Source organism: Microlunatus panaciterrae, assembly GCF_016907535.1.
Taxonomy (GTDB): domain Bacteria; phylum Actinomycetota; class Actinomycetes; order Propionibacteriales; family Propionibacteriaceae; genus Microlunatus; species Microlunatus panaciterrae.
This window is the reverse complement of sequence record NZ_JAFBCF010000001.1, coordinates 1264862-1320200: the sequence shown is the minus strand read 5'-3', so window position 1 is coordinate 1320200 and position 55339 is coordinate 1264862. Positions and strand designations below refer to the sequence as shown.

The following is a 55339-nucleotide window of genomic DNA, read 5'->3' as shown; positions in this document are numbered from 1 at the left end:
GCACCAGGGTTGTGCATCGCTCTGTTGGGAGCGGCGTTCGCGCTGTTGAACTACGCCTTCGATGAGGTCAGCAACCCCGCCCTACGACCGGTCAGGAGAGTCCGTGTCAAACGACGTGCTGCTTGAGGTCCGCGACCTGACGGTCGAGTACGCAACCGGGCACACACCCGTCCGGGCGGTCGACAAGGTCGATCTTGATGTCCGCGCCGGAGAGTTCGTGGGGATCGTGGGTGAGTCGGGTTGTGGCAAGTCCACCCTGCTGTTCGCCATCGCCCAACTGCTGTCGCCGCCGGCCGGGATCACCGGTGGCTCGGTCGGCTTCCGCGGCGAGAACCTGGTGGTCATGAACGACCGCCAGCTCGCCCCGATCCGCTGGCGGAACATGTCGGTGGTGATGCAGAGTGCCATGAACGCGCTGAACCCGGTGAAGCGCATCGGCGCCCAGTTCAGCGATGTGATGCGCGCCCATGGCAACACGTCGGCGGCGGAGATCAAGGAGCGGTCGGAGACCGTGATGCGGCTGGTGGGCATCGACAAGGTGCACCTGTCCAGCTATCCGCACCAGCTGTCCGGCGGGATGCGGCAGCGATCCATGATCGCGATGGCGCTGCTCTTCACCCCGGATCTGGTGATCATGGACGAACCTACGTCCGCCCTCGATGTGGTGGCCCAACGCTCGCTGATGTTGCAGATCAAGGACCTGCAGGCTGAGCTGGGTTTCGCCGTCGTCTTCGTCACCCACGACATGTCCCTGGTCAGCCACTTCTCGGATCGGCTGATGGTGATGTATGCCGGCCAGACCGTCGAGTTCGGCGACACCCGCCAGGTCTTCGACCAGCCGGCCCACCCGTACACCAGCGGGCTTCTCGATGCCTTCCCCTCGATCCGGGGACCGCGGGTGGAACTGGTCGGCATCCCTGGCAGCCCACCGAACCTGGCGCATCCACCGGCGGGATGCCGGTTCCAGCCTCGCTGCCCGAAGGCGTTCGAGGCCTGCCTCACCGTGCCGCCGCCGCTGTATGACGTCGAGGGCGTGCAGGCGCGGTGTCTGTTGCATGATGACGAGCTGAACGCAACGGTGAGGAGCGCCACATGACCTCAACGAGCCCGGTGGAGCCGACGAGCCGGACCGCGACACCGCTGCTGGAGGCACGCGGACTGACGCGGCATTTCAGCGTCGGCGGGCTGCGTTCCCGGAAGCATCTGCACGCGGTCGACGACGCCTCCTTCTCGATCAACGACCGCGAGATCGTTGCACTGGTCGGTGAGAGCGGGAGCGGGAAGAGCACGATCGCACGGCTGCTGGCTCGGGTCTACCAGCCCACCAGCGGGGAGATCCTCTACCGTGGTCAGCCGCTGGGCAGCCTTCGCGGACGCAAGCAGAACCTGGGCTATCGCAGCGATGTACCGATGGTGTTCCAAGACCCCTTCAGCTCGCTCAACCCGGCGCACCGGGTGTCACACGGCATCCTCCGTGGCCTCACCCTGCACCGGCCGGAGCTGAGCGCGCAGCAGCGCCGGGCCGAAGCCGAGCGGGTCTGCACCGCGGTGGGGCTCTCGCCGGCGGCCGAGGTCCTGGACCGGTTCCCGTACGAGCTCTCCGGCGGCCAGCGGCAGCGGATCGGATTCGCCCAGGCGCTCGCCTATCGACCCAAGGTCATCCTCGCCGACGAGCCGGTGTCGATGCTCGATGTGTCGATCCGCATCGGCCTGCTGAACGTGATGGCGCGGCTGCGGGAGGAGGAGGGCGTCTCGTTCCTCTACATCACCCATGACATCGCCAGCGCCCGCTATGTGGCTGACCGGGTGATCGTGATGTACGCCGGCCACATCGTGGAGACGGGTCCGATCGAGAAGGTGCTCGCCGACCCGCGTCACCCTTACACCCAACTGCTGGTGGCTGCTGTGCCCGATCCGCGGTCCCCGCTGACGGTCACCTCGGAGCTGGCCGCGGGTGAGCCACCGAAAGTGGTCGACCCACTGCCGGGATGCCGTTTCCGTGATCGGTGCCCGTTCGCGATCGACGTCTGCCACCAGGTGACTCCGAAGCTGGTCGACCTCGAGCCCGGCCACGCTGCCGCCTGTCATGTGGCGGCGCAGCAGGCCGGCGTATCCGCCGGCGCCTGAGTGACGACGTGAGCGTCTCCTGGGAAGCGGCGGTGCCCGGGTGAGTGCACGGTTCGAGGAGCTGGCGTGGCAGGAGACGTCGTTGGGAACCCTGACCCTGCGGCGGCGGCTGGATCCCTCGCTGAAGGTGGAGGTCTACGAGGTCAAGCTCGGTGACGAGTTTCTGATGTCGAGCCTGTTCACCGTCGCCGAGGTCGAGCTCGCTCACCTCGGGCTTGCGCAGGTCGACGTGGAGGGTGCGGCCGTTCTCGTGGGGGGACTGGGTCTGGGTTACACGGCGCAGGCAGCCCTGGCGCATCCCTCCGTTGGGTCTGTCACTGTGGTTGACGCGCTGGAGGCGGTGATCAGCTGGCACCAGCGCCGGCTGTTGCCGGTGTCCGGCGCCTTGATGTCCGACCCGAGAACCCGTCTGCTCCACGCGGACTTCTTCGCCTTGATGCGGCGCGACCCGGAGCCAGGGGCAGTCGGCGGGTTCGACGCCATCCTGGTGGACATCGACCACTCCCCGCGGCACCTGCTGCACCCGTCGCACGCCGACCTCTACACGACCAGCGGTCTCCGGCAGCTCAGTCGCCATCTCGCCCCTGGCGGTGTGTTCGCGCTGTGGTCGGACGACCCCCCTGATGAGTGGTTCAACGCGAACCTTGCCGAGGTCTTCGCTGTCCGCGACGCTCACGTGGTCAGCTTCGCCAACCCGCTCACGCATGGACTGTCCGCCAACACCGTCTACGTGGCGAAGCGTGCGACCGGCGACCTGGGCAGTCTGGGCCCCGAGGGTCCCTAGCCCGGTGCTGCCGGGAGAGTGTGCAGGAGATCACCGACGGCCTGCAGTGCTCCGGGAACGATCGAGTAGTAGGACCAGATGCCGCGCTTGTCACGTCGCAGAATGCCGGCGTCGACGAGGATCTTGAGGTGGTGCGAGACGGTCGGCTGGCCGAGGTCGAGGGGCTCTGTCAGGTCACAGACACAGGCCTCCTGATTCTCGTGGGCGGCGACCATGGTGACCAGACGCAGCCGGGTTGGATCGCCCAGAGCCTTGAAGACGTGGGCGTAACGTTGGGCCTCGTGCGCGTCGAGGCCCTCCTTGGCGTCGGCCGCGCAGGCCGGCACCAAGAGCGGAAGGTGCCTGGTCGAAGTGTCCGTCACGCGCCCAGTATGACCCTCGCATTGACATTTTTCGATGGGTTGGCGGATACTCGCTTCATCGAAACTTGTCGATGTGACCGGGAGAGGGTCGAGTGAACCCACAGACGCAGGCGCCAGCCGGCGAGACGGTCGGGGCCGTCCCCGCGCCCCGGTTGTCGACCCTCGACCGGTTGCTCCCGGTGTGGATCCTGGCAGCGATGGCCCTGGGTCTCGTGCTGGGCCGGCTGGTGCCCGGGATTGCCGACGTGCTCAACTCGGTCAAGATCGGCTCCGTCTCATTGCCGATCGCGGTCGGCTTGCTGGTGATGATGTATCCGGTGCTGGCCAAGGTGCGCTACAACGAGACCGGTCGAGTGGTGTCCGACCGACGATTGATGGTCACCTCGCTGTTGATCAACTGGGTGCTCGCGCCGGCGTTCATGTTCGCGCTGGCGTGGCTCTTCCTGCCGGATCTGCCGGAGTATCGGACCGGGCTGATCATCGTCGGTCTTGCACGCTGCATCGCCATGGTGCTGATCTGGAACGACCTCGCCTGCGGCGACCGCGAGGCAGCCGCCGTGCTCGTGGCGATCAACTCGGTCTTCCAGGTGCTGGCATTCGGCGCGCTGGGCTGGTTCTACCTGCAGGTGCTGCCGTCCTGGCTGGGTCTGACGACGACGTCGGCGGAGTTCTCGGTCTGGGCCATCATGGCCAGCGTGCTGGTGTTCCTGGGCATCCCGCTGGCGGCCGGCTTTCTGACCCGCATCCTGGGCGAACGCGCCAGGGGCCGCGAGTGGTACGAGCACACGCTGCTGCCCAAAATCGGACCCTGGGCACTGTACGGCCTGCTGTTCACCATCGTGATCCTGTTCGCGCTGCAAGGCGACACCATCGTCTCCGAGCCATGGAACGTCGCCCGGATCGCGCTGCCGCTGCTGGTCTACTTCATCGTCGTGTTCAGCCTGAGCCTGCTCGCCGGCCGCGCCCTCCGGCTGGGCTACCCGCGCGCGACGACCCTGGCGTTCACCGCTGCCGGCAACAACTTCGAGCTCGCCATCGCGGTGGCGATCGGCACTTTCGGCGTCACCTCAGGTCAGGCGTTGGCCGGTGTGGTCGGGCCGCTGATCGAGGTCCCGGTTCTGGTGGCCCTGGTGTACGTGGCCCTGTGGGCACGCCGACATCTCTTTCCCGAAGACCCCGCGCCAGTTGGCGGCCCGCCTGCTGTCCGACCCGCTGCCGATCAAGGAGTTTGACCATGTCGGATCGTCCCAGCGTGCTGTTCGTCTGCGTCCACAACGCGGGTCGCTCGCAAATGGCGGCGGCCTTTCTCCACCACCTGTCCGGTGGCGCGATCGAGGTCCGTTCGGCCGGCTCCGAGCCGGCTGATCAGGTGAACCCGGCGGCTGTGCAGGCCATGGCCGAGCTGGGCATCGACATCTCCGCGGAGCGACCGAAGATCCTCACCGACCAGGCAGTGCGCGAGTCGGATGTCGTCGTCACCATGGGCTGCGGTGACACCTGTCCGTTCTATCCCGGCAAGCGGTACGAGGACTGGCAGCTCGACGACCCAGCCGGCAAGGGAGTCGAAGCGGTGCGTCCCATCCGAGACGAGATCCGTCGCCGGATCGAGATGCTGATCACCGAGCTCGTCCCGAGCCAGGAGAGCGCGCCGCCGGAGCACTGACGCACCGACCACCCCCGGCGCGCCGGATCTGTCCTACTCCCACCAGAAGGCCTCACCGAGGATGAGGAAAAGGGCGAATGCAGTCGTCGTGACGGTCATGATCCAGACGAGTCGGGCGCGGTCTCTGCCTCGGGCGATGACGATCCACCCGACGACCCCGCTGGCGATCGCCGAGGCCAGCATCAGCATGCCGCCGCTGCGGACGACCGTGTTGTTCGCACTGACCGACAGGCCGGTCGTCGACCACAGTCTCGCCAGCAGACTGATGCCCAGTGCCATCGGCAAGGGGACGACAACAAAGACCGCCAGCGCCACCACCACCCATCCGGCACTGGTCCGAGGCAGGAACTTGTGGGGGCTCACCGGCCTGGTCACCGATGGTGAAGGTGAACCGGTCATCACGAGACTCCACTTCCTGGTCGATCAGTGCAAAAGGCGGCTCGGTGGGCGGCCAGACTCTGACACACCAGATGCTCTTTTCGCTGTCTCCACCCTGTCGTGTCGGGAGGAGTCGTTGAAGGAGTCCAAGGTCCCGCCGGCAAGGGTCATTCGGTCTCTTTGCTGACGTTCGGCGCGACCCCCCGCTAGGGTCAGGCGTGAGGGTGATCAGACGACGAGCGAGGAGTTGACCGTGACCAAGTGGTACCAGGAGGCGGTGATCTACTGCCTGGAGGTGGCTTCCTTCCAGGACTCCAACGGTGATGGCAGGGGTGATCTCCGTGGCCTGATCAGCCGTCTGGACTACCTGGCGCGGCTCGGTGTCACCTGCCTCTGGCTCAACCCGATCCACCCCAGCCCGGGACGTGACAACGGCTACGACGTCAGCGACTACTACGAGGTCGACCCCAAGCTGGGCAGTCTCGGCGATTTCGCGGAGCTCACCCGTCGGGCCCGCGAACGTGGCATCCGGATCCTGCTCGACCTCGTCGTCAACCACACCTCCGATGAGCATGCCTGGTTCGCATCGGCCCGCAGCGATCCGAGCTCGCCCTACCGGGACTGGTACGTCTGGAGCGCTGAGGAGCCGCCGGATCGGTTTCAAGGCACGGTGTTCCCGGGGGAGCAGACCGAGACCTGGACGTTCGACGAACAGGCGGCCGCCTGGTACTTCCACCGCTTCTATGACTTCCAGCCCGACCTCAACTGGTCGAATCCCGCGGTGCGCAAGGAGATCGGCAAGATCATCGGCTTCTGGCTCCAGCTCGGTGCCTCGGGGTTCCGGATCGACGCCGCCCCGTTCGTGATCGAACAGGTCTCCCCGGGTGTCGACCCCGGGCCTCAGGACTTCTCCATCATCGACTCGTGGCGACAGGAGACGCAGTGGCAGAAGGGTGACTCGGTCCTGCTGTGCGAGGCCAACGTGGCGCCCAGTGCCGTAAGTGCGTTCACCGGCAGTCGGCCCGACGGACCGAGCGACCGGGCGCAGATGATGTTCGACTTCCTGCTCAACCCGAGGATCTGGCTGGCGCTGGCTCGCACCGACGCCGAGCCGCTGATCGAGGCGCTGACGACCGCGGTCCGGCTGCCCGCCGGCGCCCAGTGGGCCACCTTCCTGCGCAACCATGACGAGCTGGATCTGAGCAGGCTCACCGACGAGCAACGAGGCGACGTCTTTCGGGCCTTCGCTCCGCGACCGGACATGCGGCTGTACGGTCGCGGCATCCGCCGCAGGCTGGCCCCGATGCTCCGCGGTGAGCGCCGGCAGATCGAGCTCGCCTACGCCCTGCAGTTCTCGCTGCCCGGCACGCCCGTGATCCGCTACGGGGAGGAGATCGGCATGGGGGAGGACCTGAGCCTGGACGGCCGCGAGGCCATCCGTACGCCGATGCAGTGGGATGACGGCCCCAACGGCGGGTTCTCGTCGGCAGCGAAGGAGCTGCTCGCCCGGCCGGTCGCGATGAGTGGCAAGTTCGGCGCGCGGAAGGTGAACGTCCGCTCTCAGCATCGCGACCCCACCTCGTTGCTGCGGTGGTTCGAGAACCTGGTGCACACCTTGCGAAGCGCCCCGGAGATCGGGACCGGCACGGCGTCGATTCTCGACGTCCCTCTGCCACGCTCGGTGCTGGCGCACCGGTTCGATGCGCCCTCCGGCTCCATCCTGCTGCTGCATAACCTGGCCGATACGCCGGTGACGGTCGACATCGGTCCGTTGAAGGGCGCGCTAGAGGCGCCGTACGACCTGTTGGTCGACGGCCCCTACGACAAGCCGACGCGAAGACTGACCGGTCTGGAACTGCACGGCTGGGGGTACCGCTGGATCAGGCTCTCAAGGAGCGATCTGGGCTGACGCACGTCGCTGGACGGCCCGGAGTTGCGCATCGGCAAGGGGCATGCTTAAGGTAAGGCTCGCCTAATAAACCGTCGCCGAGCGTGTCTCGGCGCCACTCGCACCTCTGGAAGGCCAGCCCTGATGAATCTCCTTCGACCGCTGAGCGCCGTGGCCGGACTGGCTCTGCTCGGCTCTCTCTACGCCTGCGGCAACGACACCACCACCGCCGCCGGCGGGACGACCTACGAGGTGAAGGCCGGGGACAGTTCCTGCGAGGTGTCGCAGACCAGCATCCCCGCCGGACCTACGACCTTCGAGGTGCAGAACGTCGGCTCGAACGTCACCGAGGTCTACGTGTACGGCAAGGATGGTGACGAGTTCACCAAGATCATGGGCGAGAAGGAGAACATCGGCCCCGGAACCTCACAGTCGTTCGACGTGAACCTCACAGCCGGAGAGTACGAGGTCGCCTGCAAGCCCGGGATGGCCGGCGACGGCATCCGTACCAAGGTCACGGTGACCGGTGCCGGTGGTTCGTCCAGCCAGGCCAAGGAGAGCTATGACCGTGAGCTGGAGTTCAAGGTGGGCAAGGACGGCCGAGCGGTCCCGCCCACCGACCTGAAGGCGACGGCGGGGGAGAAGATCGAGTTCAAGCTGGAGAACGAGGCCGCGACTGAGTTCTACCTCCGGCTGCTCGACGCCGACGGCAAGCAGGTCGGCGAGGCGGAGGCGGCGGCCGGTGCCGACGCGGAGTTCATCGCCGAGCTGGCCGACGAGGGCAGCTATCAGGTCAAGGTCTTCGCTGACGGCAAGGAGTCTGCTGCCGAGACCTTCACTGTGGTGGTTGGCAGCTAGTTTGAGTCTCGGCGAGCGTCAACCGTTCTCAGACTTCTGATGCCTCGGACCGTCCTAGCGGTAGGCAGACCCGCACCACCGTCTCGCCCGGTCGTGAGTCGATGTCGATCGTTCCACCGTGGCGCTCCACTACGATGCGGCGGGCGATGTCCAGGCCGAGACCGGTCCCCTTGCCGACCTCTTTCGTGGTGTAAAACGCCTCGAACGCGCGGGCCGCGACCTGGGCCGGCAGGCCATGCCCGGTGTCTGTGATCTCGACCACGACGTCCTTGCCCTCGGCGCGGGTCGAGATCCGCAGCGTGCCGCCCCCTTCCATGGCGTCGACAGCGTTGTCGATCACGTTGGTCCACACCTGGTTGAGCTCGCCGGCGTAGGCGTCGATCCGCGGAAGGTGGGAGTCGAAGTCGCGGACCACGGTGATCTGGTTGCGGAGCTTGTGGCTCAACATCACCAGAGTGCTCTCGATTCCGTCGGTGACCTGGATGTGCTGCATGGAGGCGCGGTCCAGCTGCGAATAGGACCGGACCGCCGCGACCAGCTCGGAGACGCGCCGGGTCGACTCCTTCACCTCCGAGATCAGGGTGGCCACGGCCAACGTGCTCGCCACCCATTCCAGCCCGGGCTCGAGGGCTGCGCCGTGGAGCACGCTGGCGGCCCGCTCGCACCACGCGAGATCGACCCCGGAAGCGGCGAATGTTGGAGCGATCATCCAGTCCCGGTCGACTCCGTGGCTGGCAAGCCAGGAGGACAGCTCGTCCTCGATATCGGCCGTGGCCAACGGATCGAGGACCGTCGCCGGAGGCTCCAGCTCGCGGCGCAGGGCGTCGAGGGCCGTGAACTGCAGGGCCGAGATCTCGCCCTGGGCCAGGCGACCCAGCGACGCGAGCAGGGTCTGGCAGGCCTGCTCAAGGGTGTCGACCGCTCGGGTGGCGGCTGCTGCCGGGTTGTTGATCTCATGCGCCAGGCCGGCCGCGAGCGTTCCCAGGGTGACGAGCGACTCCCGCTGCCGCACCGTCGACTCGATCGTGCGGGCGGTCCCGTACAGCCCTTCGACCAGGTGCGCCCCGAACGGGAACCAGGCGGTCGACTTCTCCCGCAGCGCCACGGACGGAACCTGCAACACCCGCCCGGGAGCAACCCCTCGGCCCGTCGCGAGATAGACGCCGTGATCGTCCCAGGCTCTGAACCCGCCGGCCCAGCGACCGGGGACATCCATCTTGCCGACCACGTTGTCCTCGCGTCCGACATGGCGGATGAGGTCGATGGCACCGTCCACCAGCACCCACCAGAAGTCCGCATGATCACCCTCGTGGAACAGGTCGACGCCGGGCACGATGGGCACCTCGCTGCCGGCAGCGAGCAACTCGGTGATCTGGTCATCGGTCAGACCGCTGAAGAGGCTGAGCCGGCGGAGTTCGTCGACCCGCATCAGACGGTCGCCAGGTAACGGTGGACGAGGTAGACCGCCATCGCGCCCTCACCGACGGCCGAGGCGACCCGCTTCATGGAGTCGAGACGGACGTCGCCGGCGGCAAAGACCCCGGGCACGCTCGTCTCGAGAGCGAAGGGGGCCCGCGACAGCCCCCAGGGGTGGGCCTGGGCCGCGTTGAGCAGATCCTGACCGGTGACGACGAAGCCCTTGTCGTCGCGGACGATGTCGGGTCCCAGCCACTCGGTCCGGGGGGAGGCTCCGATGAAGACGAACAGCCAGCTCGAGGGCACCTGATCTTCGACACCGGTGTCCCGGTTGGCCAGTGTGAGGGTCTCCAGGTGGCCCACCCCACCGCAGGCCACGACCTCGCTGCGATACCGCACCTCGATGTTGGCTGCGGAGCGGATGCGCTCCACCAGGTAGCGCGACATCGTGGCTTCGAGCGAAGCTGCGCGCACCACCAGGACCAACCGTTTGGCGTAGCGGGCCAGGTTGAGAGCGGCCTGCCCGGCCGAGTTGGCTGCGCCGACGACGTAGACGTCGTCGCCCTGGCACTGGCTCGCCTCGCTGGCAGTGGCGCCGTAGTACACACCGCGACCGGTCAGCTCACCGAGCCCTTTAGCACCCAGGCTCCGATAGGAGACACCGGTGGCGACGATGACCGCCCGCGCCTCGATCTCGCCGGGGCCATCGACCAGAACCGCGTGCACGGGGCCGCGGGTCTCGAAGCCGACGACGGTTTGCGCCAGCACCATCTCGGCGCCGAACCGAGACGCCTGAGCGACGGCGCGCTGAGTCAGGTCTGAACCGGTCAGGCCCTTGGGAAATCCCAGGTAGTTCTCGATCGCTGCGCTCTGGCCCGCCTGTCCGCCGGGTGCCTCACGCTCCACGATGACGGTACTCAGGCCTTCCGACGCGGCGTACACAGCGGCGGCCAGTCCGGCCGGGCCGCCACCGACGATGCACACGTCGTACAGCGGTTGTTCGGCACGCGTACGCAGCCCGAGGGCCGCAGCGAGCTCGAGTGTCGACGGCGCGCGCAGCGCGTCACCCTCGGGCACGAGGACCAGCGGCAGGTCGGCTTCGGTTGCCTCCGCCAGGGCTCTCAACCGGTGCGCCTCGGCATCCCGCTCGACGTCGTACCAGCGGTAGGGGACGTGGTTGCGGGCGAGGAACGTCTTGATGTCGTGGCTGCGGTCGGACCAGCGGTTGCCCACCACCTGGACGTCGGACGTGTGGTCCGGGTTGGCCTGTCGCCAGTCGCCAAGCAGGTCGTCAATGACCGGATAGAGCCGCTCCTCCGGAGGATCCCACGGCTTGAGCAGGTAGTAGTCGAGCCCGATGTCGTTGATCGCCTTGATGGCGACATCGGTGTCGGCGTAGGCGGTCAGCAGCAGGCATTTCGCGTTCGGCGCATGGGCGCGCGCCTGCTCGAGCATCTCGATGCCTGTCATTCCCGGCATCCGCTGGTCGGAGGCGATGAGGGCCACCGGCTGGTTGCGCAGTGCGAGCTTGGCCAGCACCGCCAGGGCCTGAGCTCCCGAGGTCGCCCGCACGATCCGGTAGTCGGCCGCGTAGCGGCTGCGCAGGTCACGCGAGATCGCCGCAGAGACCAGTGGATCGTCGTCCACGGTCAGGATGGTGGGCTTGCCCATAGATCACCCCTCGAGCGGCCGCCTGCCCGACCGAGGCGGAGCCCGGAGGATGACGAAGCCGACCCGGCCCAGCATAGCGGTTCGCTCACGTCGGGGACAGAAGTCAAAGCATCCGGCGCGCGGCTGAGGCGAGCGTGCTGCCCGTCCATCTCACGGTAGACCTTCCACTCGATGAGCCCCGATGATCATGAAGAGGGCCCCAGCCCGAAAGCAGCTCAGGTGGATGAGGTCGCCTCACTGTGGTCGTCCTGCTGACGTCGGCTTCATGGCCGAGAATCGACGATCTCGCCCTGACCGCGTACTTCTGGCTTCTCGAGCCGGGCAACGGATTGCCAGCAGCGGACGGGCGCTCAGAACTGAGGTCCGTCATCGATGCCTACGACACCACAACCGAGATGCCCCTGACGATCGCGGATCGGATGTCGCTCCGGTGGCGATCACCAGCCAGCCTGCCTGGTCGGTGGGGGAGTGGGCATTGGAGGACTCAAACCCTCACGCCCTAGGACTTTTGCCTCTGTTCGTCTGTCCGGCCGCCACCTCCACTGGGAGCAGGAGGTTCGCGATGACTGGATCGGGAGGAACCCGCCGAAGGAACCCAGGTGAAGGCAGCGCTGCCGGGACGGCAGCCGCGACCGGTGTAGGGTCCTGGCCCACGCCTCGGTTGGTCTTCGCAGACAACCTGAAGGTGGCGCTGGTGGCAGGTGTGATCCTCGCCCATGTGATCATGGCCTGGGTCGGATTGGGAACCTGGGTCCTGAGCGAGCCACCCGTCCGTGAACCGCTCTTGTCGCTGTTGATCATGCTTTCCGTCGTCGGGGTGCTGTTCGGCATGCCGTTGTTCTTCCTGGTTGCTGGAATGTTCACTCCTGGTTCGCTCCGGCGCAAGGGTTTCCGCACGTTCGCGAAGGAGCGGACGCTGCGACTGCTCCTGCCGTCGGTCCTGTTCGCCCTCCTACTGAGTCCACCGATCGAGTACTTCGACACCGACAATGCGGGCTGGACCAAGGGATTCTGGGCGTTCGTGCCCACGGTCTGGTGGCAGCTGCCGCCGCCCCCAGGACCGACCTGGTTCCTGGGCGTGCTGCTGCTGCTGTCTCTCGGATATGCGGCTATCCGCTCGAGATGGCCGGGCAACGTCGTCACCGTGCCGCTACGGGTCCTGGAGCTGGCGGTAGCGGCCGCCCTCGTCGCTGCCTCCTCGTTCCTGATGCGCCTGGTGGTGCCCTTCGGCGAGGAGCGCTGGCATCTGGCCGTCTCGCAGGCTCCGGGCTGGGTGGTCGGCTTCATCCTCGGTGTGATCGGGCGCGAACGTGGCTGGTTTCTGCCGATGGAGCCGCGCATGGCGAAGATCATCCGGTTGGTGGCGTGGATGGCGATGGCGGCCTGTGTCGGCGTTGTCGGAGGCGCCGTGGGTCTGGGAATGGACCTCGAGGTGTTCACCGGTCACGGGACCTGGCAGTCGCTCGTGCTCGCCATCATCGAGGGGGTGATCGTGGTCACGGTGTCCCTCTGGTTCTTGGATCTTTTTCGCCGACGGTTCAATGACCAGGGTGCCTTCGCTCGGCAGTTGAGCCGGGCGGCCTATGCCACCTTCCTGGTGCACCAGCTCGTGCTGGTCGGATTGGTGGTGCTGAGCCGGCGGCTGCCGTGGCCGCCGGAGCTCAAGTTTCTCACCGTCAGCGTCCTGGGCCTGGTGTTCTCCTTTGCCCTTGGTGCCGCGTTGGTACGGCTGCCGGGAGTCTCTCGCATCCTCTGACCAGAACCAGCGGCGCTCGACGACGCGAGAAGTCGGTCAGCGTCCGGTGGCGGACTCGTAGCGAAGGAGAACGACACCATTGCCGAAGGTCCGGGTCTCAGCAAGGCTGAGGGTGATACGGGCACCCGACGAGGGAAACAGAGGCTTGCCGCCTCCGATGACGACCGGGTGGATGTAGATGCGGTATTCGTCGATCAGGTCGTGTTGCATGAATGATGCCGCCAGGTCGGCACCTCCGATCACCAGATCTCCGCCCGGCGTCGCCTTGAGCCGCCGCATCTCTTCGACGTCGAGGTTGCGCCGGATCGTCGTGTTCCAGTCGGCCCGCTCCAGGGTGCGGGAGAAGACGATCTTGGGCATGTCGCGCCAGATGCGGGCGAACTCCGCCATCACCGGCGGGCTCGACGGGTCGGCGTCAGCGGTCGGCCAGAATCCGGCCATCAGCTCATAGGTGACACGACCGTCGATGAAGGCGCCCATCGAACTGAGCTGTTCGTTGAAGTGGCTGTGCAGCTCCTCATCGACCCGGTGCCAGTCGATCTGGCGCGCCGGCCCCTCGATGAACCCGTCGAGGGACACCGACATCATCAAGATGATCTTCCGCATCGCGATCCTTCACACACACTCGGGTGGCTTCAGCCACCTGCTGTGCTGGCGACGATACGCCACAACCTCGTATGGGTGCACTGTCTTCGTCACATTGTCGGGGCAGCTGCAATCCGGGATTCAGGTGAGCGCATCGGTCTAGGCTGAAGATATGGAGAATCGTCCGGGCGATCTCAGGCTGGAGATGGGACACGTGTTCCCGGCGGCTGCCTCGGAAGTCTTCGAGGCGCTCAGCGAGGCGGAATGGTTGGCCAGATGGTGGGGTCCGGTGGGATTCAGCATCCCGAACCTCACTTTCAACGCCCGCGTCGGTGCCAGATATCGAATCGAGATGCAACCGCCGTCGGGTGGTCCCTTCTTTCTCGGCGGTGAGCTACGCGAAGTCCTTCGACCTCTCAAGTTGTCCTATACCTTTGCCTGGGAGGATCCTGATGTTGATGACGTCGAAACCCTGGTCACCCTGGTGCTACGCGCGGTGGTCGGCGGCGGCGCGACCGAGGTGGCACTGACTCAGGGCCCCTTCCGAACCGAGGCGCGTCTTGCGCTGCACCGTGAGGGGTGGACTGACGCTTTCGAGAAGCTTGAGCGGCTCATGACCATCCGTGCCTAGGCGGGCCTTGCAAGAATTCGACCAGTCGCGTCCGGTGAGGTGGCGTGTGCGCGCACGAATGAAGTTTCAATCATCAACGAATGGTCGATTTCTTGCACCGGCACTTGGGTTTCAGGCGCTTGCGGGTAAGAATGCCAATAGCAACGTATGGCTGACCATTTTGGGGCGCGGCCCCAGGTCAATCCGTATGAGACCTGTGCGGGAAAGCCCGGAGACGTGTCCCTCTGCGAGGGGACACCGAAATGGACGTGGAATGGGAACAACGAGACGACGGCTCACTGGTGGCGAGGGGGGAATTCGCCTCGGTCGAGGTGAGGCCTGTGGGCGAGAGCTATGTCGTGGCCTCGGGAGGAGCCATGCGAGGCAAGACCCATGGCTCACTGGACGCGGCGAAGGAGTGCGCTGAAGAGTGGTTGGAGGTGCTCGAGCGCGAGTTCGGGCCAACCGCATGATGCTTCAGCCGAGTCTGCGTGACAGCTGTCCTGAACTGGTGAAACCGATGTCTCGGTTGGTATCTTGCCAGGTATCGCGGACGTCAAGGAGGACAGTATGTGCGAGTGGGTTGAGCTTCCTGACGGGACACTCCAGGCATGTGGCGAGACGGGGTGCGTGCAGATCCGAGCGGAGGACGACTACTGGGTCGTTTCGGCTGGCACTGCGATGTTCACGCAGTTGCACGGTTCGGTGGATGCAGCCAAGGAGAGGGGCGAGGTCTGGCTTGCCTTGATAGATAAGGACGCCACCGGGGCCGGGCCCACTCAGACACCGCAGTAGGGCGCATCCTCCAGGTGGTCTGGCCGGTGATGGTGAGCCGGTGCGGGAAGTGCTCGGCGAAGAAAACGGATAGCCAGGCTTTCCTGAGACGGCTCTTGGTTGGTCATTGCCGATGGTCAAGCACGGCCAGCCAGTGCAATGCGGCCACCTGGGCCGACTCCAGGGTCGCGTGGGCCGCCCCTTGGTCGGCGCCTCCTGAGGTCACGAGATAGCCCCCATCCGAGGGCGTTACCGCCACGGAAGCGAACTCGCCCTGGGCCAGCAGCGAGCCGTCCGCATGTCTGATCCACTTCATGTCCATCTGCGTCGATCCTACAAGGTTGACGCCTTGGCCATGCTCCGCCGACGTGGCAGAGCAGCTGGTCATCACTTTCCAAGGACCTCTGACTCCAGTGTGCTCCACGGGTGGTGAGACACCAAAGCTGGGCCCCACATCTCGACCGCGGCACCGGCAGGCGTGGCTGATTGTTGCTGCCGCCTTCTTCGGGTACATAATCAGCCTCGGTCTGGCAGAGTCCGGCAAGGAGGGACGTAGCGACGCTTGACCTCTCGCCGATCCACGCGCTGCACCCGAGAGGGTCGAGCGTGGGGCGGTCCATATCCCACTGTAGGAGTTGCTCGCCGTGAGTGAAGTGTCAGCATCTGAGGGCCGCCGGTGTGCGGTCGTCTTCAACCCGACCAAGATCAGCGACCAGTTCCGTGAGCGGATGACGAAGGCTCTGCAGCGTGACGGATGGGTGGACACGCTGTGGCTGGAGACCACTGCCGAGGATCCGGGACGAGCCATGACGCGACAGGCAGTCGACGAACGCGTGGATCGAGTCATCGGTGCCGGAGGTGACGGCACTATCCGCATCGTCGCGGACGGCTTGGCGGGTACGGACATTCCGATGGGACTGATCCCGGCCGGCACCGGGAACCTGCTCGCGCGAAACCTTGACCTGCCGATGGATGAGGAGGCCGCCATTGAGGCAGCCATCGGCGACCAGACCCGCGTCATCGACCTCGTCCGGATCACTGTCGATGATCATGAACCTGAGCGCTTCGCTGTGATGGCAGGTTTCGGGGTCGATGCGATGATCATGGACGAGACCGACGAGGGGCTGAAGGACAAGGTCGGCTCGGCCGCCTATTTCGTGGCGGCCAGCAAGGCGTTGGGTCGAGTCCCAGTTTCGCTGACAGTCAAGCTGGATGACGGCCGACCGTTCAAGCGACACGCCATGCTGTGCGTGATCGGCAACGTGGGCGAGCTCCGAGGGAACCTCACGCTCATCCCTGGCGCCAAGCCCGACGACGGGAAGCTTGACCTCTACATCGCGTCCCCGCGCAAGGTGCGGCACTGGCTCAAGCTGGCTCTGCGTCTGATGACCCGCAGGCCCAAGAAGGACGACCAGGTCGACCAGCTCACCGGAAAGGTCGTCTCGATCACGATCCGCGGCACTGAGAGCTATCAGCTCGACGGCGACGTGGTCGGCGACTGCACCAGGCTGACCGCAGAGATCGAGCCCGGCGCTCTCACTGTCTGCATCCCCGAGGTCGGTTCACAGCAGCAGTGATCCTGCGGCTCCCGGTCCTTGTCAGGCTCCCTGAGATTGAGTTCGCCACGTTCTCTGAGCTTGAGTTCGCTACGTTCCCTGAGCCTGTCGAAGGGCTCTTCGACAAGCTCAGAGCGCGTTGGTTCGGCTCGATTGATTCGCTCTGGTTGGCTGAATTCCGTGCCCTGAGCTTGAGCTCGCTACGTTCCCTGAGCTTGTCGAAGGGCTCTTCGACAGGCTCAGAGCGCGTTGGTCCGGCTCGATTGATTCGCTCTGGTCGAGGGTGGCCGCCCAGCTGGCGAGGAGCGTGAGTCCGTCGCCAGACGCTGAGCCCGATCTGCGCGGCGGGGCCCATCAGTGCCCGGCCGGCTTGCCAGCCGGATGGATGCGCTCATTCCCGGACGGAGAACGGGGCCGGCGACTCCAGGGACCCCTCCTCCAAGCCGGTCCCGCCTTCGATGAGCTCAACCAGCCTCGTGATGAAGCGGGCCGCCGGAGCGCCGTCCACGACGTCGTGGTCGAAGGCAATCGTCAGGTTGAGCAGGTCGCGCGCTTGAACGCGGTCCTCGACCACGGCAGGTTTGCGAGCGATGCCTCCGACGATGAGCAGCAGGGACTGACCCGCCGGCGCCAGACCCTAGCCACCGCCGCGACCGGCCATCCCCAGTGCTGTCACGCCTACCGTGCCGGCCGCGTTCACCCTCCGGGTGGGGTTGAGCCGGCTGGCCGTACGGATGAGTCGGACGAACAGCCGGGGAAGCGGCCAGGGGGCCGACATCAGGACCTGAAACGCCGACGGTTTGCCGTCGCCCCGGGGGAGGGGCCGGGCCTGGAATTGTCGAATCTCCCGGTGAATGTCCAGGAGCGACTTGCGGTTGGCTGCGCGGATGATCAAGGGGACTGCAACGGTGGTCTCTCCCAGCTTGCGCTCGACGGGCAGGAAGACGTCCACGTCGTCGAAGACGACCAGATGCTTGCGGCCCTTCGGCATCGCCTGGACGGACTTGTCCTCATCCACGGCCCGGGCAAGGCAGCAGGCCAGATAGCCGGTGAAGGACAGAGCGTCACCCGTCCTTGTCGTGTAGTCCTCAATGGCCAGTCGAACGTCGGTCACATCCACCTCGAGCAGGGCGTAGATGCTGTGCTTCCACCAGTACAGGTCGAGATAGTTATGCGTGATGCGGCGTGCAGGCGGAAGTTCCGTTACCTGATAGGAGAGCGAAGGTTTGGGCATGAGGCTCCTCCTCGTGCTGAGGTCACCCCGGGACAATGACGAAGCCACGCCGCCCGAGGCTGTGGACCGGAATGGTTGAGTTGGTCACCGACCACGCTGTCGCTGTCGGCGACCGACACCTAGGGCCGATGGTCCCGTGCCGTACCGACCAAACGACTCCCGGGACCGGGCCGACGGCACTCGCCGGGCCTCGGGCTGCCGGCCTCCACCCTGGCCTTGACCGTCCACTGTTAGGGTCCTGGCATGGGTGCGGAGTCGAGCAAAATGACGTTGTCGGTCATCCCTCACGAGCGGTGGTGGGGAGGGGCCGTCGCCGATGGGCAGCGGATGCCCTTCGGTGATCGTCCGCACCGCCGCAACCTGGCGACCTCAGCTGGTGTCGCCGATGATGATCACGCCGGCGCCAACCAGTCCGCGCCGTTGTTGGTGTCCAGCGCTGGTCGATATGTCTGGTCCGAGCAGCCGTTCACCTTCGCCTTCGACGGCGCTGGAAACCTGACGGTGGACGGCACCGAGGTAGTGGTCGGTGAGGAAGGCGGTGGCCTGGCCTCGGCGTTCAGGTCGGCGGCAGCGAGGCACTTCCCGGCCTCCGGCCAGACTCCGGCGGAGGTGATGTTCCGCGCGCCCCAGTACAACACCTGGATCGAGATGCCCTATCAGCCGAACCAGGAGGCGGTGCTCGGCTATGCGCAGGGTGTGCTGGAGGCAGGGTTCCCGCCCGGCCTGATCATGATCGACGACCGCTGGTCGGTCGACTACGGGAACTGGACCTTTGACCGCTCCCTCTTCCCGGATGCCGCGACGATGGTCCAACAGCTGCACGAGATGGGCTTCCCGGTGATGTTGTGGCTCGTCCCGTTCGTCAGTCCTGACAGCCCCAATTCCCGGTGGCTGGCCGAACGGGGGTGGCTGATCAAGGGGGCCGACGGGCGCCCTGTCGTACGCGAGTGGTGGAACGGGTACAGCACGATCGTGGACCTCACACACCCGGACGCCGTGGCCTGGCTGCGGGGTGTGTTGAACGAACTGAGGACGGTCGTGGGCATCGACGGCTTCAAGTTCGATGCGGGTGACCTGCGCGACTACCGTCCCGACGACCTGACGGTGGGCGAGGACGGGGCGGTCGGTCAGTGCGAGGCCTGGGCTCGGCTGGCCTCGGAGTTCAAGTTCAATGAGCTGAGGGCCTGCTGGAAGATGGGTGGTCAGCCCCTGGCGCAGCGTCTCCACGACAAGCCGCGCACCTGGGGGCAAGGCGGACTTGCCTCACTCATCCCGGAAGGCATCGCTGAGGGCCTGATCGGACACGCCTTCAACTGCCCGGACATGATCGGTGGCGGGGAGCTGGGATCGTTTGAGGACGACACGCCTCTCGATCAGGAGCTCTTCGTCCGCTTCGCGCAATGCTCGGCTCTGTTCCCGATGATGCAGTTCTCTCTCGCCCCATGGCGCGTCCTCGACCAGACGCACCTCGCTGCTGTCCGGACCGCCGTAGAGATCCGTCAAGAGCTGATGCCCGACCTGGTGCGGCTGGCCAGCCACGCCGCCAGCAGCGGAGAGCCCATCCTCCGTCCGTTGGCGTACCACTTCGCAGGCTACGAGGAGGTGCGCGACCAGTTCCTCGTCGGCGAAGACATCCTCTGTGCCCCGGTGCTGGAGCAGGCGGCCACGAGCCGTCACGTCCTGATACCGCCCGGGCAATGGAAGCAGGACGACGGGACCGTCGTCGTCGGGCCGACCGAGGTGGACGTCGAGGTCACCCTCGAGTCGTTGCCTCGGTGGCGTCGCATCGCTGCCTGATGCGAGCTGCCGGGTAGGTCCTGACTCTGATGCGTCTGGCGGCGGCAACTAGTGGTGGGTCGGTGAGTCAGGAAAGGACGGGGACGTCCGGCTGACGCTGCAATGCCAATACTCGCGTTCTTCACTGTGTCCAGATCGCGAGGATGGATAGCAGTGGCGGCAGAATTCGCGTTGTGTTGAGTTCTCAGTCGCGGTCGGGCCGGTGTGCGCCAGAAGTCGGGTTCTGTCGAGTTATGGACCGGAATCTGCGCTTTGGGCACGCGAGAACTCGCGTTCTGCCGAGTTCTCAATCGTGCGGGTGCGTTGCCGTCCCAAGGTCGCGTCCAGTTGAGCGGAGCGAAGGTCTGCCGACCGTGGCTCGAGCGTGTCCGAAGGCCCGTCGCCGGGCCAGGGCTGGGAGGCGACGCTTGCAGGGCGTGAACAGATGAATCGGCTCGTCAGCATGGGACCGGGCCGAGTCTGACGCTCAGCGGACACGCTGGCTCGGCGGCGACGCGCCGATCCGTGTGTTGTGCCGTCTGTACAGGCGGCACCGGTCCAATGACGCGGTCTGGCCTGTCCAGGGCGTACCGCCCTGGGACGTCGAACCGTTCGCCTCCCGTTTCCCGACGCTATCAGCGACGGTTCGGAGTAGCGTTGAGGTCATGGCGAACAAGAAGCGGTGGCAGGACTTCAGCGCGGGTCAACGCGCAGCCATCATTGCGGGCGGAGCGGCGGAGCTGGTGCTCACCAGCATCGCCCTCACTGACCTGGCCAAGCGCCCGGGTAAACAGGTGCGCGGCCCCAAGCCCCTCTGGGTCCTGGGGTGTATCGTTCAGCCCTTTGGGCCCATTGCCTACCTGGCGTTCGGTCGGCGCTCGACCTGAGCTCAGAGTTGCGCTCCCTCCTCCGGCAGGCTGAGGGCGACAACTGCGACTGGGCAGGCGGCCACCTGGCTGGCTCAGGGCTTCCGGTACCCCATGGCATACATCCAGGTGGCCGCATCGATCGGGATCAGCAGTGGCCGCTTGCGGGCAGTGAACTTGGCTGCTGTCACCCATGGCGGGGATTTTTGTGCTTTGGGACTCGCAAGTATGTCTTTGCATACGCAATAACGTCCCATCCACTGTGAGGGGTGGGCTCAACGGCTGGGAACGAACGCCTGGTCTTCCATAGGCAAGCGTGCAACAATCTGCGCATGAATGCAGATAGGCGGACGGCCCACGTTGAAGGAGGCGTCCAGTCGGACGAACGGCAGCGGGACATCGACACCCAGTTCGTCGAACTGGCCGTCGAAGTCTTCGCCATGCTGGCTGACGCCACCCGGGTGCGAATCATCCTGGCGTTGCGGGACGGCGAGCTGTCGGTGAACACCCTGGCCACCATGGTCGACAAGTCCCCGGCCGCCGTGTCGCAGCATCTGGCGAAACTGCGGCTGGCTCGGATCGTGTCCACCCGCCATGAGGGCAATCGGGTCTTCTATCGACTCGAGAACGAGCACGCCCAACAGCTCGTCACGGACGCAATCTTCCAAGCCGAGCACTCCCTCGGTGGCCAGCCCCGCCACCATCACCAGCACGCCGATGAGGTCCATTCGTGAGCGCCCACCATTCCCACGACCACAGGCACAGCCTTCAGCAGCCAGACAAGGGCGCGGGTGATCGACCCGGTCGACACGGTGATCACACCACGTCGGACGATCACGGACACGGACACGGACACGGGCACGGACACGGGCACGATCATGATCATTCGCATCCCTCCGGTTTGAAGGGGCTTTTGTACGGCCTGTTCGTGCCGCACAGCCACGATGCTGCGGACTCGATCGATGACGCCTTGGAGGCCAGCGCACACGGGGTTCGAGCGGTCAAGGTCGGGCTGGTCGGGCTCGGCGCGACCGCGATCCTGCAACTGGTGGTGGTGTTGATCAGCGGCTCTGTCGCTCTGCTCGCTGACACGATCCACAACTTCTCCGACGCCTTGACGGCGATCCCGCTGTGGATCGCCTTCGTCGTGGGTAGACGGGCCGCCACCAAACGCTATACCTACGGCTACGGCCGGATCGAGGATCTGGCCGGGCTGTTCATCGTGGCGATGATCTTCCTGTCCACTGTGGTGGCCGGATACGAGTCGATCCGCCGGTTCATCGAACCGCAGCCACTGCACAACCTCGGCTGGGTCTTCGTTGCCGGCCTGGTCGGTTTCGTCGGCAACGAAGCCGTCGCCGTGCATCGGATTCGGGTCGGGCGCCGGATCGGCTCGGCCGCATTGGTGGCCGACGGTGTCCATGCCCGTACTGATGGTTTCACCCCGCTCGCTGTCGTCCTGGGTGTGACCGGCGTCTGGCTCGGCTTTCCGCTCGCCGACCCGATCGTCGGCTTGGTGATCAGCGTGGCCATCTTCATCCTGCTCTGGGGCACCGCCCGCGATATCGGTCGGCGGCTTCTCGACGGGGTGGACCCGAACCTCACGCAGCGGGCCCACGGAGCTGTTGCGTCCCTGCCCGAAGTCGATCACGTCGAAGATGTCCGGTTGCGTTGGACCGGTCACCGGCTCAGCGTCGAAGCCACTGTGGCTACTGACCAGCACATGACCGTCCACCAGTTCCATGCTCTGGAGCACGAGGCTGACCACGCCATCCGGCAGCACCTGCCCTCGGTCGGGCATGTCCGCCTCAACCCGACAGTGAGTCACACCGAAAAGTTGTGACTCTCCAGACGAGTGATATCCCTAGACTGGGCGATGCGCCATGTCAGCGCGCCAAGCTGTCACATCGCATCTGAGCAGTGGACGGTGTTCAGCTTCTAGAGATCGGAAGCACAGCGATGGGGACGGGTGATAGCCGAACTGTCGGTTGGTGGCTGACCGCAATCGTCCTGGCCCCTCTGCCGTCTGGCGCGCAGCTGCGTGCACTCGCGTTCTTAGCGTTCGCCCCACGAGAGTCGCAAGACTACCCAACTGATGAGTGAGAGACCTGTGCAAATGAACTCCCGGGAACCGATCCGAGGCGTGCTGGCTTCGATGGTCGATGCTGTGCGGACCAGCTTGTGGCCGGTGCCCACGATGGGGATTGTGCTGGCTCTTGTCGGAGCAATACTGCTCATGCACCTCGACCGATCGGTCGATGACCTGCTGCCCAGCGGCTTATCCTCTTGGGTTTTCGGCGACGACTCGGACGCTGCCCGGTCGATGCTGGGCTCTCTCGCAAGCTCATTGATCACCGTCACATCGCTGACGTTCTCACTGACGGTGGTGACACTTCAGCTGGCAAGCAGCCAGTTCTCGCCGCGGTTGCTGCGCACCTTTACCCGCGATCCGGTCGTTCAGCGGACTTTGGCGCTCTTTTTGGGCACCTTTGTCTTCACCCTGACCGTCCTTCGGGCGGTCCGATCTTCAAGCGATTCCACCGAAGAGTTCGTTCCACAGATCTCGGTTACGGTGACATACCTGTTGACCGTGGCAAGTGTCTTCGGACTGATTCTGTTCTTGGCGCACCTCGCTCAGGAGATCCGAGTGGAGACGATGCTGCGCACAGTGCATCGGGAGGCCATGGACACTGTGCGCCGTGTGCTCAGTGATGTGGAGACCACCGAGCACAACGACTTCCAGCCAGCCGTTGGTTCTATCGCGCTGCTTTCTCCGCGCTCGGGTTTCATCACGCACGTGCGGACGGAGGAGCTGTGCGCCGTCGCGTCAGAGCTGGACACCATGATCATGGTCACGGCACCGACGGGTAGCTCTGTCGTCGAGGGCACGCCCGCAGGTCAGGCCTGGCCGACCCAGCGTGGCCGGCAGCTCACCGATCAAGAGCGTAGCCAGGTTCAGCGGGGCTTCGACCGAGCAGTCGAGATCGGCTTTGAGCGGACCTCCATCGACGACGTTAGCTATGGCCTCCGCCAACTCACTGACATTGCTGCCAAGGCCTTATCGCCGGGTGTCAATGATCCCACCACCGCCACCCATAGTCTGGGCCACAGCTCTGCCCTGGTCTGCGCTCTCGCTCGGCTGCCACTGGGCGACCAATTGGTCCGCGACGACACAGGTACGCTGCGGGTCGTCGTGCGTCGGCCGACATTCGGAGACTTACTCAACCTAGCGGTCGACCAGCCCAGACGGTACGGAGCGGGCGAGCCCCAAGTAGTGGAGCGGCTGTACCAACTACTGAGCGAAGTCGGTTGGGTCGTCGCAGCGCAAGGTCATCGGCTGGCCGTTCGCGACGAGTTGCGTCGGCTCCGAGATGCCACGTTGGCAACTCCAACCGACGAGACGCAGCGGCTGCGATACGATCGGCTGCACGAGCAGGTGGAACGTCATCTGAGTCAGTGACGAAGCCGCGGCGCGATGTCCGACTCAGGTCAAATCACTGATTGCACCAACCTGTCAAATTCCGATGGGCCCTGCTGCGTCGATCACCACCACAGCGAGTGAGACATCGTGCAGCCCGTGGACTCTGCACCGTCGAGCGAATGGCCCAGAATCGGCCGGTAAGCCGCCGAGAGATTGCAGACCGAGTTGTCGGACCACGGGATCAGGCTTACTCAAGCGCTCTCGAACGCCGGTAAGTTGATCGCGTCATGGAAGCTCCTGCCCATCGCCAGATCTGCAACCTTAGGCAGTCCCATCAATCTCATCACCGTGTTTCGCAAGAGGAGTTGGAGCCGATTCTTTGGCGCGAACGCCGGCCCCAGGCCCACGGCGGCATCCTGCTTGGAGCGCAGGAAACTGGCGAGCCGCTGCTCATAGCGAGAGAAGGCCTCGACATGATCACCCACCCGGCTCAGTTCCGCGGCCAGGACGTAGGCCTCCACCATCGCCAGTGCCGAACCCTGTCCGGCCAGAAGTGAGGGGCAGGCCGCCGCGTCGCCCACCAACGCCACGCGCCCACGCGTCCACGAGGCCATCCGGATCTGGCTCACCGCGTCGAAGTAGAACGTTCTTGCCTGCGGCATCAGATTGAGGATCGCCGGCGTCTCCCAACCTGCGCCGGCCAGCCTTGTCCGCAGGAGCGCTTGCTGTGCGGGCCGATCGTCGCTCGGCACGGGGCCGTGGTGTCGCACCGTGAACACGAACGTGGTGATGTCATCGCGGAGAGAGACCCGGACGGCCTGGAACCCCACCTCGGCATGCATCATGGCGATCAGGTCGTCGCGCGGACGATAGCCTTCGACGTCGAACACCGAGACCACCATGTCGAGGTACGTCTCGTAACGTTCGTCCGGGCCGAAAACCAGCCGCCGGATCTGTGAGTGCAGCCCGTCTGCACCGACTACAAGATCAAAGTCGCGGTTAGCCCCACTGTCGAATGTGACCTGGACGCGTTCGCCGTCGTCATCGAGCGACGAAACGGTGTCGTCGAGGATCAGCTCGACCCGCTCCTCGAGCGCGCCGTAGATGACCGCAGCCAGGTCGGAGCGAGCGATGCTGAGGTACCGCTGGGTAGACCCCATCACAGCCACCGGGTCGAAAGAGGCGATGCGGTGCCCCTCGCGGTCGACCGCACGCGCCTCAGCAATCACGTAGCCGCGTTGCCTCAACTCGGGCACGATGCCCATCCGCTCGGCCACGTCGAACCCTGCCCCCCAGAAGTCGATCAGGTAGCCACCCCGTCGGAGCTCGGGAGCTCGCTCGACCAGGCTCGGCTCGTGGCCTGCCCTCAGCAACCAGAAGGCGAGGGTTGGGCCGGCAATCCCGGCACCCACGATCAACACCTTCATGAGGCACCCTCCAGTCGCGACCTGGAAAGGACGCCAGTCTGATCTTGGCAGCCAGCCCCTGCGCGCGGACTGGTGACCTGGCAAGGCATCGGCGAGGGTTACTCCTCCGGTCGGCGGCTTGCGGCGCCGCCTGAATGCGCCTTGTCGAGCCCGTCAGTGGACAAGGCTCCGAGATCGGGAAGTCCGATCCGACGGCTTTCCTGTGCTCGACGGCGGCGGGCTCGGGCGAACAGCAGGACCACGACAATCGCGATGATGATGACTGCGGCCACAATCCACAGAATCGTTGTTGTGCTCATCTTGAAGCGTCTCCCTTCGAACGGTCGGCACGTCCCAACAACATTCGGCGGCACGCGATCCGGGCCGCGAGGACATGCCCTCTTCCTCCCACTATTCGTCAGTAATTGCGCTCGTGCAAACATTGCGACCTGGTTGATATCTGACCGTTATGAGGGTTGGGCACGCGCCCGTCAGGAGGCCGGCACCTTCTGTTCCGGCAGATCGGCCATCGCCTCTACCTGGAACATCCTCGCTACCGGCACGTCGGTGCTGGAGTGGGCGATGATGCTCAGTCCGATGCAGACTGCGACAAGCTCGTAGGCATCCTTCGCCTGCGGTATCCCCGAGTGGAGCACGAGCAACCCGTACACCACGGAGGCGAAACCCTTCGGGCCGAACCAGGCGGCCGCGAATAGTTCCCTGCGTTCAAGATTGCCGCCCAGCAGCGACAGGTACAGGGACGCAGGTCGGACCAGCACCAGCGAGAGCACAGCGACGATCCAGCCACCCACACCGACGCTGGCCAGCAGTGCGGGTGTCAACAGCGCCCCGAAGACCAACAGCGCGGCGAACTTCGCCAACTCGGCACACTGGTCACCGAGAGGGGCGAACGACTCCTGCGCCGCTGGGTTGAGCCGAGCAACCATGACGCCTCCGGCGAAGGCAGCGAGATAGGGGTTGAGGCCAGTGAGGTGGGCGATCCCGTACAGGAGAATGCCTACCGCAAGCGGCCCCAGGGGCTGGATCCTGGGTTCCACGCCGAGTCCGGGAACGCGCAGTAGCTGGTGAACTGCCAGCGGCAACAGCACGCCAAGGGCCAGGCCACCGAGGAGTTCGAGGACCACCAGGCCAACGCCAGCGTGCTCGCCGCTCGACGCGGCTGCGCTGATCAAGATCATCACCGCCGGCAGCGCCAGCCCGTCGTTGAGTCCGCTCTCAACGCTGAGCAGCCGGCGGAGCCGGGCCGGCACATCGCTGCGGCCGACGATAGCCGAGGCGAACACCGGATCTGTCGGCGCCAGTACCGCACCGACGAGCATCGAGGTGATCCAGTCGAAGCCGGCCAGGAAGTGCGCGAGTACGGCGACGCCCCCGAAGGCCAGCGGCATTCCTACTCCCAGCGCCCTTGCCGGTTGGCGCCACGACCCCTCCCCACGCAGGTTGCGGAGGGCAGTACCGTCCACGAACAAGACGGTGAACAACGCCAGATCAGCCAGGTTCCCGACCAGTGGACTGTTGGCGTCGAGAGAAACCAGACCCAGGCCACCCTGACCGGCCAGCGCGCCGGTCAGCAGGAAGATCAATGATGTTGAGAGCACGGTTCGTGCGGCCATCCCGGAGACGAGGACGGCAACCAGCAGGCACGCACCGAACAGGATGGTCAAGGTCATCCGGCATTATCGCCATAGCGGCCGTCGACTTCCCCAGCGGGGGATGGTGGCTGTCAGGTACCCCGACCGGTGTCACCGTGGTGGCGGTGGTGCCGCTCCTGGTCGCCACCTGCTGGCGCAGCCTCAGTCGTCTTTGGGTGACCCAGCGGCCGCTGCGGAACGGGATGCGCTCCCGGTCATCTGGTGGCGGAGTTCACCTTTGGGCTGGTCACTGGACAACTGGCCTGTGCGCTACATGCGGATCCATCACAGCAGATCGGCGCCGGTGGGTGCATTTGTTGCTAGTTTCCCCGGTAGGAGGCTGAGATGGCTGACAGCGGGAGGACTGGGCCGACGATCTACGACGTGGCCCGAGCCGCTGGGGTGGCACCGTCGACGGTGTCCCGGGCCTTGGCCAAGCCTGGCCGGGTCAGTTTCAGGACCGCCGAGCATGTCCGCCGCGTCGCGGATGAGCTCGGCTACCGGTCGAGTCGGATGGATCTGCCCATGTCAGCCCGCGGAACGGGAGTGCTGGCCCTGATCGTCGCCGACATCGCCAACCCGGTCTTCATCGGCATGATCCGCGGTGCCGAGCGGGAGGCAGCCCAGCACGCACTCACGCTGGCGATCATCGAAACTCAGGAGTCGAAGGAGGGCGAGCAGCGCGCCATTGCCCGGCTGGAGGCCACGGTCGACGGCTTCATTCTGGCCTCTTCACGGCTGTCGGACCAGATGATCCGCGCGCTGGCGAAGCGGAAGCCGGTGGTGGTGCTGAACCGAACGGTCGGTGAGGTCCCCTCGGTCGTCAGCGACAACGTTCAGGCGATCAAGAAAGCGACGGAACACCTCGTCGAGCTGAAACACACCTCAATCTGCTACCTGGCCGGACCGGAGGCCTCCTATGCGAACGGGATGCGGTGGCGTGGTCTCAAGGAGGCTGGGATGGAGCTGGAACTGCACGTTCGCCGGCTTGGCCCGTTCCTCCCGACCATGCGCGGTGGTGCCGACGCCGCCGAACTGTGGTTGAAGCACCCGACCGCCGCCGTGATCGCCTACAACGACCTGATGGCGATCGGGTTCATGCAGGCCGTGACGGCGGCCGGTCGGCGGGTGCCACGAGACGTCAGCGTGATCGGTTTTGACAACATCGTCGATGCCGAGCTGGTGGAGCCGGGGTTGACCACGATCGCCGCGCCACTGGTCAGCATCGGCTCGACGGCAGTCGAATATCTCGCCACCAGGACTGATCGCGAGGCACCGGAGCCGGTGCTGCTGCCGGCGCGTCTGGTGCTGCGCGACTCGACTGGTCCACGGGTGCGTTGGTGACCCATACGCTCAGGCGCCCTTCGACAGGCTCAGGGCGCGTGCTGGCTCAGGGCGCGTGCTGGCTCAGGGCGCGTGCTGGCTCTGGGCGCGTGGTGGCTCAGGGCGCGTGCTGGCTCAGGGCGCGTGCTGGCTCTGGGCGCGTGGTGGCTCAGGGCGCGTGCTGGCTCTGGGCGCGTGGTGGCTCAGGGCGCGTGCTGGCTCAGGGCGCGTGGTGGCTCTGGGCGCGTGCTGGCTCAGGGCGCGTGGTGGCTCTGGGCGCGTGGTGGCTCAGGACGTAGTGCATAGGTCCGCTCCGCTTGTCAGCAGAGCGGTTGCGGCGGCACAGTAATCCTCATGACGACCCACACTCTTTCACCGGCCCGACAAGACAGTTACGGCACCGAGCCGGGTGATCCGGACCGGGCGGTCAAGATCGGAGGGGTGGGGGAGCGGCTCGAGTCCGAGCAGGTGACGCGCTTCGTCCGAGACGCCCTGGCCGGCGCTGACGTCGACGGCAAGAGTGTCTGCCTGGTGGTGCCGGACGGCACCCGGACCTGCCCCTTGCCGCTGCTGATGCGCGCCACGCACGAGGTGCTCGCCGGACGGGCGACCAAGGTGACCGTCGTGATCGCCCTCGGCACCCATCAGGGCATGAGCGACGAGCATCTCGCGCGGCACCTCGGCTACCGCGTCGGCGAGCTGGACCAGACCTATCCCGGTTGGGCCGTGGTCAACCACGAGTCGTGGTTACCTGAGACGTTCACGACGCTGGGGACGATCGGCGCCGAACGGCTGGCCGAGCTGACCGGTGGTTTGCTGACCGACACCTCGGTGCAGGTCAAGATCAACCGCCACGTCGCCGAGGCCGACGTGACCATCGTCGTCGGCCCGGTGTTCCCGCACGAGGTCGTCGGGTTCTCTGGCGGCAACAAGTACTTCTTTCCCGGGGTGTCCGGCCAGGAGCTGATCGACCTCTCGCACTGGGTGGGTGCGCTGATCACCAGCGCCGCCATGATCGGCAGCCGCGGCGTTACCCCGGTACGGGCGTTGATCAACGAGGCCGCCACCCTCATTCCTGCCCAGCGGCTCGCGCTGTGCCTGGTGGTGGCATCGGGTACCGACACGTTGCACGCAGCCGCCTTCGGCACACCCGAGGATGCCTGGGCCGCGTGCGCTGCGGTCTCGGCGGAGACGCACGTCAGCTACCGAGACCGGCCTGTGCGACGCGTCCTGTCGATCATGCCCACCAAGTATGAGGACATCTGGACCGCCGCGAAGGGCTTCTACAAGCTCGAGCCGATCGTGGCCGACGGTGGCGAGGTGATCATCTACGCTCCGCACATCACCGAGGTGTCCGCCATGCACCCCCATATCACCGAGATCGGCTACCACAACCGCGACTACTTCGTCGGTCAGTGGGACCGGTTCTCCGACCAGCCCTGGGGCGATCTCGCCCACTCCACGCATTTGCGTGGCCAGGGGACCTGGGACCTCGAGCACGGTGAACGCAACCGCGTGACAGTGACCCTGGCCACCGGCATCCCCGAAGATGTCGTCCGCTCGATCAACCTCAACTACCTCGACCCGGCCACCGTGGACATCGAGGCCTACCAGGCCGATCCCGACACCTTCGTCGAACCACACGCCGGTGAGGTGCTGTACCGGTTGCGGCCCGGTCCCACCGGCGGGGATGGTGAGCCTGACGGGCGTCAACCTGCCACCACTGGGCTCGACGGATGACGAGCACCGGTCGGTAGACCCATCAAGCAGGCCGAGCCAAGCGAACCATTTCGACGACGGTGGCCGCACGTTCCTCTCCCTTCTGCATGCGGCCGCTCCCCGGCGGCAGCCAGCTGGTCGGTGGCCACTAATGGCAACTTGGCAACTGATGGCAACCTTTGGACCGGCGTATCCGGCGGGCTGTTGAATTCGATCACCGGCCGACAATCAGCGGCTGAGGAGATCATCTGAGGAGTGTCAATGGCGAACCCCGTTGCTGTGGAGGGCCTACGGTCCATGGAGAAGCTGCCGTCCAAGTCGGTGGCCGGCTATGGTGCTGGTGACTTCGCGTTCAATCTCGCGTTCAGTCTGAGCACGTCCTTCCTGCTGTACTACTACACCGACGTCGCCGGGATCTCCGCCGCCGCGGTGGGCACCATGTTCCTGGTCGTGCGGCTGTGGGATGCCGTCGCGGACCTGCTGGCCGGTCGACTCGTGGACCGGACCATGACGCGGTGGGGTAAGTTCCGCCCGTTCCTCATGTTCGGCGCCGTACCGCTGCTGTTCATGAGCTACCTGGTCTTCCACGTCCCGACCAGCTTCGACGAGGGTATGAGGCTCATCTACGCCTACGCCACCTACGCGATCCTGGGTCTGGTCTACTCCCTGGTGAACATTCCCTACGGCTCGCTGGCCTCGGCGGTCACCCAGTCGGTGTACGAGCGCGCCAAGCTGGTCGCCGCCCGAGCCTTCGGCGCCGGCATCGGCGGCGTCATCCTCACCTTCGTCGTTGGCGGGTTCATCGGTGACCTCCGCGGACAGAAGGCGCTGATCCAGACCTCTCAGGATCTGGTGGCCTACCAGGCGGCCGTTCAGGGCGTGTTCACCAAGGTCACCCTCGCCTTCGTCGTCATTGGCACCGCCGCCTTCTGGTTCACCGCCTGGGCTTGCCGCGAACAGGTCGTGCGGACCCATCCGCGGATCAGCATCAAGGAGACCATCAGCACCATGAAGACGAACAAGCCGCTGGCCTACCTGTGCGGGTCAAGCTTCTTCTACCTGATCGGTCTGTTCGCGGTCGGCGGCACCACCGCCTTCTACGCCCAGTACGTGCTCGGCAACATCGGCCTGGTTGGCATCATCACCTTGGTCAACACCGGCATCGCTCTGGTGATCACGCCGTTCATCCCCAAGATCATCGATCGATACGGCAAGAAGAACGTGTTCTAATACTGTGGTCTGTTCACCATAGTGGGCGGCATCGGCCTCTTCCTCGCCCCCGCCAACATGTTCTGGCTCGTCCTGGTCACGCTGGCTATCAAGGGCATCGGCGCCAGTCTGATCAACACGGTCATGTTCGGTCTGGAGGCTGACACCGTCGAGTACGGCGAGTGGAAGACGGGACAACGCAGCGAGGGTGCCACCTACGCGTTGTTCTCCTTCACCCGCAAGGTCACCCAGTCGATCGGCGGTGCTGTGGGTGCCTGGGCGTTGGCGATCGGCGGATACGTCGCCGCCAGCGCCGCGAATCCCAACCCGGTGCAGCCGGACAGCGCGATCATCGCCATCAAGGCCACGATCGGCCTGCTGCCCGCACTGGCCGCGCTGATCGCGATGTTGATCTTCATCAAGTACCCACTGAACGATGAGCGCTTCAAGCAGATCCGCAACGAGACTGAGGCCCGGAAAATTGCGCTGCTGATGGAGCACAACGACAGGTCCGAAGACTTCATGGTCCCCGAGCCCACCGCCTGATCGAAGCCGCAGGGACTCAGCAACCAGCCGTGAGAGGAAGCCCCGTGATGGAACAAGTCGAGCTCGGGACACGCGTGAAGTCGGTGATCGAGGTGGAGGGATTCCGGTTCCGAGATCTCAACGACAACGGCATCCTGGACCCCTACGAGGACTGGCGGCTCACCCCGTCGGAGCGGGCGGCAGATCTGGTCACTCGGATGTCGCCGGACGAGAAGATCGGCCTGATGGTGATCAACTCCCGGACCATGGGCATCTCACAACCGGACAAGGACCTGACGAGTCACGGCGGCGCCCTGGATGAGCAGTACCACCGGATCAAGAACGACCCGCACAACACCGCCGGTCTGCCGTACGAGGGCACCACGCAGCAGATCAGCGAACTCCACCTGCGGCACTTCATCATGCGCGAAACCCCGCCGGGCTCGACGATCGCGACCTGGGTGAACGCGATGAACGAAGTCGCCGAAGGCACCCGGCTCGGGATCCCGGTGATCGTCGCAGCCAACTCCAAGAACGAGCTGGGCGGGTTCCGGCTCGGATCCACCGCACAGGATCGAGACTTCACCCAGTGGCCGGGCACGCTCGGCCTGGCCGCGAGTGGGGACCTCGAGCTGATCAGCGACTTCGCGGCGAAGTCACGCGCCGAATGGGTCGCGTCGGGGCTGCGCAAGGGTTACATGTACATGGCCGACACGGTGACCGATCCGCGGTGGTTCCGAACGAACGGCACGTTCGGTGAGAACCCTGAGTTCAACGCCGCCGCGATCGGCGCGATCGTCAGGGGGTTTCAGGGCGAGCACGGGCTCGAACGAGACGGCGTTGCACTGACGACGAAACACTTCCCCGGCGGTGGGGCTCGCGAAAACGGATTCGACCCGCACTACGCCGAGGGCCAGTTCAACGTCTACCCGACGCCCGGCTCGCTGCAGAAGTACCACCTGCCACCGTTCCAGGCGGCCATCGACGCCGGTACCTCCAGCGTCATGCCCTACTACGCGATCCCGTCCGCTGAGAAGTCGTCGATGCCGCAGCCACCTCTGGCGGAGTTCGAGGCTGTTGGATTCGCCTACAACAAGGGTGTGCTGGATCTACTGCGGTCGATGGGTCACCGCGGCTACATCAACTCCGATTCGGGGATCCTGTCGAAGATGGCCTGGGGTGTGTCGGAGCTGAGCATGCCCGAGCGGGTCGGGAAGGCCGTGATGGCGGGAACCGACATCATTGCCGACACCAACGACGTCGAGTCGATCCGGACCGCCTATCTGCGCGGTCTGTTCACCACCGAGCGTCTCGATGATACTGCGCGCCGGCTCGTCGAGGAGATGTTCGCTCTTGGCCTCTTCGACAACCCCTACGTCGACCCGGACCGTGCCGACGAGGTGGTAGCGAACGACGAGTTCACCGCTGCTGCTGCCCAGGCTCATCTCAAGTCCGTCGTGTTGATGAAGAACCATGCCAAGACGCTGCCCCTGGGCCCTGAACGACTCGAGGGACGCACGGTCTACGTCGAACTCTTCGAATCCGACCTGCGGGTCGCCAAGCTGGAGGCTCTGCGAGCGAGCATTGCCGCGGCACACCTCGACATCCGGTTCACGACCGACTATCACCACGCTGATGTGGCCGTCCTGTTCCTCAATCCGTCGGCAGGGGACTACTTCAAGCCGGTCGGGCTGCTCGACCTGGACATCCACGAGGGATCGAATATCAACCTCGCCAAGATCTCCGACATCCGAACCGTCGTCCCGCAGGTCGTCATCGGTCTCAATGTCGTCCTGCCCTGGCTGCTGGGCAACATCGAACCCCTGGCCGACGCCCTTGTTGCCGGATTCGACACCCGTACAGAGGCACTGTTCGACGTGATCGTCGGCGCATACTCCCCGACGGGCCGACTGCCGTTGACGTTTCCGATCGACAACGCGGCCATTGCGGTCGACGAGCACGGGGTCTGCGCCTCTCCCAACGACGTGCCGGGCTATGCGAAGGAGGACTACATGGCCGGGCGCCCCTACGTGTACATCGACGGCGACGGCAATCGCTACCAACTGGGCTTCGGTCTGACCTACGGATGAGAAGAAGCCTGTCCGACGCCGCAACCCCACTGAAGGTTGCTCGGTCTGCTTTGCGCTCTTCGGCAAGAGGTCAGAGCCACTGCCGACTCGCATTTCGGGGCGCGACCTCTGAGGCACCAGGGGGTTGCGGGGGTACTGGCCGGTCATTAGTGTGGCGCCACGCCTGCCCCGACGGCCGACCAGGAGAAGCCATGGCTACCTTCACCAAGTCCGACGGACTGCAGGGCGCGGAGTTCGTCGACGCGGACCTGCGGGGGGCCCGGTTCGTAGGGGCTGACCTCTCCGGCGTGGTGATGCGCGGGGTCGACGTGCAGGGGGTGGACATCGATGCACCGTGGCTTTTCGACGGCGAGAGCTTCCTGCGCGTCAACGGTGTCGACGTGGTCCCACTTGTCGAGGCTGAACTCAACCGCCGCTTTCCGGGCCGCGCCGGCAGGCGCGCTGCGGATCCGGATGGCCTGCGGGCCGCCTGGGCCACGCTCGAGCGCACCTGGGCGGCCACGCTCGAGCGCGTCGCGACGATGCCGGCCGGCACGGTCGACGTTTCGGTGGCCGGCGAGTGGTCGTTCGCACAGACCCTGCGACACCTTGTCCTTGCCACAGACGTGTGGCTGGGCCGGGCGATCCTGGAGATTGACCAGCCGTTCCACTCCATCGGTTTGACCGGTCCTGGCGCCGAGGACGACGGTTTGGACCTGTCGATCTTCACGACGGTCGCCCCGTCGTACGCCGAGGTGCGCGAGGCGCGGGCGGGTCGCGTCGCGATGGTGCGCGACTTCCTTGCCACCGTCACCTCAGACGAGCTGGCCGCGACGCGCAAGAACCCGTGGGCTCCTACAACTGAGGAATCCACTCTCTCCTGCCTGCACGTGATCCTCGAGGAGGAATGGGAGCACCACCGCTACGCCGTACGCGACCTCGACGCTATCGAGGCGACGTCCGACGCCTAGTGCCGAACAAATGGAGCTGGCGGGGGACTCGAACCCCCAACGCCGTATCCAGGCGACCACGCCTGCTCTTCGAGGCAAGCGCTACGTGGCCGAGCAGATGGCCAGTGTTCGGACCGACGCCGCGTGGGGGATCGACTATCTGCACCTGGCCGGAGTCGATGGCGTCGCACCGTCGCCCGATGGCAGGTCCTGCTGATCTATTAGCATCCTTGACACCGCTTTGAGCAAAGGTGTAAAGCGTCTTTCTATAAGGCTGGCTATCGGCAACGACCGGCCTGGGGGGAGGGGGACGAATGCGCAAGAATATCTCAGTGGACGAGTTGGCTCTCTGCTCAACGCGCCGCTGCTGGCAACCCTTGCCACGAACTATCCGGACGGAACCACGCTCCTGTCGCCGGTCTGGTTCGAGTGGAGCGATGGCGGTTTCACTATCGTGTGGGACGACGACCCCAAGGCGCGGGCGATCAAGCGCGATCCACGTGTGACCGTGGTGGTGGCCGACCCCCAATTGCCGTGCGCCGGCATCGAGGTGCGCGGGGAGGCCACCATCGTGCCGACGGACCCGGACCTCGCCGTACATCGGCGCATGGCCGTGCGCTACATCGGTCCGCAACGGGGCAACGCGTATATCGACGGCTATGATCCGGCGACGCAACTGACACTTCGCATTGTCCCTGGCCGACTGCGAACGTGGGACTTTGACGACGAGGCGCCTTTCTCCCCCACCGCAGCCGAGTTCCAGTAGGAATACTCGTCTCGGCAGATCATCGGGCCGGACGTGCGCGAGCAAGCGTTTGATCTCGTGAGAGCTGTTTGCGCCGCCGTCTTGTTCGTGATCTGCCATATTTCGTCGAACCGGATCAGGTTATGCAGTCAACCCTGATTGACGTAGTCGAACCCAGGAGGCGTCAGGCGGATCAGGTTTCACGATCTGCGCCACACCTGCGCGTCGCTGCTGCTGGCCCCGGGTGTGCCGCCTCGGGTGGTGATGGATGTGCTGGGCCATTCTCAGTCCTCGATCACGATGGACCTGTACTCGCACCTCATGCCGTCTGCATTCCGGATGCTGCGGAGGCGATTGATCGGACGCTCGGACAGGCTGACTGATCGGGTGTTGCTGTCAACGTCGCCGTCATGGCGGCTCCGCGGGTCGAGTCGATCTTCGCGAAAGTGCTCTGACCAGGTCAGATAGTGGAGCTGGCGAAGAGACTCGAACTCTCAACCGCCTGTTTACAAGACAGGTGCGCTACCAATTGCGCCACGCCAGCGAGTGCTGAGCAAGCGTACCCAAGATTGACAACTCGGCCCAACCTGAACAGTCGGCCCCGATCTTGATCAACATCGTGGCGGCGGGCGATCGCCTCAGCGCACGCCGGGACCACCCACGAAGACGGTGCCGGTCCCGGCAACCCGGACCTCGCGGTCGGCGGCGGCCACGAAGGCGGAGCCACCACGATCGAGCACCAGCTCGCAACCCTTGGTCACCAAGGTCGCCTGCCCGTCGGTCACCAGCACGACCCTTCCCGATCCTTCGCCTGGCAGCGCCAGTCCGGTCGACGTGAGGTCCAGTCGCCAGAGGGCGAACTCGGGTGCTGGGGTCTGGTAGGCCCACACGCCCGGTTGCTCCTCCACCGCATCCACCAGACCCGGGAAGCCGGGGGTGAAGTCGAGCAGCCGCAGCAGCTCGTCCACGTCGACGTGCTTCGGCGTCAGGCCACCGCGGAGCACGTTGTCGGAGTTGGCCATGATCTCCACCCCCGTACCGTGCAGGTAGGCATGCAGGTTGCCGGCCGGCAGGAACAGCGCCTGGTGTTTGCCGAACCTGACCCGGCTCATCAGCAGGGCGGCCAGCACACCGGGGTCGCCCGGATAGAACGTGGCAAGCTCCTCGGCGGTACGGCACAGGTCGCCGAAGGGTCCCGGGTCGTCGATGTGGCCATGAGCGGCCTCGGCGACGCTGCCCACCACCTCCCGCTGGTCCGCCGGCAGCCTCAGCAGTCGGCCGAACACCTCCGCCAACGCCTCGGAGCCACCGCGCTCCAGCGGCGCCACCAGATCGAGCAGCTCAGCGACGCCGAGCCGGGCCAGCAGAGCGTAGGTCTCGGCTGGCTCGCGAAAACCGCAGAGCGCCTCCATCTCGCCTAACGCGCACAGTGCTTCCGGCTTGGGCCAGTCGTCGCGGTAGGTGCGCTCGGGCGCGTCCAGCGCGATGCCCGCCTGCTGCTCCCGGGCGAAGCCGGCCTCCGCCTCCGCCCTGGACGGGTGGGCCTGCAGCGACAGCGGCTGCGCAGCCGCCAGCACCTTCAACAGGTAGGGAAGCCGTGGCCCGAACTCCTGGACGGAGGCCGCCCCCACCACCGCCTCAGGGTCAGCCGCGACCGCGTCCTGCAGCGACTGGTCCCCCCACCGTGACGGCGCGGATGGATGCGCGCCCAACCAGAGCTCGGCCTGTGGCTCTCCGGTCGGGTCCACGCCCAGTAGCTCCGGAATGGCTGTGGTCGATCCCCACGCATAGGGCTGGACCTTGCCGACCAGCCGCTGCACGGTCAGGACTCCCGATCCGCCGCCGCGGCCGCCTCCACCGCGGTCCGCCACCTGCTGAGCGTCCGCATGGTGGCCAGGGTGTCGGCCCACGGAACCAGCGGCGACTCGTTCTCGCCGGCCCGCAGCGCCCGGTTCACCTCCTGCAGCTGGAAGGTGTAGCCGAGCCCGGGCAACTGGGTGATCATGACCTCAGGCTCGACGTCGTGACCGGTGCCGCGGAAGACCTCGATCGACTCCGGCTTGATGAAGAAGTCGATGACGACCCGGCCGCCGGTGCAGAACACCTCGAGCCGGGTCGGGGGCGTGGTCTCCAGGGTGCACAGCACGGTCGCAGTGGCCGCCGGCCGCTGGTCCGTGGCCGGGTAGCTCAGCACCGCGGCCGCGTGCGCGTCGACGCCGGTCGAGGCCAGACTGCCGTAGCCGAGCACCGCGTCGGGCTCGCCCAGGAACAGGTTCACTCCGTGCACCGGGTAGACCCCGAGGTCGAGGATCGCCCCACCGGCCAGGTCCGGGTTCAGCAGCCGATGAGAGTCGTCGCCGTCGAAGGCGAAGCCGAACGACGCCGCCACGTGCTTGACCGGTCCCAGCTCACCCGAGCCAACCAGCTCGGCCGCCTTGCGGAGCAGCGGGTTCGTCCGACTCCACAGCGCCTCCATCAGGAACAGGTCGCGGTCCTGGGCCAGCGCCACCAGCTCCTCCGCCTCTGCGTCGGTCACGGTCAGCGGCTTCTCCACCAACACCGACTTGCCGGCCTCCAGGCACAGCTTGGCCGAGGGGTAGTGGTCGTTGTGGGGGCTCGCGATGTAGACGACGTCCACCGCCGGGTCCGCAGCCAGCTCGGCGTACGAGCCGTACGCGGCCGGCACGCCGTAGGTCGCTGCGAAGTCCTCAGCCTTGGACAGCTCGCGCGACCCCACCGCAACCAGGGCGGCCTCGTCGCTCAGCAGAGCGAGGTCCTGGGCGATCACGGTTGCCATGTGCCCGGTGCTGAGGATGCCCCAGCCGATCCGTCGTTGATCATTGGAAGTCACGGCTTCCATCCAACCGTACGGCGTCCCCTCCCTACCGTCGGGGCGACGGTGAGCACCACACCGGATACGAATGACAGAGGTGTCATTTCCGCCTACTATGAGGGCATGGCGGCAGCGACGAACCCCCAGCGCGATGGTGACGAAGGCTCGGAACTGAGCGCACGGGATGCGGAGATCCTGAGCTTCGAACGCCAGTGGTGGAAGTTCGCCGGTGCCAAGGAGCAGGCGATCCGCGATCACTTCCAGATGTCGGCCACCCGCTACTACCAGGTGCTCAACGCCCTGATCGACAAGCCCGAGGCGCTGGCCCAGGACCCGCTGCTGGTCAAGAGGCTGCGTCGGCTCCGCGCGACCCGGCAGCGCAACCGCTCAGCGAAAAGGCTCGGGATCGACTTGAACGTCGACGTCTGACCCGAGGCCTCAGACCGTCTCGCCCCGGCCTAGCAGGGATCGGACGGCTTGGAGCAGGCTCCGGCGCGGCAGCTCCCGATAGCCGCCGATGCGCAAACCCGCCTGCCGCTCGAAGAAGTTCGCTGACGCGCGGTCGCCGGTGCGGATGACCGACCAGAGCATGCTGACGGCGTACGCCGGGTAGAACGGCAGTCCCAGGCAGTAGAGGTACTGCCAGGTGTGACCCTCCTCGTGGGTGAGGAGGTCAGGGTTCCGTTCGAGCAGCTCCGGCCAGCTGTCCCTCGTGGTGATGACGTTGCCGATAGTGAAGGCGTCGGCCACCGGGAAGCCCAGCCGGTAGTGCTCCCCCAGGTAGAGGCCGCGGGGACCCCGGCGCACCTGTGCACGGCCGATCCAGGCGACCAGAAGCCCGAAGGGTGTGGTCAGGTTGACGAGGTTGCCCAGCAGCCGCAGCCGCAGCCAACCGGTCGGCGCCCCGGTGGTCGTGACATGGTCCATGGTTTCGCCTGTCGACGGATGCGGGTCGGGCCACTATCCCACGCCCGCTGGACCTGGGTCGAGAAGTGGCGCGTCTTCTCCAGCGTCGGACTTGCAGCGTCCAGGCGACCACCCTTTAATGACGCACATGAGCGAGACCGACGAGCTCGTCCGTCGCTGGCAGGCCGGCTGGTCGCTGTCCCAGGGCTGGACCAGCATGACGGAGGACGACGGCGTCCTGTCGGTGGCGATCGGCTCCGACGCGGTCGAGCACGTGGTGGTTGACGCGGATGGACATCGCGAACGGGTGTTGCGCGCGGCGCGTCTGGCCCGGACAGGCACAGGACCAGGCTGGGTCACCGTGGTGACCCGGCAGCCGGGATCGATGGCTGGAGTTCTGCAGGACCTGGGGCTGCGGATCGAGCAGCACCCGGAGTGGCTGATGACCATCGATCTCCTTGATCAGGCTCCGGCGGCGCCGCCGCCCGGATGCCGTGTCTCCACCGAGACGGAGGCGGGAGACCCGACGGGCATCCTCATCGCGGCTTCGGCCGTCGTTGAGAGCGCTACCGTCGCGGTCGGGCAGTTGGCCGTGATCGGCCGGGACGCGATCGCGGATCGGATCGAGACTCGTCCTCAGCACCGGCGCCGGGGCCTGGCCAGCGCGGTGATGTCCGCCCTGGTCGACAGCGCAAGAGGAGCCGGTGCGAAGCGGGGCATCCTGGTGGCCAGCACGGAGGGCCGCGACCTCTACCTCTCGCTCGGTTGGCGCATCGTCGGGGACGTGGTGATCGGCGAGGTCGGCTGATCCCCGACTCTCTCCGCCTGGCGTCTCGAAATATGGTCACAAAGTCCGGCATGTGATATCTCGATGTGCGTCTGACCGGTGGCCACCCTAGGGTGGGACTTGCTCATCCAGAGGGGATTAGGGATTCGGCCCGATGACTCCCCGGCAACCGGCCAGCAGCCAGCGCTGTACCCAGCGCTGACAGTGGACACGGTGCCAACTCCGACTTGATCGAAAGCCGGTCAAGAAAGATGAAGAAGGACTTGAGATGACCACCCTGATCGACCCGGCTCTCACCGCCGTCAACGGCCCGCGCGAAGGCGCCTTCGGCAATGCCACCCACCTGGTCTGCCGCGCCTGCGGGGCAGAAGGTCCACTGGGGCCGTTCTATGCCTGTATGGAGTGCTTCGGTCCGCTCGAGGTGGGATATGCGTTCCCCGAGATCACCCGGGAGCAGATCGAGGCCGGCCCCCGCAGCATCTGGCGCTACGCGCCCCTGCTGCCGGTGCCCGCGGATATCGCCACCTTCCGCTCCACCGACCCCGGCTTCACCCGCCTCGTCGATGCTGGCAACCTCGCCGCCGACCTGGGCCTGAAGCGTCTGTGGGTGAAGGACGACTCCGGCAACCCCACCCACTCCTTCAAGGACCGCGTCGTCGCCGTCGCCTTGTCGGCGGCCCGCGAGCTGGGTCTGAAGGTGCTCGCCTGCCCCTCCACCGGCAACCTGGCCAACGCGGTGGCCGCCGCGGCCGCCCGGGCTGGCATCCGCTCGGTCGTGCTGGTGCCGGAGAACCTCGAGAAGCAGAAGATCCTCGCCTCTGCCGTCTACGACACGACCCTGATCGCGATCGAGGGCACCTACGACGATGTGAACAAGCTGGCCAGCGAGATCGCGGGTGAGGAAGAGGGTTGGGCGTTCGTCAACGTCAACGTCCGGCCCTACTACGCCGAGGGCTCCAAGACCCTGGCGTACGAGATCGCCGAGCAGCTCGGCTGGCGGCTGCCGGACCAGATCGTCATCCCGGTCGCCTCCGGATCCCAGTTGACCAAGATCGACAAGGGCATCGGCGAGTTGATCAAGCTCGGTCTGGTCGAGGACAAGCCGGTGAAGATCTTCGGCGCCCAGGCCACCGGGTGCTCGCCAATCGCCCAGGCCTACCGTGCCGGCCAGGATGTGGTCGCTCCGGTGAAGCCGAACACGATCGCCAAGTCGCTCGCCATCGGCAACCCCGCAGACGGTCCGTACGTCCTCGACGTGGTCCGCCGCACCGGCGGGCTGATCGCCGATGTGGACGACACTGTCGTGGTGGAGAACATCCAGCGGCTGGCCAGGACGGAAGGCATCTTCGCCGAGACGGCCGGCGGTGTCACGATCGGCGTCACCGCGAAGCTGATCGCCGACGGCGTGCTCGACCCGGAGGCGGAGACGGTCGTGATCAACTCCGGCGACGGGCTCAAGACCCTCGACGCGGTGGCCGATAAGGTGGGCCCGAAAACCACCATCGCGCCGAGCTATGAGGCGTTTGCAGAATTCTGGAAGGGAAGGCGTCCATGAGCGCATCCGTGCGAATCCCCACCATCCTCCGCAACTACACCGGTGGCGTCGGCGAGGTGACCGCTGATGGCTCGACGCTGGGCGAGGTGCTGGAGTCCCTCGAGGCCAACCACCCCGGCATCCGGTCAAGGGTGCTGGACGATGCGGGTGCTCTGCGCCGGTTCGTGAATGTGTACGTCGGCGACGAAGACGTGCGCTTCGTCGGCGGACTGGAGGCCCCGGTCAGCGACGGCGCCAAGATCTCGATCATCCCGGCCGTCGCCGGCGGCTAGGTCCGCGCCGAGATCACGCTCAGCCCGGGTCGCGTGGGCAGAAGAGGTGTCGATGACCTCGGCTGATCGGCCGAGCAGGATACGGCCGATGCTCGCAGACCTCGCCGACCCGGCGGACTTCGGAAACGAGCAGGACTGGGCCTTCGAGATGAAGTGGGACGGCGTCCGTGTCGTCGCCTACCTCGAAGGTTCCTCCGTCGAGTTGCTCAGCCGCAGCGGGCTCGACATCACCGCCAGCTATCCCGAGGTGGCCGACGCGCTCCAGTCGATCAAGGTCGACTCCGCGGTTCTCGACGGCGAGATTGTCGCCGTGGACCGGAACGGTCGACCAAGCTTCGCCCTGCTGCAGAGCCGGATCAACCTGACCAGACCCGGCGATGTGCAGAAGGCGAGGGCGGCAGTCCCGGTGCAGCTGATGCTGTTCGACCTGATGGAGCTCGACGGTCGGTCTCTGATCAAGGCACCGTACGAGCAGCGGCATGCGCTGCTGTCCGAGCTGGTGGCGACCGCCGACCACCCGCGGGTCCAGGTGCCACCACAGTTCGAGGGCGACCTGGTCGCCGCCCTGGCCGTGAGCGAACAGCTCAACCTGGAGGGCGTTGTCGCGAAGCGGCTCGGTTCGCTCTACCTCCCCGGTGGCCGCGGTCGGACCTGGCTGAAGATCAAACACCAACGCATGCAGGAGGTGGTGATCGGTGGCTGGCGGGACGGCCGGGGCCGACGTGGCGGCGGCATCGGCTCGCTGTTGATGGCGGTCCCCGAGAGTGGTCGACTTCGCTACGTCGGAAGAGTGGGGACCGGCTTCACCGACGTCGACCTGGACCAGATCGCCGACCGGCTGGAGCCGCTGGCCAGGGCGACGTGCCCCCTGGTGGACGTGCCGTCGATCGACGCCAGGGATGCCCACTGGGTGGAACCGGTGCTGGTAGGCGAAGTCGCCTGCTCCGGCTGGACCCGCCAGCGAAGGATCTGGCAGCCGACCTGGCGCGGCTGGCGGCCGGACAAGCGACCCGATGACGTCCGGGTCGAGCATCCGGAGGACGCGCCAACGCCAGCGACCAACCAGCTTTCCAGGAGGGCCCCAGATGAGCTTCGTTGATCAGCTTCGACAGGCGGCAGAACCGGACTGGACCGCAGCCGTTGATCATCGGTTCGTGGCCGAGCTGTTCGACGGCCGCCTGTCCGATGCCCGGCTGGCCCGCTATCTGATCCAGGACTATCAGTTCTGTGACGCCTTCGTCGCCCTGCTGGGGCAGGCCGTCGCGTCGGCCCCCGATCTGGGGTCGAGGCTGATCCACGCTGGTCAGCTGGGCGCCTTCGCGAGTGACGAGAACACCTACTTCACCGACGCTTTCGACGCTCTGCGGGTGCCGATCGCCGATCGGACGTCCCCGCAGCTCGAACCCGTCACCGAGCAGTTCAACGCCCTCCTGCTGAAGGCTCGCGACAGTCGCAGCTATCCGCAGGTCCTGACGGTGTTGCTGGTGGCGGAATGGCTGTATCGCGACTGGGCCGCCGCTGACCGTCCCCTGCCGGCTCGGCCCGAACACCGAGGGTGGATCGAAGTGCACAACACGCCCGACTTCACCCGGTGGGTCGACTGGTTGCAGCAAGAGCTGAACCGCAAGGCGCCGGCGGAGGCGGAGGCGCGGGCCGAGCTGATGCGGCTCTTCGTCGAGGCGACCCGGCTCGAGTTGGCGTTCTTCGACGCCGTCTATGCAGACTAGGGTGGTCCGGTCGACCCGCGCTGAGAGGTGGAACTGTGAGTGAACCCCGGCCGGTCAGCTGCTGGCTGACCGACATGGACGGCGTGCTCGTCCGCGAGCAGAAGGCCATCCCCGGCGCAGCCGAGTTCATCCAGGCCCTGCAGCAGCACGGGCGTCGGTTCCTGGTGCTCACCAACAACTCGATCTTCACGCCCCGAGACCTCCGGGCCAGGCTGCTGGGCAGCGGCATCAACCTGCCGGAGGATGCGATCTGGACGTCGGCCCTGGCGACGGCGCAGTTCCTCGAGAACCAGGCGCCCGGTGGGTCGGCGTACGTGATCGGCGAGGCCGGTCTGACCTCGGCGCTGCACCAGGCCGGGTTCGTGCTGACCGAACGAGACCCCGACTACGTGGTGCTGGGGGAGACCAGGACCTACTCGTTCGAGGCGATCACCACAGCCATCCGGCTGCTGGAGAAGGGCGCCCGCTTCATCGCCACCAACCCGGACGCGACAGGACCCTCGTTGGAGGGTTCGCTGCCGGCGACCGGCTCGGTGGCAGCGTTGATCACCCGCGCCACCGGGGTCGAGCCCTACTACGTGGGCAAGCCGAACCCGCTGATGATGCGCTCCGCGCTCAACCAGATCGAGGCCCACTCGGAATCGACCGTCATGATCGGCGACCGGATGGACACCGATGTCATTGCGGGCATCGAGGCGGGGCTGCGGACTGTGCTGGTGCTGACCGGGTCGACCAAGGAGGATCAGATCGCCCGGTTCCCCTACCGGCCCACAAGGGTGGTCAACTCGATCGCCGATGTGGTCGACCTGGTGGGACAGCTGGCCCCGCTCCCTGACCACGCCGAGACCGACTGATCATCACCTCGGTCGGCTCGGCTCCGCAGAGCCGAGGGGTCACCGAGGACCGTAGTAGCGGGACCGCCAGTCGGGCCCGGGGCGGCCCTGATGGTGTCGCCGGCCCAGACCGCCCAGCATCACGAACCAGAAGACCCCGAACAGCATCCACGGCGCCCCGAGCGCCAACGAGACGATGATCGCCGTGACCGCCAGCATCGGCAGCAGCCAGAGCAGCAGGGGCAAGACGGGCTTGACATAGTTGACGTTGGCGGGCCTGACGTTGGCGGGCACCATGATCATCGACTTGTCTCTCGCCGGTCCGGGAAGGTCCTCGAACAACGGAGCCAGGTCCTGTTGGAAGCGGGCGTTCAGCGCCTGGTCCGCTCGTTCGTCGTACTCCGCCTTGGTCAGCCGACCGGCCGCGAAATGATCACTGAGGGCCGAGATGGCCTCGTCGCGTTCGGCATCGCCGATCCGCATGGGTTTGGGCTCGCTCATGATCCGCCGTCACTCTCCCTTGTCGTCGTCGGAGAGGATGGCGTAGAGCCTGCGCCGTAGCTGCACCAGCGCCTCCCGTGTCTGGGCCTGCTGTTCCGGGCTTCCGCTCGCGAGGATCTGCCACATTGCCGAGGCGACCTGGCCGATCAGCGGGCGCAGGGCGTGCTCGCCGTCATCGGCGGCGGACATCGCCATCCAGGGAGCAGCTACCTCCTCCGGATGACCCTCGAGATAGGCCCGTCCCTCGTCGGTCAGGACGTAGTCTCGGCGGCCAGCGTCCTCCTCCGCTCGGACCAGTCCCTCGTCTTCCAACTGCTGCAGGGTCGGGTAGATCGCGCCGGGCCCGGGCTGCCACGCCCCACCGCTGCGCTTGGCGATCTCCTGGATGATCTGGTAGCCGTTCATTCGCTGCTCGCCGAGGAGGGCGAGGATCGCCGCTCGGGCATGGCCGCGGCGAGCCTGCCTACCACGCCGTGGTCCACCTGCAGGTCCGGCCCAGGGCCCCGACGGGCCGGCCCACGGTTCGGCTCGTCCACCCCACGGAGGCATGAACGGCGTCGGGTTGCCGAACCTCTGCCAGGGGGCGCATCCGGGACGGCTCCGGTGCCCGGTCATGGCGGCCAACCACTCGGCGGCACCGCCGTGGCAGCAGCGTCCTCGGCACGCCCAGGGACCGCCCATGGCGTACGTCCATCCGCCCATCAGAACCTCCCCAGATCGTCGAGGCGTGACACCCCGACTTCTCAACGATAGGTCGGCAATAGTGGGCAAACAATGACTCCCGCCGACGCCGCGGCCCTGGACACCGGTGTGAGACTGGGAGTGCGGGCGGACGCATACCGGGGGTGGCACAGATGCAGGGACCGTGGTGGGCGACGCTGACGGTGTGGGGCGTCGTCAACCTGGTGAACCTGCTTCAGACCGCGGGCTTCCTCTCCCGCCGTCGCCACGGCATGGCGGTCAACCACACGCTGGGATGGGTGATCATCGGGCTGTCGGTGCCGGCCACGATGGCCCTCATCGGGCACGCGATGGTCGGCAGCACCGGATGGGTCGGGCCTGCGGTCTTCGATCTGTTCGTGCTGCTGATGCTGGTAGTGGACTACCTGCGGCCGGTGGAGTTTCGACACCCGGCGCGGGCGACGATTCTCATCCCGTATCTGGTCCTGTTCTTCGGTGGCATCCTGCTCATGGGCCTGCCCATGTTCGCCGTCAACCGGGGGTTGTGGCTCGTCACCGTGGCCACCAGCGTCGCCCTTATGGTCAGCATGGTCGATGCCCAGCGACGAGGGCTGGGCTGAGGGGTACCGTGGAGGGGAGATGACCGAGCACCAGCCATACGACGTCGTGGCGCAGCACCCGGGGTTCGAGCTGCGGCGCTATCCCGCGCATCTGGTTGCCGAGACGGTGATCAACGGCACCTTCGAAGGCGCGGGAAACAAGGCGTTCGGGGCGCTGGCGGGCTACATCGGTGGGCGCAACCGTCCCGGGAGCAAGGTGGCGATGACGGCTCCAGTCACCCAGGAGCCCGCCGCCGAGCAGGTGTCGGCCGAGCGGATCGCCATGACGGCTCCGGTGGTGCAGCAGAACGCCGATCTCCCCGGACAGTATGTCGTCAGCTTCGTGATGCCGGCCGGGTCCACCGAGGAGTCGCTGCCCGAGCCGCTGGACCCGCGGGTGCGCCTGCGTACGGTCGGTGCCGAGCTGGCCGCCGCCCACCGCTTTTCTGGACGCTGGTCGAAGGCGTCGTACGACGCCGCGGCCGCCCGGCTCGCCGAGGCCGTGAGCGCAGCGGGGCTGACGGTCGCCGGCCCGTTCCGGTTCGCCCGGTTCAACCCGCCGTGGACGCCATGGTTCCTGCGCCGCAACGAGGTGGTCGTCCCGGTGTCGGAGGGCCCGGCCGACGCCTGAGGTGCCCCAGTCGGCAGCTGTGGTCCCGGCCGACCGTTGAGGTGGGTCAGCGCAGGTGGTCCACGGTGGCTGTGTAGCTGGGCAGCTGAGCCGGGTCGGGTAGCGGTGTCGGCCAGTCCATCGCCACCCAGCCGGCTGGCGGTTCACTGGGTGCGTAGGTCCAGGTCGACACCGCCGCCTCAACCGGGCCGGCGGCACGCAGGCTGCCGTCCCGCGCGCGGATGACCGGAATGTTGGTCAGCGTCTGGAGACCCGGCAGGATGATGTCGACGCTGCCGATGAAGCGGGGCAGGGCGGGCAGGTTGGTGACGACCGTGGCCTGCTGATTGGGTGAGCGTAGCGAGGTCGCCCACAGCCGGAGGTCACTGCACAGGCACTCCACGGCGCCCTTGCCCTGAACCTTGGTAGTGATCCATCGCGTCGACAAGGCGGTGTCGGATTCGGCGCCTCGCGCCTTCACCCGTGGTCCGGTTGCCGAGACCGGGTTGTAGTCGAGTACTCCCCGAACGGGGCCGCGGGCGATCGGCGGATGGTCGGCGAACTCAAGCCCGTCGCCCTTGGTGAGGCTCTGGATGGTCCACTCCAGGGAGGTGAAGGTGGTCGATGAGATGACCCGGTCGATCTGGATCTCGAGCTGCTGGCCGCCCTGCGAGTAGTGGAACCTGCGCGACGTGGCAAGGATCGGGTCGAGGTCGGACCGGCGGGCGAGCACTGTGGCATTGGTGCGCACCGGCACCTGGCCACGCGGGCTGACGGGCACATGCCAGAAGATCGGGACGGTGGCGATGTCCACGTCGATCGTCTCCAGCGCGGCCGGGAGCTCCGGAAACGTCACCTGCAACAGCCGGGTCTCGCCCACCCGAAGGTTGCGTTGGGCCAGCCAGATCGGCGAGCAGAGGCAGTGCTGCAGCTCGGCCGGGTCGGCATGGGTGAGCGGCCGGTAGACCTTGTGGCCGAAGGCGTCGACCAGGAAGATGTTGACGTTGCCCTCCCCGTACCGAGACAGCCCGAGGTTGACCGATGGGCGGATCGCATCGCCGGGAAGCAGGTTGAGGCCCGCCAGCGGGGTGATGGACCAGTCGAGCACGGTGGCGCCCTTGATCCGCCGGACCGCGTGGACTGCGATGCGGAACTCGATGTAGGTGCCGTCGCCGGTGGTCCAGGTGGCCTCGCCGAGCACCGGCAGCTCCGGGTTCTCCACCGGCGGTAGGTCCGGCTCGCTCGTGTCGGACGGGCTGGGTTCGCTCTGGCCGAACAGGCCGGGCTCCTCCTTGGCGTACGTGCAGCCGGCGAGCGTGAGGGTGACGACCAGCACGATCAGGGTGACCCTTCGCCAGGCCTCATGCCGCCACGCCCGGGCCGTCCCCATCAGACAACTCTAGGCCGGTTGCGGCAGCTGGGCGGCGATCACGTCGTCCTGCTCGCGGCCTCGCGGGCGCGCAGGGCCAGCGTGGCCAGAGCGACGATGATGGCAATGATGCTGCCGGCGATGCCGACGACCAGCACGATGCGTGTCAGCAGGACCCAGTCGAAGGAGGTGGCGCCGTAGTCGAACGGGAACACCTGCCAGACGCGGATCAGCGCGACCAGCCCGATGGAGGTGGCGACCAGGTCGCCGCAGGCTCTGAGCCAGCGGGCATCGTTGAAGAGGTAGATCGCATTGACGACGGCACTTGCGACGATGGAGGCGTTCACCAGACCGACCACCTGAGGTGTCTCGGAGGTGAGGAACGGTACTGCCCGCCAGCCCGGCGTCACGTTGATCAGACCGAACATGGCGCCATTGACCAGGATGGCCACGATGTAGCCGACCCGCCGTGACGTGATGCTCTGGCGCTGCTTGGCCTCGACGACGGTCATGGCGGTTCCCTTCTTCTCGATGTGGCCACGCTATGGCGGGCTGACCGGCCCCTTCAGAGGCGAAGGTCACCGCCTCGTCGGGCCATCTGGCCGGTTGGCCTGGGATTGCGTGCTGCGGGGCAGGTCGCGGCTCGCGAGAGGTACCCGCCGGGTGAGGCGACTCCCGCAACGGCAGCCCACATCTCCCTGTGGGCTGGGTCGGGCTGAGCCTCGTTTTGGGGCGCGGATTGTTTGCACTCTCACCGGCAGAGTGCTAAAAATGGGTTAGCACTCTCACTGCGAGAGTGCCACGTCAAGAGTCGGTGAGGCCTCGGTCGAGGCCGTCCGTCGCGGGCATCGGTTCCTGGCGTATCAGAGCACACATGTTCAGTGGACGGTCTTCGACCGTCCGTACCAAGTCAACCGGGGCGGCCACGGTCGCCCGCCAACGCGGGAGGACTCGCGGAGTAATGTCAAAACTCATTGAATTCAATGTCGAGGCACGACGTGGCCTCGAGCGGGGCATGAACCAGCTCGCCGATGCCGTCAAGGTCACCCTGGGCCCCAAGGGCCGCAATGTCGTGCTGGAGAAGAAGTGGGGAGCCCCCACCATCACCAACGATGGCGTGTCCATCGCCAAGGAGATCGAGCTGGAGGAGCCGTTCGAGAAGATCGGCGCCGAGCTCGTCAAGGAAGTTGCCAAGAAGACCGACGATGTCGCCGGTGACGGCACCACGACGGCGACCGTGCTGGCTCAGGCGCTGGTCCGCGAGGGTCTGCGCAACGTGACCGCCGGTGCCAACCCGATGTCGCTGAAGAAGGGCATCGAGAAGGCCGTCGAGGTCATCATCGAGCAGCTCGCTGCAATGGCCATCGACGTGGAGACCAAGGAGCAGATCGCTGCTACCGCCTCCATCTCGGCTGGCGACCCCCAGGTCGGCGAGATCATCGCCGAGGCCATGGACAAGGTCGGCAAGGAAGGCGTCATCACCGTTGACGAGTCCAACACCTTCGGCCTGGAGCTTGAGCTCACCGAGGGCATGCGGTTCGACAAGGGGTACATCTCGCCCTACTTCGTCACCGACACCGAGCGGATGGAGACGGCGCTCGACGATCCGTACATCCTGATCGTCAACTCGAAGATCTCCAACCTCAAGGACGTTCTCCCGGTGCTGGAGAAGGTCATGCAGTCCGGCAAGCCGCTCGTTGTGGTGGCCGAGGACGTCGACGGTGAGGCGCTGGCAGCGCTGATCGTCAACAAGATCCGTGGCACCTTCAAGTCGGTCGCCGTCAAGGCTCCCGGTTTCGGTGACCGCCGCAAGGCGATGCTCACCGACATCGCGATCCTGACCGGTGGCCAGGTCATCTCCGAGGAGGTCGGCCTCAAGCTCGACGGTGTCGGCCTGGAGATGCTGGGCCAGGCTCGTCAGGTGCTGGTCACCAAGGACGAGACCACCATCATCGAGGGTGCAGGCGACTCGGACCAGATCGCCGGACGGGTCAGCCAGATCCGTGCCGAGATCGACAACTCCGACTCGGACTACGACCGGGAGAAGCTGCAGGAGCGGTTGGCCAAGCTGGCCGGCGGCGTTGCGGTGATCAAGGTCGGTGCTGCGACCGAGGTGGAGCTCAAGGAGCGCAAGCACAGGATCGAGGACGCCGTCCGCAACGCGAAGGCTGCCGTCGAGGAGGGCATCGTCGCCGGTGGTGGCGTTGCGCTGCTGCAGGCCGCTGCCAACGCCAAGCTGGACGACCTGAGCGGTGACGAGGCGACCGGTGCGCAGATCGTGCTGAGCGCCTGCACGGCTCCGCTGAAGCAGATCGCCATCAACGCCGGCCTTGAGGGTGGCGTCGTGGCGGAGAAGGTTGCCCACCTGAAGGCGGGCGAGGGCCTGAACGCGGCCACCGGTGAGTATGGCGACATGCTCAAGGCCGGGATCATCGATCCCGCCAAGGTGACCCGCTCGGCACTGCAGAACGCGGCATCGATCGCGGCTCTGTTCCTCACCACCGAGGCAGTCATCGCCGACAAGCCGGAGAAGGCTCCTGCCGCTCCGGGTGGCGACGGCGGCATGGGTGGCATGGGCGGCATGGACTTCTGAGTCCAGGCACTCCCACAGTTACGCACTGAAGAGGCGGTCCCCGAGGGGGCCGCCTCTTTGCGTCCCTCCTCCCGCGTGGGGGGTGTCGGTTTCCCAAGTCGACTTGGGATTCCGTCACATGACGGGGCAAATTTCCCGAGCCCAGTGACAGGATTCCTGGCTCTGAGCCGGTTGGAGCCTCGCGAATCGCTGAGCAGCGATATGCTGTTTGTACGGCTTAGGAGGTCGCCATGATGTACCTATTGATTGTTCTGCTCGTGCTCTGGGTCATCCTCGCCATCGTCGGGTTCGCCATCAAGGGGCTGTTCTGGCTGGCCATCGTGGGCATCGTGCTGTTCCTCGGCACCGCTGCGATCGGATTTGTCCGTCGGCGGACCACCACTCGTCCCTAGCCGGTCTGGTCACGTGACGGCTGGCCCGGGTAGCGTCAGCGCCACTCCGCTCTGCCGAGCGGGCTTGAGGGATTGATACGCCGTTCTGCACTCTGGCAGGAGTCGTCTCCGGTGTGGCGTGGTTGATCAAGGCCCCGATGCGTGAAGATGGGTTCGTGAGGGATACCCAGGTGCCGGGCGGCGAGGTGATCCCGGTCGTGGACGGGCACAATGATCTGCCCTGGGCGATGCGCAAGGTCGGCTACGACTTCGACGCCGTCGACATCGCCAAGCTCCAGCCCGACCTGCACACCGACCTGCCTCGCCTCCGCAGGGGAGGGCTCGGGGCCCAGTTCTGGTCCGTCTACGTGCCCTGCTCTATGACCGGTCAGCGCGCCGTCACCGCCACGCTGGAACAGATCGACGCGGTCTACAGCATGATCGCCCGCTACCCCGACGACCTCGCCCTGGTCACGACCGCCGACGGGTTGGCCGAGTTGGTGCACGGTGCCGGCCCGACTTCGCCGGTCGCCTCGCTGATGGGCGCTGAGGGTGGCCACTCCATCGACAACTCCCTGGGCGTGCTGCGCACGTTCTATCGCCTCGGCGTCCGCTATCTGACGCTGACCCACAACGAGAACACGGACTGGGCCGACTCGGCCACCGATGATCCGGTGGCCGGTGGCCTGACTCCCTTCGGGCACGAGGTCGTACGTGAGATGAACCGGCTGGGCATGCTGGTCGATCTCTCGCACGTATCGCCCGACACCATGCGCGCAGCGCTGCAGACCACCGAAGCCCCGGTCATCTTCTCGCACTCGTCGGCTCGCGCCGTATGTGACCATCCGCGCAACGTGCCCGACGAGATGCTGGCCGCGCTGGCCGACAACAACGGCATCTGCATGATCACCTTCGTACCGACGTTCGTCAGCCCGGCGGTTCTGGCATGGGGGATGGCGCTCAACGAGTCCGCCACCGCCGCCGGCGTCGACATCCGAGACCTGGAGGCGATGGCCAGTTTCGCCGACCAGCACCCGAGCACCCCGCCGCGAGCCAGGCTGGCCGACGTGGTGGCGCACTGTGAACACGTACGCGAGGTTGCCGGCATCGACCACATCGGGCTCGGAGGTGACTTCGACGGGGTGAACATGCTGCCCGACGGGCTGGCCGACGTGTCGGCCTATCCCGCTCTGCTGTCGGCGCTGGCCGAGAAGTCCTGGAGCCGCGACGACCTGGAGAAGCTGGCGCACCGCAACATCATCCGGACGCTGCGGCAGGCCGAGGAGGTCGCGGCCGGGCTCCAGCAGCGACGAGGTCCGTCGCTGGCGACGATCGAGATGCTGGACGGAGAGCGGGCGTCATGAGCGGGTTGCTGGAGGTGATCGCCCTGCACGCGGCCGATGCCGAACGTGCCGAGGCGGGCGGCGCGGACCGGCTGGAGATCGTCGGCAGCATGAACGCCGACGGGTTGTCGCCCGAACCGAATCTGGTCGGGCAGATCCGGCGCGCCACTTCGCTGCCGATCCGGGTGATGCTGCGGCTGCGCGAAGGTTTCGGTACCGACGGCGGGGAGATGTCGCGGCTCAAGGGACTGGCCAGCAGCTATCGCTCGGTGGGCGCCGATGGCCTGGTGCTGGGCTTCCTCAACGGTCACACCGAGATCGACGTCGAGGTCGTGCGGGCGCTGGTGGAGGGGTCGGACTGGCACTGGACCTTTCACCGGGCCATCGACTCGTGCATCGAGACCGACCGTGCCTGGCGGGCGCTGCGCGGGCTGCCCGGACTCGACCAGGTGCTCACCGCCGGCTCGGCCCGTGGCGTGTCGGAGGGGCTGGACGACCTGGTCCGACGGGCGAAGAACGATCCTGCCGAGGCGGCGTTGATCATGGCCGGCGGTGGACTGCTGGCCGAGCACGTCCCCTGGCTGGCCCGCGCAGGCGTACGTGCCTTTCACATCGGCAGTCGGGCACGGCCTCAAGGCTCATGGAAGGCCTACGTTGACGCCGACCTGGTCCGCACCTGGCGCACGTTGATCGACGATGCCGTAGCGCGGTCGGAGCGTCAGCCGTCGTGATCTACATCGACCCACCGATCTGGCCGGGTCATGGCCGGCTCTGGTCGCACATGATCAGCGACGTGTCGTATGAGGAACTGCACGAGTTCGCCGAGATGCTGGAGATCCCTCGGCGCGCGTTCGAGCGGGACCACTACGACGTCATCGAGGAGCGCCATCCGCCGGCGGTCGAAGCCGGTGCGGTGCTTGTGAGCTCACGGGAGATCGTGCTGCTGCTGCATGCCTCGGGATTACGGCGCCGCAAGGTGTCTCGTCTCCGACCGCGCTGACCGCGAACAGAGGAATCGGCGCGTCATTCGCGCCGGCAGATGAGGGCACGCTGCGTGCTGCCTCGGAGGTGATGATGACGCGCCGTTGGGTGCGTTCAGAGCAACGAGCTGGCATCTCCGGGGACGTCCACGGCGTAGCGCTGCAGTGCCTCCAGCGGGATGATCTCCAGGGCCCGCTGGTTCGTGGCGGCGAGCACCACCGGGGCGGCGACGCCGTCGTTGTAGGCCTGGGCCCAGCGGACGGCCACCACACACCAGCGGTCACCGGGGACGAGCCCGGGGAAGCCATAGGCCGGGATCGGTCTGCTCAGGTCGTTGCCGACCTTGCGCTGATGCTCGAGGAACTCGGTGGTGACAACAGCGCAGACGGTGTGGCTGCCTCGATCCTCCGGCCCGGCCGTGCAGCAGCCGTCGCGGTAGAACCCGGTCATCGGATCGGTGCCGCACGGTTCCAACGGCTCGCCGAGCACGTTGAGGTCATCGCTCATCACCTCCCCAGTGTCGTGCACCGGCACTGTGGTTGCCTATCCCCTGACGTCACCGAACGCTGCCCTTCGACAGGCTCAGGGCGCGGCCCTTCGACAGGCTCAGGGCACGGCCCTTCGACAGGCTCAGGGCGCGGTGGCTGGCTCAGGGCGCGGCCCTTCGACAGGCTCAGGGCACGGCCCTTCGACAGGCTCAGGGCACGGCCCTTCGACAGGCTCAGGGCGCGGTGGCTGGCTCAGGGCGCGGCCCTTCGACAGGCTCAGGGCACGGCCCTTCGACAGGCTCAGGGCACGGCCCTTCGACAGGCTCAGGGCGCGGTGGCGGGGGGCGCGGTGGCTGGTTCAGGGCACCAGTTGGGAGGATGGGGACAGAGGAAGGGATCCGGCGATGATCACCCGGTTCGAGGGCGAGGGAACGGGCAGGGTCTGGCCGCGGCCGCTCAGCCGGGGAGACACGGTGGCGGTGGTCGCCCCCAGCGGGCCGGTCGACCCGGAGCTGTTGAGACACGGGATCAGCCTGCTGGAGAACCTGGGTTTCGAGGTGAGATGTGGGAGCCGCGTGCTGAGCCGCCACCAGGACTTGACCTTTCTGGCCGGCACCGATACGGACAGGGCGGCCGACTTCACCCAGTCCTGGACCGACCCGGAGGTCGCTGCCGTCTGGGCGGCCAGGGGTGGCTACGGTGCCCAGCGCATGGTCGATCTGATCGACTTCGACGCGCTCCGGCAGGCCGGGCCGAAGCACCTCATCGGCTACTCCGACATCACCGCACTACATGCGCGGATCGGGAGAGAGCTCGGCCAGGTCACCCTGCACGGACCGGTCGCGGCAACATCGGCCCAGCTGGACGACCCGCAGACCGTCGGCCAGCTCGGCACCCTGCTGTTCGCGCCACCGCAGCCCGGATACGAGCTGTGCCAGGGACAGACGCTGAGCCCCGGAGTTGCGGTGGGCCGGCTGATCGGCGGCAACCTCTCCCTGCTGGCCGCCGATATCGGCATCGAACCGGCACCGGCCGGGGCCCGCATAGTGGTGCTCGAGGAGGTGAGCGAGGAGCCCTACCGGGTCGACCGGATGATCACCCAGCTGCTCCGGGCGGGCTGGTTCCGCGGTGTCGTCGGCGTCGTGATCGGTACCTTCTCCGACTCCGGCGACTCGGTGCAGGTGGCTGCCGTGCTGCGCGACCGGCTGGGTGACCTCCAGCTACCGATGATCGAGACCGCCGAGGTCGGCCACTCCCTGCCCAATCGGACGCTGCCCCTCGGTGCGACGGTACGTCTGGACGCCGGCGAGGGCACCGTCCGGTTGGCCTGACCTGCCCCTGACCTCAGGCGGCCATCAGCTGGTCGGGAAGCTCGTCGGCATGGACGACGGCGAGCGAGGTGACGGCCCTGGTGAGGCAGACATAGAGCCGGCGCAGTCCGGTCACCTTGTCCGCCTCGCCGGCGACGATCGCCGCCGGCTCGAGCAGCACCACGTGGTCGAACTCGAGACCCTTCGCCAACGAGGCGGGGACCAGGTCCACCCTGCTGTCGAAGATCTGGGCGTCC

57 protein-coding genes, 1 tRNA gene, 1 pseudogene and 1 riboswitch (2 of these 60 cut by a window edge) are annotated in these 55339 nt (G+C 66.4%); of the genes and pseudogenes, 38 read left to right on the top strand and 21 right to left on the bottom strand.

Annotated elements, in window-relative coordinates:
• The 4 genes in view from JOE57_RS05995 to JOE57_RS05980 are tightly spaced (at most 40 nt apart) and all read left to right on the top strand, a layout consistent with a single transcriptional unit that may run on beyond the window.
• Positions 1-126: the final stretch of an ABC transporter permease gene (locus tag JOE57_RS05995; RefSeq protein ID WP_204916841.1), read on the top strand. The gene continues 855 nt to the left of window position 1, outside the view; the window shows 126 of its 981 coding nt (coding positions 856-981); its start codon lies off the left edge, out of view; it ends in the stop codon at positions 124-126.
• The gene (locus JOE57_RS05990; RefSeq protein ID WP_338041186.1) at positions 104-1096 is read left to right on the top strand and encodes an ABC transporter ATP-binding protein; all 993 of its coding nucleotides are present in this window, start codon (positions 104-106) and stop codon (positions 1094-1096) included. The genes JOE57_RS05995 and JOE57_RS05990 overlap by 23 nt, the downstream gene beginning before the upstream one ends.
• On the top strand, positions 1093-2127 hold the full coding sequence (locus JOE57_RS05985; protein WP_239578857.1) for an ABC transporter ATP-binding protein: 1035 nt from the start codon (positions 1093-1095) through the stop codon (positions 2125-2127). Before JOE57_RS05990 ends, JOE57_RS05985 begins: the two co-directional genes overlap by 4 nt.
• Positions 2128-2167: 40 nt before the next feature.
• Positions 2168-2911 (top strand): spermine/spermidine synthase domain-containing protein, encoded by a 744-nt coding sequence (locus JOE57_RS05980; protein WP_204916839.1) that lies wholly within the window; start codon positions 2168-2170, stop codon positions 2909-2911.
• Here the strand turns inward: JOE57_RS05980 and JOE57_RS05975 are convergent.
• Entirely contained in the window at positions 2908-3273 is a 366-nt protein-coding gene (locus JOE57_RS05975) for an ArsR/SmtB family transcription factor (RefSeq protein WP_338041185.1), read from the bottom strand. The genes JOE57_RS05980 and JOE57_RS05975 overlap by 4 nt on opposite strands.
• Before the next feature lie 92 nt (positions 3274-3365).
• Here JOE57_RS05975 and arsB point away from each other — a divergent pair, with 92 nt between their 5' ends.
• On the top strand, positions 3366-4505 hold the full coding sequence (arsB, locus tag JOE57_RS05970) for an ACR3 family arsenite efflux transporter (protein ID WP_204916838.1): 1140 nt from the start codon (positions 3366-3368) through the stop codon (positions 4503-4505).
• 2 nt (positions 4506-4507) lie between these two features.
• Complete coding sequence (locus JOE57_RS05965; protein ID WP_204916837.1) at positions 4508-4936, top strand: arsenate reductase ArsC; 429 nt, start codon at positions 4508-4510, stop codon at positions 4934-4936.
• A gap of 33 nt (positions 4937-4969) precedes the next feature.
• Here the strand turns inward: JOE57_RS05965 and JOE57_RS05960 are convergent, their stop codons facing one another.
• Positions 4970-5299 (bottom strand): hypothetical protein, encoded by a 330-nt coding sequence (locus JOE57_RS05960; RefSeq protein WP_204916836.1) that lies wholly within the window; start codon positions 5297-5299, stop codon positions 4970-4972.
• Between the two features lie 268 nt (positions 5300-5567).
• On the opposite strand from JOE57_RS05960, the gene JOE57_RS05955 reads away from it, so the two are divergent.
• Positions 5568-7223: an alpha-amylase family glycosyl hydrolase gene (locus JOE57_RS05955; protein ID WP_204916835.1), complete on the top strand. Its 1656-nt coding sequence runs from the start codon at positions 5568-5570 to the stop codon at positions 7221-7223.
• A 123-nt stretch (positions 7224-7346) separates the two neighbouring features.
• Positions 7347-8060 (top strand): cupredoxin domain-containing protein, encoded by a 714-nt coding sequence (locus JOE57_RS05950; RefSeq protein ID WP_204916834.1) that lies wholly within the window; start codon positions 7347-7349, stop codon positions 8058-8060.
• Between the two features lie 28 nt (positions 8061-8088).
• On the opposite strand, the gene JOE57_RS18930 is transcribed toward JOE57_RS05950, so the two are convergent.
• Together JOE57_RS18930 and JOE57_RS05940 are read right to left on the bottom strand one after the other, a co-directional pair.
• Complete coding sequence (locus JOE57_RS18930; RefSeq protein WP_204916833.1) at positions 8089-9489, bottom strand: ATP-binding protein; 1401 nt, start codon at positions 9487-9489, stop codon at positions 8089-8091.
• Positions 9489-11147 (bottom strand): FAD-dependent oxidoreductase, encoded by a 1659-nt coding sequence (locus JOE57_RS05940; RefSeq protein ID WP_204916832.1) that lies wholly within the window; start codon positions 11145-11147, stop codon positions 9489-9491. Before JOE57_RS05940 ends, JOE57_RS18930 begins: the two co-directional genes overlap by 1 nt.
• A gap of 181 nt (positions 11148-11328) precedes the next feature.
• Between JOE57_RS05940 and JOE57_RS05935 the strand changes: the two genes are divergently transcribed.
• Complete coding sequence (locus tag JOE57_RS05935; protein WP_338041184.1) at positions 11329-12903, top strand: acyltransferase family protein; 1575 nt, start codon at positions 11329-11331, stop codon at positions 12901-12903.
• A 36-nt stretch (positions 12904-12939) separates the two neighbouring features.
• On the opposite strand, the gene JOE57_RS05930 is transcribed toward JOE57_RS05935, so the two are convergent.
• Entirely contained in the window at positions 12940-13509 is a 570-nt protein-coding gene (locus JOE57_RS05930; RefSeq protein ID WP_204916830.1) for a dihydrofolate reductase family protein, read from the bottom strand.
• A 151-nt stretch (positions 13510-13660) separates the two neighbouring features.
• Between JOE57_RS05930 and JOE57_RS05925 the strand changes: the two genes are divergently transcribed.
• Positions 13661-14119, top strand: coding sequence for an SRPBCC family protein (locus JOE57_RS05925; RefSeq protein WP_204916829.1), 459 nt, complete (start codon positions 13661-13663; stop codon positions 14117-14119).
• Between the two features lie 877 nt (positions 14120-14996).
• Here the strand turns inward: JOE57_RS05925 and JOE57_RS05920 are convergent.
• Positions 14997-15194 carry a hypothetical protein gene (locus tag JOE57_RS05920; protein WP_204916828.1) on the bottom strand — a complete coding sequence of 66 codons (198 nt, stop codon included), beginning with the start codon at positions 15192-15194 and terminating at the stop codon, positions 14997-14999.
• Between the two features lie 322 nt (positions 15195-15516).
• Here JOE57_RS05920 and JOE57_RS05915 point away from each other — a divergent pair, with 322 nt between their 5' ends.
• Entirely contained in the window at positions 15517-16449 is a 933-nt protein-coding gene (locus JOE57_RS05915; RefSeq protein WP_204916827.1) for a diacylglycerol kinase family protein, read from the top strand.
• Between the two features lie 370 nt (positions 16450-16819).
• On the opposite strand, the gene JOE57_RS05910 is transcribed toward JOE57_RS05915, so the two are convergent.
• Together JOE57_RS05910 and JOE57_RS05905 are read right to left on the bottom strand one after the other, a co-directional pair.
• Positions 16820-17038, bottom strand: coding sequence for a 2-oxo acid dehydrogenase subunit E2 (locus JOE57_RS05910; protein ID WP_239579230.1), 219 nt, complete (start codon positions 17036-17038; stop codon positions 16820-16822).
• 27 nt (positions 17039-17065) lie between these two features.
• Positions 17066-17662: a hypothetical protein gene (locus JOE57_RS05905; RefSeq protein WP_204916826.1), complete on the bottom strand. Its 597-nt coding sequence runs from the start codon at positions 17660-17662 to the stop codon at positions 17066-17068.
• Positions 17663-17905: 243 nt separating this feature from the next.
• Here JOE57_RS05905 and JOE57_RS05900 point away from each other — a divergent pair, with 243 nt between their 5' ends.
• The 5 genes from JOE57_RS05900 to JOE57_RS05880 all read left to right on the top strand — a co-directional run bounded on the left by JOE57_RS05900 (position 17906) and on the right by JOE57_RS05880 (position 23764).
• Positions 17906-19459, top strand: coding sequence for a glycoside hydrolase family 31 protein (locus JOE57_RS05900; RefSeq protein WP_204916825.1), 1554 nt, complete (start codon positions 17906-17908; stop codon positions 19457-19459).
• Between the two features lie 644 nt (positions 19460-20103).
• Positions 20104-20325 carry a PLD nuclease N-terminal domain-containing protein gene (locus tag JOE57_RS05895; RefSeq protein WP_204916824.1) on the top strand — a complete coding sequence of 74 codons (222 nt, stop codon included), beginning with the start codon at positions 20104-20106 and terminating at the stop codon, positions 20323-20325.
• Positions 20326-20636: 311 nt separating this feature from the next.
• Positions 20637-21038, top strand: coding sequence for an ArsR/SmtB family transcription factor (locus JOE57_RS05890; protein WP_204916823.1), 402 nt, complete (start codon positions 20637-20639; stop codon positions 21036-21038).
• Positions 21039-21205: 167 nt separating this feature from the next.
• Complete coding sequence (locus tag JOE57_RS05885; protein ID WP_239578855.1) at positions 21206-22147, top strand: cation diffusion facilitator family transporter; 942 nt, start codon at positions 21206-21208, stop codon at positions 22145-22147.
• 273 nt (positions 22148-22420) lie between these two features.
• The gene (locus tag JOE57_RS05880) at positions 22421-23764 is read left to right on the top strand and encodes a DUF2254 domain-containing protein (RefSeq protein WP_204916821.1); all 1344 of its coding nucleotides are present in this window, start codon (positions 22421-22423) and stop codon (positions 23762-23764) included.
• Between the two features lie 212 nt (positions 23765-23976).
• Here JOE57_RS05880 and JOE57_RS05875 read toward each other — a convergent pair whose 3' ends face one another.
• From JOE57_RS05875 to JOE57_RS05865, 3 genes are all read right to left on the bottom strand, one after another.
• Positions 23977-25152: an FAD-binding domain gene (locus tag JOE57_RS05875; RefSeq protein ID WP_204916820.1), complete on the bottom strand. Its 1176-nt coding sequence runs from the start codon at positions 25150-25152 to the stop codon at positions 23977-23979.
• Between the two features lie 98 nt (positions 25153-25250).
• Positions 25251-25451 carry a hypothetical protein gene (locus JOE57_RS05870; protein WP_204916819.1) on the bottom strand — a complete coding sequence of 67 codons (201 nt, stop codon included), beginning with the start codon at positions 25449-25451 and terminating at the stop codon, positions 25251-25253.
• Positions 25452-25622: 171 nt separating this feature from the next.
• Positions 25623-26822: a cation:proton antiporter domain-containing protein gene (locus tag JOE57_RS05865; protein ID WP_204916818.1), complete on the bottom strand. Its 1200-nt coding sequence runs from the start codon at positions 26820-26822 to the stop codon at positions 25623-25625.
• 306 nt (positions 26823-27128) lie between these two features.
• Here JOE57_RS05865 and JOE57_RS05860 point away from each other — a divergent pair, with 306 nt between their 5' ends.
• The 7 genes and pseudogenes from JOE57_RS05860 to JOE57_RS19295 all read left to right on the top strand — a co-directional run bounded on the left by JOE57_RS05860 (position 27129) and on the right by JOE57_RS19295 (position 35791).
• The gene (locus tag JOE57_RS05860; RefSeq protein WP_204916817.1) at positions 27129-28127 is read left to right on the top strand and encodes a LacI family DNA-binding transcriptional regulator; all 999 of its coding nucleotides are present in this window, start codon (positions 27129-27131) and stop codon (positions 28125-28127) included.
• A 333-nt stretch (positions 28128-28460) separates the two neighbouring features.
• Positions 28461-29846, top strand: a complete 1386-nt coding sequence (locus tag JOE57_RS05855) for a lactate racemase domain-containing protein (RefSeq protein WP_204916816.1) — start codon at positions 28461-28463, stop codon at positions 29844-29846.
• 240 nt (positions 29847-30086) lie between these two features.
• Positions 30087-31580, top strand: a pseudogene (locus tag JOE57_RS18560) (glycoside-pentoside-hexuronide (GPH):cation symporter).
• 47 nt (positions 31581-31627) lie between these two features.
• Positions 31628-33649, top strand: a complete 2022-nt coding sequence (locus JOE57_RS05840) for a glycoside hydrolase family 3 protein (protein WP_239579229.1) — start codon at positions 31628-31630, stop codon at positions 33647-33649.
• A 191-nt stretch (positions 33650-33840) separates the two neighbouring features.
• The gene (locus JOE57_RS05835) at positions 33841-34599 is read left to right on the top strand and encodes a DinB family protein (RefSeq protein ID WP_204916812.1); all 759 of its coding nucleotides are present in this window, start codon (positions 33841-33843) and stop codon (positions 34597-34599) included.
• A gap of 220 nt (positions 34600-34819) precedes the next feature.
• Positions 34820-35344 (top strand): pyridoxamine 5'-phosphate oxidase family protein, encoded by a 525-nt coding sequence (locus JOE57_RS05830; protein WP_204916811.1) that lies wholly within the window; start codon positions 34820-34822, stop codon positions 35342-35344.
• 171 nt (positions 35345-35515) lie between these two features.
• Positions 35516-35791 carry a tyrosine-type recombinase/integrase gene (locus JOE57_RS19295; RefSeq protein ID WP_204920257.1) on the top strand — a complete coding sequence of 92 codons (276 nt, stop codon included), beginning with the start codon at positions 35516-35518 and terminating at the stop codon, positions 35789-35791.
• On the opposite strand, the gene JOE57_RS05820 is transcribed toward JOE57_RS19295, so the two are convergent.
• The 3 genes from JOE57_RS05820 to JOE57_RS05810 all read right to left on the bottom strand — a co-directional run bounded on the left by JOE57_RS05820 (position 35792) and on the right by JOE57_RS05810 (position 38174).
• A tRNA-Thr gene (locus JOE57_RS05820) sits at positions 35792-35867 on the bottom strand.
• A gap of 94 nt (positions 35868-35961) precedes the next feature.
• The gene (manA, locus tag JOE57_RS05815; protein ID WP_338041183.1) at positions 35962-37194 is read right to left on the bottom strand and encodes a mannose-6-phosphate isomerase, class I; all 1233 of its coding nucleotides are present in this window, start codon (positions 37192-37194) and stop codon (positions 35962-35964) included.
• Positions 37146-38174, bottom strand: coding sequence for a Gfo/Idh/MocA family oxidoreductase (locus tag JOE57_RS05810; protein ID WP_204916810.1), 1029 nt, complete (start codon positions 38172-38174; stop codon positions 37146-37148). Before JOE57_RS05810 ends, manA begins: the two co-directional genes overlap by 49 nt.
• Before the next feature lie 105 nt (positions 38175-38279).
• Between JOE57_RS05810 and JOE57_RS05805 the strand changes: the two genes are divergently transcribed.
• Complete coding sequence (locus JOE57_RS05805) at positions 38280-38585, top strand: DUF3263 domain-containing protein (RefSeq protein WP_204916809.1); 306 nt, start codon at positions 38280-38282, stop codon at positions 38583-38585.
• A gap of 9 nt (positions 38586-38594) precedes the next feature.
• Here the strand turns inward: JOE57_RS05805 and JOE57_RS05800 are convergent, their stop codons facing one another.
• Complete coding sequence (locus JOE57_RS05800; protein ID WP_204916808.1) at positions 38595-39083, bottom strand: hypothetical protein; 489 nt, start codon at positions 39081-39083, stop codon at positions 38595-38597.
• Between the two features lie 127 nt (positions 39084-39210).
• Here JOE57_RS05800 and JOE57_RS05795 point away from each other — a divergent pair, with 127 nt between their 5' ends.
• The 6 genes from JOE57_RS05795 to JOE57_RS05770 all read left to right on the top strand — a co-directional run bounded on the left by JOE57_RS05795 (position 39211) and on the right by JOE57_RS05770 (position 44257).
• Entirely contained in the window at positions 39211-39870 is a 660-nt protein-coding gene (locus JOE57_RS05795) for a GNAT family N-acetyltransferase (RefSeq protein ID WP_204916807.1), read from the top strand.
• 100 nt (positions 39871-39970) lie between these two features.
• Positions 39971-40107, top strand: a riboswitch (SAM riboswitch).
• Positions 40108-40117: 10 nt separating this feature from the next.
• Positions 40118-41404 (top strand): threonine synthase, encoded by a 1287-nt coding sequence (thrC, locus tag JOE57_RS05790; protein WP_204916806.1) that lies wholly within the window; start codon positions 40118-40120, stop codon positions 41402-41404.
• Positions 41401-41676 carry a MoaD/ThiS family protein gene (locus JOE57_RS05785; RefSeq protein ID WP_204916805.1) on the top strand — a complete coding sequence of 92 codons (276 nt, stop codon included), beginning with the start codon at positions 41401-41403 and terminating at the stop codon, positions 41674-41676. Before thrC ends, JOE57_RS05785 begins: the two co-directional genes overlap by 4 nt.
• A gap of 88 nt (positions 41677-41764) precedes the next feature.
• Positions 41765-42775: a non-homologous end-joining DNA ligase gene (gene ligD, locus JOE57_RS05780; RefSeq protein ID WP_204916804.1), complete on the top strand. Its 1011-nt coding sequence runs from the start codon at positions 41765-41767 to the stop codon at positions 42773-42775.
• Positions 42762-43403, top strand: coding sequence for a TenA family protein (locus JOE57_RS05775; RefSeq protein ID WP_204916803.1), 642 nt, complete (start codon positions 42762-42764; stop codon positions 43401-43403). Before ligD ends, JOE57_RS05775 begins: the two co-directional genes overlap by 14 nt.
• 74 nt (positions 43404-43477) lie before the next feature.
• Positions 43478-44257 (top strand): HAD-IIA family hydrolase, encoded by a 780-nt coding sequence (locus JOE57_RS05770; RefSeq protein WP_239579226.1) that lies wholly within the window; start codon positions 43478-43480, stop codon positions 44255-44257.
• 39 nt (positions 44258-44296) lie between these two features.
• On the opposite strand, the gene JOE57_RS05765 is transcribed toward JOE57_RS05770, so the two are convergent.
• Together JOE57_RS05765 and JOE57_RS05760 are read right to left on the bottom strand one after the other, a co-directional pair.
• A complete protein-coding gene (locus JOE57_RS05765; protein ID WP_204916801.1) occupies positions 44297-44737 on the bottom strand; it encodes a DUF1707 SHOCT-like domain-containing protein in 441 nt (146 codons plus the stop codon).
• Positions 44738-44746: 9 nt separating this feature from the next.
• A complete protein-coding gene (locus JOE57_RS05760; RefSeq protein WP_204916800.1) occupies positions 44747-45439 on the bottom strand; it encodes a PadR family transcriptional regulator in 693 nt (230 codons plus the stop codon).
• Positions 45440-45582: 143 nt separating this feature from the next.
• On the opposite strand from JOE57_RS05760, the gene JOE57_RS05755 reads away from it, so the two are divergent.
• Positions 45583-46038, top strand: coding sequence for a hypothetical protein (locus JOE57_RS05755; protein ID WP_204916799.1), 456 nt, complete (start codon positions 45583-45585; stop codon positions 46036-46038).
• A 19-nt stretch (positions 46039-46057) separates the two neighbouring features.
• Positions 46058-46648 carry an SOUL family heme-binding protein gene (locus JOE57_RS05750; protein ID WP_204916798.1) on the top strand — a complete coding sequence of 197 codons (591 nt, stop codon included), beginning with the start codon at positions 46058-46060 and terminating at the stop codon, positions 46646-46648.
• 46 nt (positions 46649-46694) lie between these two features.
• Here the strand turns inward: JOE57_RS05750 and JOE57_RS05745 are convergent, their stop codons facing one another.
• Entirely contained in the window at positions 46695-48017 is a 1323-nt protein-coding gene (locus tag JOE57_RS05745) for a hypothetical protein (protein WP_204916797.1), read from the bottom strand.
• 38 nt (positions 48018-48055) lie between these two features.
• Entirely contained in the window at positions 48056-48508 is a 453-nt protein-coding gene (locus tag JOE57_RS05740) for a hypothetical protein (RefSeq protein WP_204916796.1), read from the bottom strand.
• 449 nt (positions 48509-48957) lie between these two features.
• Between JOE57_RS05740 and groL the strand changes: the two genes are divergently transcribed.
• The 5 genes from groL to JOE57_RS05715 all read left to right on the top strand — a co-directional run bounded on the left by groL (position 48958) and on the right by JOE57_RS05715 (position 53303).
• A complete protein-coding gene (gene groL / locus JOE57_RS05735) occupies positions 48958-50589 on the top strand; it encodes a chaperonin GroEL (protein WP_204916795.1) in 1632 nt (543 codons plus the stop codon).
• Positions 50590-50819: 230 nt separating this feature from the next.
• Complete coding sequence (locus JOE57_RS05730) at positions 50820-50981, top strand: hypothetical protein (RefSeq protein ID WP_204916794.1); 162 nt, start codon at positions 50820-50822, stop codon at positions 50979-50981.
• Between the two features lie 155 nt (positions 50982-51136).
• Positions 51137-52324: a dipeptidase gene (locus tag JOE57_RS05725; protein WP_338041181.1), complete on the top strand. Its 1188-nt coding sequence runs from the start codon at positions 51137-51139 to the stop codon at positions 52322-52324.
• Positions 52321-53034 carry a copper homeostasis protein CutC gene (locus tag JOE57_RS05720; RefSeq protein WP_204916792.1) on the top strand — a complete coding sequence of 238 codons (714 nt, stop codon included), beginning with the start codon at positions 52321-52323 and terminating at the stop codon, positions 53032-53034. The genes JOE57_RS05725 and JOE57_RS05720 overlap by 4 nt, the downstream gene beginning before the upstream one ends.
• Positions 53031-53303 carry a DUF4031 domain-containing protein gene (locus JOE57_RS05715; protein ID WP_204916791.1) on the top strand — a complete coding sequence of 91 codons (273 nt, stop codon included), beginning with the start codon at positions 53031-53033 and terminating at the stop codon, positions 53301-53303. Before JOE57_RS05720 ends, JOE57_RS05715 begins: the two co-directional genes overlap by 4 nt.
• Before the next feature lie 95 nt (positions 53304-53398).
• On the opposite strand, the gene JOE57_RS05710 is transcribed toward JOE57_RS05715, so the two are convergent.
• The gene (locus JOE57_RS05710) at positions 53399-53791 is read right to left on the bottom strand and encodes a DUF2237 family protein (RefSeq protein ID WP_204920255.1); all 393 of its coding nucleotides are present in this window, start codon (positions 53789-53791) and stop codon (positions 53399-53401) included.
• 385 nt (positions 53792-54176) lie between these two features.
• On the opposite strand from JOE57_RS05710, the gene JOE57_RS05705 reads away from it, so the two are divergent.
• Positions 54177-55103: a S66 peptidase family protein gene (locus JOE57_RS05705; RefSeq protein WP_204916790.1), complete on the top strand. Its 927-nt coding sequence runs from the start codon at positions 54177-54179 to the stop codon at positions 55101-55103.
• Between the two features lie 13 nt (positions 55104-55116).
• Here the strand turns inward: JOE57_RS05705 and JOE57_RS05700 are convergent, their stop codons facing one another.
• Positions 55117-55339, bottom strand: the end of a protein-coding gene (locus JOE57_RS05700) for a HelD family protein (RefSeq protein ID WP_338041180.1). Its footprint extends 1790 nt past the window's final position; only the last 223 of its 2013 coding nucleotides appear in the window; its start codon lies beyond the right edge, outside the window — the gene reads right to left on this strand; its stop codon occupies positions 55117-55119.

What these genes read in the sequence shown, in the direction of transcription:
- groL (WP_204916795.1), top strand. Translation starts at nt 48,958, where the DNA reads ATGTCAAAACTCATTGAATTCAATGTCGAGGCACGACGTGGCCTCGAG.
- JOE57_RS05750 (WP_204916798.1), top strand. Translation starts at nt 46,058, where the DNA reads ATGACCGAGCACCAGCCATACGACGTCGTGGCGCAGCACCCGGGGTTC.
- JOE57_RS05865 (WP_204916818.1), bottom strand. Translation starts at nt 26,822, where the DNA reads ATGACCTTGACCATCCTGTTCGGTGCGTGCCTGCTGGTTGCCGTCCTC.
- JOE57_RS05890 (WP_204916823.1), top strand. Translation starts at nt 20,637, where the DNA reads ATGAATGCAGATAGGCGGACGGCCCACGTTGAAGGAGGCGTCCAGTCG.
- JOE57_RS05835 (WP_204916812.1), top strand. Translation starts at nt 33,841, where the DNA reads ATGGCTACCTTCACCAAGTCCGACGGACTGCAGGGCGCGGAGTTCGTC.
- JOE57_RS05760 (WP_204916800.1), bottom strand. Translation starts at nt 45,439, where the DNA reads ATGGGCGGATGGACGTACGCCATGGGCGGTCCCTGGGCGTGCCGAGGA.
- JOE57_RS05805 (WP_204916809.1), top strand. Translation starts at nt 38,280, where the DNA reads ATGGCGGCAGCGACGAACCCCCAGCGCGATGGTGACGAAGGCTCGGAA.
- JOE57_RS05935 (WP_338041184.1), top strand. Translation starts at nt 11,329, where the DNA reads ATGATCATGAAGAGGGCCCCAGCCCGAAAGCAGCTCAGGTGGATGAGG.
- JOE57_RS05745 (WP_204916797.1), bottom strand. Translation starts at nt 48,017, where the DNA reads ATGGGGACGGCCCGGGCGTGGCGGCATGAGGCCTGGCGAAGGGTCACC.
- JOE57_RS05705 (WP_204916790.1), top strand. Translation starts at nt 54,177, where the DNA reads ATGATCACCCGGTTCGAGGGCGAGGGAACGGGCAGGGTCTGGCCGCGG.
- JOE57_RS05765 (WP_204916801.1), bottom strand. Translation starts at nt 44,737, where the DNA reads ATGAGCGAGCCCAAACCCATGCGGATCGGCGATGCCGAACGCGACGAG.
- JOE57_RS05785 (WP_204916805.1), top strand. Translation starts at nt 41,401, where the DNA reads ATGAGCGCATCCGTGCGAATCCCCACCATCCTCCGCAACTACACCGGT.
- JOE57_RS05875 (WP_204916820.1), bottom strand. Translation starts at nt 25,152, where the DNA reads ATGAAGGTGTTGATCGTGGGTGCCGGGATTGCCGGCCCAACCCTCGCC.
- JOE57_RS05840 (WP_239579229.1), top strand. Translation starts at nt 31,628, where the DNA reads ATGGAACAAGTCGAGCTCGGGACACGCGTGAAGTCGGTGATCGAGGTG.
- JOE57_RS05775 (WP_204916803.1), top strand. Translation starts at nt 42,762, where the DNA reads ATGAGCTTCGTTGATCAGCTTCGACAGGCGGCAGAACCGGACTGGACC.
- thrC (WP_204916806.1), top strand. Translation starts at nt 40,118, where the DNA reads ATGACCACCCTGATCGACCCGGCTCTCACCGCCGTCAACGGCCCGCGC.
- JOE57_RS05930 (WP_204916830.1), bottom strand. Translation starts at nt 13,509, where the DNA reads ATGCGGAAGATCATCTTGATGATGTCGGTGTCCCTCGACGGGTTCATC.
- JOE57_RS05710 (WP_204920255.1), bottom strand. Translation starts at nt 53,791, where the DNA reads ATGAGCGATGACCTCAACGTGCTCGGCGAGCCGTTGGAACCGTGCGGC.
- JOE57_RS05940 (WP_204916832.1), bottom strand. Translation starts at nt 11,147, where the DNA reads ATGGGCAAGCCCACCATCCTGACCGTGGACGACGATCCACTGGTCTCT.
- JOE57_RS05795 (WP_204916807.1), top strand. Translation starts at nt 39,211, where the DNA reads ATGAGCGAGACCGACGAGCTCGTCCGTCGCTGGCAGGCCGGCTGGTCG.
- JOE57_RS05800 (WP_204916808.1), bottom strand. Translation starts at nt 39,083, where the DNA reads ATGGACCATGTCACGACCACCGGGGCGCCGACCGGTTGGCTGCGGCTG.
- JOE57_RS05770 (WP_239579226.1), top strand. Translation starts at nt 43,478, where the DNA reads ATGGACGGCGTGCTCGTCCGCGAGCAGAAGGCCATCCCCGGCGCAGCC.
- JOE57_RS05905 (WP_204916826.1), bottom strand. Translation starts at nt 17,662, where the DNA reads ATGCCCAAACCTTCGCTCTCCTATCAGGTAACGGAACTTCCGCCTGCA.
- JOE57_RS05925 (WP_204916829.1), top strand. Translation starts at nt 13,661, where the DNA reads ATGGAGAATCGTCCGGGCGATCTCAGGCTGGAGATGGGACACGTGTTC.
- JOE57_RS05860 (WP_204916817.1), top strand. Translation starts at nt 27,129, where the DNA reads ATGGCTGACAGCGGGAGGACTGGGCCGACGATCTACGACGTGGCCCGA.
- JOE57_RS18930 (WP_204916833.1), bottom strand. Translation starts at nt 9,489, where the DNA reads ATGCGGGTCGACGAACTCCGCCGGCTCAGCCTCTTCAGCGGTCTGACC.
- JOE57_RS05855 (WP_204916816.1), top strand. Translation starts at nt 28,461, where the DNA reads ATGACGACCCACACTCTTTCACCGGCCCGACAAGACAGTTACGGCACC.
- JOE57_RS05740 (WP_204916796.1), bottom strand. Translation starts at nt 48,508, where the DNA reads ATGACCGTCGTCGAGGCCAAGCAGCGCCAGAGCATCACGTCACGGCGG.
- JOE57_RS05985 (WP_239578857.1), top strand. Translation starts at nt 1,093, where the DNA reads ATGACCTCAACGAGCCCGGTGGAGCCGACGAGCCGGACCGCGACACCG.
- JOE57_RS05870 (WP_204916819.1), bottom strand. Translation starts at nt 25,451, where the DNA reads ATGAGCACAACAACGATTCTGTGGATTGTGGCCGCAGTCATCATCATC.
- JOE57_RS05965 (WP_204916837.1), top strand. Translation starts at nt 4,508, where the DNA reads ATGTCGGATCGTCCCAGCGTGCTGTTCGTCTGCGTCCACAACGCGGGT.
- JOE57_RS05895 (WP_204916824.1), top strand. Translation starts at nt 20,104, where the DNA reads ATGGCGAACAAGAAGCGGTGGCAGGACTTCAGCGCGGGTCAACGCGCA.
- JOE57_RS05730 (WP_204916794.1), top strand. Translation starts at nt 50,820, where the DNA reads ATGATGTACCTATTGATTGTTCTGCTCGTGCTCTGGGTCATCCTCGCC.
- JOE57_RS05920 (WP_204916828.1), bottom strand. Translation starts at nt 15,194, where the DNA reads ATGGACATGAAGTGGATCAGACATGCGGACGGCTCGCTGCTGGCCCAG.
- JOE57_RS05720 (WP_204916792.1), top strand. Translation starts at nt 52,321, where the DNA reads ATGAGCGGGTTGCTGGAGGTGATCGCCCTGCACGCGGCCGATGCCGAA.
- ligD (WP_204916804.1), top strand. Translation starts at nt 41,765, where the DNA reads ATGCTCGCAGACCTCGCCGACCCGGCGGACTTCGGAAACGAGCAGGAC.
- JOE57_RS05900 (WP_204916825.1), top strand. Translation starts at nt 17,906, where the DNA reads ATGGGTGCGGAGTCGAGCAAAATGACGTTGTCGGTCATCCCTCACGAG.
- JOE57_RS05950 (WP_204916834.1), top strand. Translation starts at nt 7,347, where the DNA reads ATGAATCTCCTTCGACCGCTGAGCGCCGTGGCCGGACTGGCTCTGCTC.
- JOE57_RS05880 (WP_204916821.1), top strand. Translation starts at nt 22,421, where the DNA reads ATGAACTCCCGGGAACCGATCCGAGGCGTGCTGGCTTCGATGGTCGAT.